The organism is Maricaulis maris (assembly GCF_049116555.1).
In the GTDB taxonomy this organism is placed as follows: domain Bacteria; phylum Pseudomonadota; class Alphaproteobacteria; order Caulobacterales; family Maricaulaceae; genus Maricaulis; species Maricaulis maris_C.
This window is the reverse complement of the sequence record NZ_JAGDYT010000001.1, coordinates 343,056-397,414: the sequence shown is the minus strand read 5'-3', so window position 1 is coordinate 397,414 and position 54,359 is coordinate 343,056. Positions and strand designations below refer to the sequence as shown.

Below are 54,359 nucleotides of genomic sequence, written 5' to 3'. Positions count from 1 at the left end.
ACTTGATACATTTGCTAACTCTCAACCAACGACCTCATCATGTTCACATACCCCGATTTTGACCAGGTGCAGAATGACCTTCACCACCCGCTTCGCTCCCTCGCCCACCGGGCATCTGCACATCGGCCATGCCTTCTCGGCCTGGACGGCGTATCGCGCGGCGTGTGAGGCAGAAGGTCGGTTCATCCTGCGGATGGAGGATATCGACACGGTCCGCTGCAAGCGGGAATTCGAACAGGTCATCCTGGACGACCTGATCTGGCTGGGACTGGACTGGGAAGAGCCCGTCAGGCGCCAGTCGGAACATTTCGACGACTATGCCCGTGTGCTCGAGCGGCTGCAGGCGCTTGGTGTCGTCTATCGCTGTTTCAAGACGCGGCGCGAGATCTTGGAGGACATTGCCCGCGCACCACACGGACCGGGTGAGGTCTATCGCGGACCGCTTGAGCCGATGACCGCGGACGAGGAATCGGACCGTCTCGATGCCGGTGAGGCCTTCGCCTGGCGGCTCTCACTAGCTCGGTGTCGCGACACGCTGGGTCCGCGCTTTGACGCGATGCGCTATCTGGAAGACGGCCAGGGCGAGCAGATTGCTGATCCCGATCCGCTGGGTGATGTCATCCTGGCGCGCAAGGATGTCGGCACCAGCTATCACATCGCGGTCGTCCATGATGATGCCCTGCAGGGCATCAGCCATGTCATCCGCGGTGAGGATTTGCGCGAGATGACACCCCTTCACGTCTTGCTGCAGACCCTGCTCGACCTGCCAACGCCGGTCTATCGCCATCACCGCCTGCTGCTGGACGCGCATGGCGAACGCTTTGCCAAACGCAACAAGTCGGTGACGCTGAAGGCCCTGCGCGAAAGCGGCATCACGCCGGACGAAATCCGTGCGAGGTTCCGCGAAGACTAGCGGCTGGCCACTTCCTCTCGCTCGGCCACGCGGCGCAGCGCGCCGTCGATCCAGCTGTATTCCCGCACGAGCACGGCGCTGCCGCGCGAACCGGCATAGGAAAGCTGACGGACCACGAAGCGTTCCTCGCGATAATGGGACTGGGCCTCGATCTCATTGCCGGACATCAGCCAGACCACCCGGTAATCCTCGCCTTCGGAGACGAGCGCCGGAAAGGCACAGATCGAGCCGCCACAGAAATAGGCAACAGAGGACGTGATCTCGCTCTCGCAATCGAGGTCCTGCGTGGCGATGGCATAGTCGGGCAGACGGTCATCATTGAGATAGGCGGTCACGCGCGGTGCCGCCTCGATCGCGGCGTCCGGACAGACCAGATCACCCTCGCTCATGGTTCGAAGATGAGCCTGGAAGGCGGACAGCGCGGCCGCCGGCAGCCCCACCTCGTCCGGCAAGGGTGCGGGATCGCGCGAACAGCCGGACAGGGCCAGGACAGCGGCAAGGCCGAGGACCGGGATCGGACGGAACAGATGTGTTGGTCGTCTCGTGCGCATGCGCGTTTTCCTTCAACGCGCCCCCTCTGCGTCCAGGCAGACTAGCCGCCCCTGCATGGGTTGAACAAGGCCATATGCCGCACTTGTGATGCCGTGCTGACGCTAGGCAGGCGCGGCACAACGCGCTATGTGGCGGTCATGTTTGTCAAAGACCTGTGGTATTTCGGCGCCCTGTCGAGCGAGCTCAAGCCGGGCCAGCATCTCCATCGCGAGCTGCTGGGCCAGCCAATCCTGTTCGGCCGCGACCATGACGGCAAGGCCTACGCTCTCAAGGATATCTGCCCGCACCGCGGCATTCTCCTGTCTGGCGGCGAGGCCCAGCAGCATGACGGCGAGACCCAGGTCGAATGCCCCTATCATGGCTGGCGCTTCCGCACCGACGGCTCGTGCGCGGCCATTCCCTCGCTGACCGCCGACCAGGCCGAGGCGATGGACCTGACCAAGATCCGCGTGCGCCGCTTCCCGGTGCATGAGGATCAGGGGCTGATCTGGATCTGGTATGCCGATGAGGACCAGGCCGACACCCCGCCCTCGATCGACCCGCCCAAGCTGGACATTCCCGAAGGCCACAAGCCCAAACTCGTCGTCCGTGACATTTTCAACTGCCATGTCGACCACGCCGTCATCGGCCTGATGGACCCGGCCCACATCCCCTATATCCATCGTCAATGGTGGTGGCGTTCGGCCAAGTCGGTTCACGAGAAGACCAAGAAGTTCGGGCCGGTCGAGCGTGGCTTCTCGATGCTGCCGCATATTCCGTCCAAGAACTCCTATCTCTATTCGCTGATGGGTGAGCCGCAGACCGAGATCCGCTTCCAGTTGCCGGGCCTGCGTACGGAATATGTGAAGGCTGGCGGCAAGCATTTCACCGGTTTTACCGCCGTCACGCCGACCAATGAGCATTCAACCGCGATCACCATTGTCGTGTATTGGGATCACTGGCTCCCGAGCATCGTGCCCAACCCGCTGATCCGCAAAGGCATCGAGATTTTCGTTGGCCAGGACCGCGATGCGGTGAATGCACAGCAGATCGGCCTCGCCTATGATCCCAAGCTGATGCTGATCCATGACAGCGATGTGCAGGCGAAATGGTATTTCGCCCTCAAGCGCGCCTGGGACAAGCATCGCGAGACCGGCGAACCCTTCAAGAACCCCGTGCGCGCAGCTGAATTGCGCTGGAGAAGCTGATGGATACCTTCCTCACAGGCCTGCTCTACATCGCCATGCTGGCGGTCGTCATCACGCTCGGCTTCGGCATTTTCAACATGTACAAGTCAGACGACAAATCGCGCTCGCGCTCGAACAAGCTGATGCGTCTGCGTGTGGTGCTGCAATTCGCCGCCGTCCTGCTCATCATCGCCATCTTCCTGGTGAAGGAAAACCTTGGCGGCTGAGGGTCGCGATCACTCGCCGAAGGCTTCGCGGGTCGCCTGATTGAAATAGGGCCCCAGCGCGCTGGTGTCGCCGTCATTGGCGGCGATGATCACAGCCCGGTCGCGATCCGGCCAGATCGTCATCTGGACCAGCCAAAGCGTGTTCGACCCGTTGTGTATCAGCCGGGGGCCATCGATCGCCCACCCCATGGCATAGTGTTCGCCAAACGGCGGGGTATGCAGGATTTCCCAGGACCCGGCATCGAGGAAACCCGTGTCTTCACCACGCGCTCCGGCCATGTGCACAGCCAGATAACGGGACAGATCCTCGAGCGACATGTGGACCGTACCGGCCGGTCCCAGAACGGGCGGATTGTCAGCCGTCGGACCGGGCGCATAGGCCGCCCGCCGCCCGAACAGGCCGGACCGGTGACCGCGCGGCTGATCGACGGTCTCGGCACTCCCCGGCGCACCAAAGCCAGCGCTGGTCAGACCCAGGGGCTGGAACACCTCACGCTGGATCAGGACTTCCCAATCCTCGCCGGTCGCCTGCTCAAGCATCGCGCCGGCCACGACATAACCGGCATTCGAATAGAGAAATTCTGTTTCAGGCGTGGCGTCCAGCTCTCCCGACAACACCATTGCCGCATAGGCGATGCGCTGAGGGGCGATATCGGCACCCTGCGCGCCCTGGGCGACAAAGCTGAACATGGCAGCGGGCCCGACATTGGACGGCAAGCCGGAGCGGTGACTGAGCAGGTGGCGGAAGGTCAGGTCGGCATAGGCAGGATTGATGTCATCCACCACGCCGCCGAGATGCTGGGCGATCGTATCATCCCAGCTGACGCGACCCTGCTCGGCAAGGCGCGCAACCAGGGTCGCTGTCATGGATTTGGTATTGGAGCCGAGATGCCAGAAATCGTCCGGCTGAAGGGCGATATCGGTATCGATCGCGCGCAGCCCGGAAAGACCCAGCTCCACGGCGTCGCCCTGCCGCGTGAGAATGGCAATTCCCGGCGCGCCGGTCCGCTCGCGGATAATGTCCGCGCCGGCCTGGATACCTCCGCCCTGGGCGTCGGCGACGGACAGTGTCACCGCGACCAGGCTCGCCGCCAGGACCGTTATTGTTTTCAGCATATTCCCCGCCCTTTCAACCCAGCCATCCTGGCGCTAAGACTGGCCCCATGGTTCGTCTCACGAAAATCTACACGCGCACCGGCGATGCCGGGAAGACCCGGCTTGGCGACATGTCGGAGACAGTCAAACACGATGCGCGGGTCGACGCCTACGGGGATGTCGACGAGGCCAATTCCTCCCTCGGCCTCGCCCGCGCCGCTCTGGGCGGCAGCGACCCGCTCGACGCGCCACTGGCCCGCATCCAGAACGACCTCTTCGATCTGGGCGCGGACCTTTGCGTGCCGGAAAGCGATACGCCACCCGATTACGAGCCGCTTCGCGTGACCGAAAATCAGGTCGACTGGCTGGAGCGCGAAATCGACCGGCTCAATACCCGACTCGATCCGCTCAACTCCTTCATCCTGCCCGGCGGCAGTGAGGCGGCAGCCCGGCTTCACCTGTCGCGCACGATCTGTCGCCGCGCCGAGCGCAAGGTCTCGGCCCTGATCGCTTCGGGCGCGCGGATCAATCCGGCCGTCCTGAAATATCTCAACCGACTATCCGATCTGCTCTTCGTGATGGCCCGGACCGCGAATGATGAAGGCCGCGCCGATGTACTCTGGGTACCGGGAAAAGACCGCGATTGAGGCCATTCTTTCCAATGCGGAAAGATCAACTTATCGACAGCCCGGTCGACAATATGTCGCAACCCCCTAAGTGTAGGCCTTCAAGTTCAGTCCATACGGAGTTACCGCATGACCCGCCTTTTCCTCGCCGCTTCCGCGGCCCTGCTCACCGCCACCGCCGCCCAGGCCGAGCCGGAGACTTTCGAATTCGACAAGACGCACACGGTCATCGAAGCCCGCTGGGACCATCAGGGCTATTCGACCATGTCGATGCAGTTCACTGATTATGAGGGCACCCTGTCGCTGGATCTGGAAACACCGTCCAGTTCGACCGTCGACATTACCTTCAACCTGATCGATGGCTTCTGGGTCGGTGCCAATCAGGACCGTTTCATCACGCACTTGAATTCCGGCGACTTCTTCGAGACCGAGGCCAATCCGACCGCCCATTTCGTGGCCACCGGCTTCGAGACCGCGAACGGCGAGGTCGGCATCATGACCGGCGATCTCACCATGAATGGGATGACTGGCCCGGTCAGTCTCGAGGTGACCCTCAACCAGGTTGGCGAGACCCGTTCCGGCGCGACCAAGCTGGGCTTCACCGCCATCGGATCACTGATGCGCTCGGAATGGGATATGGGCTTCGCCGTTCCCTACGTCTCCGACGAGATCGAACTCTTCATCTCGACAGAGCTGGTCGCGGCCGAATAGGCATGACTGCCTGACTCCCGTCAAAGCGGCGCGCCGGTCAATCTGGCGCGCCGTTTGTTTGCACGCACGCCAAGGCGAGCAATCTGAACCATCGTTAAGTTGCCAACTCCGACCGGGACGCTACAGATGTAGCACGCCACGGAGGACGCCATGCTTCGACCCCTTGCTACAGGGCTTGCTGCTCTGCTTTGCCTGAGTAGTGTCAGTTTTGCGGTTCAGGCCCGAACCGCCCCGCCATCACAGGCACCCGCGACAACGACCCAACAACAACTCGATGCCTGGCTTGACGCTCAGCCACTTTTTTCCGGCAGCGTCGCGATTGCCCGTGATGGTGTTGTCCTGGCTCGCCGCGATATCGGATGGGCAGATCGGGAGGCCGCGCGCCCGATCACGTCCGACACCGTGTTTTCCATCGCCTCAGTTGGCAAGATGGTGACAGCCATAGCGATCCTCCAACTGGAAGCCGAAGGTCGTCTCAACCTGGATTCGCCCGTCTCGGACTGGCTGCCGGAGTTCCGCGAAACCCTGGATGCCGTTGTGACGATCGATCATCTCCTGACACACACATCCGGTCTGCCGCGCCTGTCCGGATTTGATGACGCCACACTCGACCGACTGACGTCGAACGCCGACATGGTCGACCTGCTGACGCCTGATCAGCTCCGTTCGAGCGGGCCGGACGGGTTCGCCTATCGCAATATCAACTTCATTCTGCTCGGCGAGATCGTCGCGCGGGCGAGCGGTACCAGCTATGAACGTTTCATCGCCGAGCACGTCTCATTGGCTGCGCAAATGGGTGGCCCCCATTTCATTCGCGACGATCGTCCGGGCAATCATCAGATTGCCCGCGCCTATCTGCCCGTCGACTATCAGACCTGGTGGGATAGCGAGGATGCGGTCGAGGGGTCCAATCCGGACGATTATCACTTCACCACGCCGCAAGTGACCCCGCTTGCAGGCGGCGGCAGCTATGCCAGCACCGATGACATGCTGGCTCTGGCAACTGCGCTGCGGCAGGGCGACCTCGTCGCGCTGCCCGCGCTGGCGGCGGCCTGTGGTCTCGCAGAAACCGAGATGGGCGCGCGAGGCTATGGCCGGGGCTGTTCATGGCGCAATGACAGCTATGGCCATCGCCTCGGACATACCGGGTCGACCGCCGGCGTGCAGGCTCGCTTCTTTGTCTATTGGGAAGCCGGCATTGATGTCGTTGTGCTCTCCAACCATGAAGGCCAGGCCGCACCGGTTTTCAGTGTCATCGACGCGGCCATAGCTGACGGGACTCTGATTACCGATTTGCGTTGACGGCCTCACCTGGGCCGCGAGGGGCCTGTCCGGCGGACAGGCCCCTTTTTGCTGACCGATCGGATCAGCGCCGCGTCTCGGGGCTGGACCAGAGACACAGGGTCAGAATGGCAAACAGGCTTGTCACGGCAATCGACAGTCCTTCCAGCTCATCCACCGGCACTTCATCGATGAAAATGGTTTCCGTCCGCCAGATCACGGAGTTCGTCCAGAACATCCAGATCAGGAAAAGTGTGACGGCGAATGTGAGGAAGGCCAGGAAGAGGCGCCCACTCAGGCGGAGTGGTCCTCGGCCGGTCGGGCGCAAGGCCAGGGTGCGCTTGCCGGCGACGCGGCCGGCCACAAGCCAATAGACCCAGAAGAGGCCGGCAGCGCCGACTCCCCAACTGACCCAGGCGAGCTGGTGTGTCAGGGAAACCGCCTCATCACACCGGGCAGCACCGGCTTCGCTGTCCATCAGGCCGAGCCAGGCACAACTCAGATCAAAGTCCAGTTGTGCGCCCGAGGTCGCATTGGTGAGGAAGTAGAAGCCGTCCCCGGTTTCGGGGCGGATGTAGATCTGGCCGTTCCACGAAGAATTGTTTCCCCCGTGTCCATAGAGTGTCCCTTCGGGAGTCTCCCAGCGCGTGTAACTCATGGCGAACCCCGGATTGGGATCGGTCGGCGCGAAGGCCTGCTCCAGGCTGTCGGCGGTCAGCACGCCGCCGCCCGTCATGTGCGCCAGGAGGAACATCTCGAGGTCGCCGCCCGAGGCATAGCCGCCTGCTGCCGTCAGCGCGACATCACGCAGGTCCTCGATGGGCTGGCGATAGTAATTGAAGGCCTGCGACACGGTCGGCAGCCGCGACGCGTCGAAGCCGGACGTTGTCATGCCAAGCGGATCGAGGACACGCTGGCGGGCTGCGGTGTCGAAATCCTGCCCGGTCACTGTTTCGACCAGCATTTGCAGCAGCACAAAGCCGCCGCCAGAATATCGCCTGACCTCGCCGGGCTGATAGACCACCCGGAGGGGAGCGAAATTCTCGCTGAGATCGACGGCATCCGCGGGCTGTTCTTCATGCGCGCCCCAACCCCCATAGCCCGGCTGATTGGTGCCCGCCGTGTGCTGAAGAAGGCGCCGGACCGTGACCGCTTCCGGGGCATGCTCCCCATAATCCGGCTCATAGGCCAGATCATAGGTCGACAGGGGTGCGTCCAGATCGATTACCCCGTCCTGTGCCAGGCTGAGGACCGTCCAGACCGTCAGGGGTTTGGAGATCGATCCGAGGTTGAAAGCCGTCGCGTCCGTAATCGGTAGACCGGCACCATCCGAGCGGCCTTCACGCGCCTGCCAGACAATCTCGCCGTCCCGGATCACGCCAGCGGCTACGCCGGCGATCGAGTAGCGCTGCATCGCGTGCTCCAGAACACCATCCAGATGCACCGCGATGTCTGCGTCGGAACTCCCGGGCTCGAGGCTGCGGATTTGCCGGAGTCCGATCGCCGACCAGCAGGCACTCACAACAAGAACAGCCAGGCAAACGGCTCTCAATTTCACAAGGGGCGACATTCCAATTCCTTCCCGCCTTCACGTTGGCGATACCAACTACTATGCATTGCTATATATCTTGCTAAGCCGATACACAAGCCATAGGAAGGGAGCCATGATCAGCGGGGCAGAAACGCATGACCGGGACTGATATGGAGGAAATTCTCGACCGCTGGAGCTCTCAGGCTCGCAAGGGGTATTTCGAGATGTTGCTGCTCGCCCGCCTGAAGGCAGGGCGCGCCTATGGCTACCAGATTGTCGCGGCCCTGAAGCAAGCACCCGGCTTTGAAAACCTGGCCGAAGGCACGGTCTACCCGGTGCTCACGCGCATGAAAAAGGACGGACTCGTCACCGCTGAATGGGTCGCGGACGATACCGGCCCTCCACGCAAGTACTATACGGTGACCGACCTGGGCGAACGAACGCTCGATGCCATGCACGAAATCTGGCGCCGCATGGACGAAGTCCTTCTGGCACAACCCGCAAAGGAGGCGTCCTGATGCGCATGACCCTGGAGCTTACGACGCGCGAAGCCCGCCGCCTCTGGGCGGATTTCCTGAGACGGCTGGACTGGACCAATCGGGATCTGCCCGGTCCGGAGCGCGCCGAAGCCAGAGCCGAGGCGATCGCCCATATCGCCGAAGACATGGCCGTACTGGACTTGCCCGCCGAGGCGGACCGTTTGCGGGAAGCCCTCGCCCGGTTCGGGGTTCCCGCTGCGCCGCCGCCCGCCTGGCGAAAACCCCTCGCGATTATCTTGCATTACCTGGCCATCATGGTGATGGGGGCCAGTGGCCTCGTTATCCTGATCCTGCTGCACATGACTTTGATGGAAGCGCTCAACCCGGCCTCGGTCGGCCTTTACATGTATCCCGGTGATAATGTTCTGACTCTCTCTTACGAAGCCCAGGACGGCGCGCGTGAACTCCTCGGCGGCTGGTTCATCCCGACCTTCCTGATGATTTCGGCACTGGGGAGCACCGCCCTTTACGGCCTCTGGCACGTGGCGCTCTCACCGACCGGGCCGGTTTCGCGCTGGATGCGGCCCTGAGACCAGGCGGGCGATGGCCCGGCCCTGCAAAGCGGTCGACAAGGAAACGTACCGAAACATCTAAATGCTGCCAGCTGACCTCGTCGCAAAGGGCGCTATGTCGCGTGCCAAGGCGGCTGACTGATCCAATAAAGTCAGCATGGCAACACATACCGACTATACCGTAGCTGCGAATTGACGCGGGCGTAAGCCAGCGGGATGCATTGACTTACCGCACTGGCGAAGGCAGGTTCCCGGCCTATTCTTGTCAGGTGCGCGAACCTTGTTCCGCGCGCGGCCAACCGGAGCCCCAGCATGAAGATTCTCGTCCCCGTCAAACGGGTCGTCGATTACAACGTGAAGGTCCGCGTCAAGCCCGACCAAACGGGCGTCGACCTCGCGAATGTCAAAATGTCCATGAACCCCTTCTGTGAGATAGCGGTCGAAGAAGCGATCCGTCTCAAGGAAAAGGGCGTGGCCGAAGAGATCGTCGTGGTCTCCATCGGGCCGGCCCAGGCCCAGGAGACGATCCGTACGGCCCTGGCCATGGGCGCCGATCGCGGCATTCTGATCCAGACTGATGATGCGGCCGAGCCGCTCGCCATTGCCAAGCTCCTGAAGGCTGTGGTCGACGAAGAGGGCCCGGAAATCGTCCTTCTCGGCAAACAGGCCATTGATGGCGACAACAACCAGACCGGCCAGATGCTCGCTGCATTGCTGGACTGGCCGCAAGGCACCTTCGCCTCGGAAGTCGAGATTGCCGACGGCAAGGCCAAGGTCACGCGCGAAATCGATGGCGGATTGCAGACCCTGTCGCTCTCACTGCCGGCCGTGATCACCACTGATCTGCGCCTCAACGAGCCGCGTTATGCGTCGCTGCCAAATATCATGAAGGCCAAGCGCAAGCCGATCGACACCAAGACACCGGCTGATTATGGCGTCGACACTGCGCCGCGCCTGACCGTTATGAAGGTGACCGAGCCGCCCAAGCGCGAAGCCGGCATCAAGGTCGAGAGCGTCGCCGAACTGGTCGACAAGCTGAAAAATGAAGCGGGAGTGATCTGACCATGACTGTTCTCGTAATTGCCGAACACGACAATGCCACGCTGAACGACGCCACCCGCGCCGTCGTCACGGCTGCCAAGGGTCTGGGTGGTGACATCCACGTCCTCGTCGCCGGTTCCAACGCCCAGGCCGTGGCCGATGCGGCTGCCAAGCTCGACGGCGTTGCCAAAGTGCTGCACGCGGAGAGCGATGGCCTCGCCAAGCCGACCGCCGAAGCGATGGACGCCCTCGTCACACCGCTGATGAGCGATTATGACGCCTTGCTCGCCGCTGCGACCACGTCTGGCAAGAATTTCATGCCGCGCGTCGCCGCGAAGCTCGACGTGATGCAGATTTCGGAAATCTCCGCGGTCGAAGCACCGGACACCTTCACCCGCCCGGTCTATGCCGGCAATGCGATGATGACGGTGAAGTCCTCTGACGCCAAGAAGGTCATCACGGTTCGCCCGACGACCTTCGAAAAGGTCGGCGATGGCGGCTCGGCCAGCATCGAGGATCTCGGTGCCGCGTCAGGCCCGTTCAAGTCGGAATTCGTCTCCGAGGAATTGTCCAAGTCGGACCGGCCGGAACTGACCGCGGCCAAGATCGTCATCTCCGGCGGTCGCGGCATGCAGTCCGGTGACAATTTCCACCTGCTCGACTCTATCGCTGACAAGCTCGGCGCCGCTGTCGGTGCCTCGCGCGCCGCGGTCGATGCCGGCTATGTCCCGAACGACTATCAGGTTGGCCAGACCGGCAAGGTCGTCGCCCCCGAGCTCTATATTGCGGTCGGTATTTCCGGTGCCATCCAGCACCTCGCCGGCATGAAGGACTCCAAGGTCATCGTCGCCATCAACAAGGATGAGGAAGCCCCGATCTTCCAGGTCGCCGATTACGGCCTGGTCGCGGATCTCTTCACCGCGCTGCCCGAGCTCGACGAAGCGCTCTAGGCGTCTGCGGTCCCAGACACGGAAGCGCCCGGCCCATCGGCCGGGCGTTTTTGTTTGCGGGCAGGCGCACGCTTGTCGAGACACTCTCCAAGCGCTTTCAGGGCCTCAAGCAATGCGCGCTCATCGCAAATGTCATCGGCATACGCCGCTTCGACATGGGCGACGATAAAGAGCGGCGTATCCGCCAGCGCACAGCCCGTTCGGGCAACGTCATAGTTTCTGCGGAACCGGTGTTCGGCGGCCTCGCGAAGGGCGGCGAGATTTCTCTCCATCTCCCGTTCGATCGCCACCAGGGCCTCCGTCTCGCGCTTGCGATACCTCTGCTCTTTCAAGGCGAGCGGAGCCATAAGTGCGACCATCAAAAAAGCAGAAAAAACTCCACAGCGCCCGCCCCCTGGTTGCGATTTGGCCTCAACACAAGCGTCTAATGGCCACGGCGTCAACATCCTTGCCAGCCCCCCGCGCCCAAGCCGACGGCCACCGCCAGACGTGATATCCCCGGCTACCGAACAGCCAGTCGGTGCTGGCCCAGGCGCCACCAAGTGCGCAGCGAGGACGGATGTCTTGCCGCTTCAGCCAAGGCATCCAGCTGGTCACGATCAAGCCAGCGACCATCCCGCATCACCGCTGCGAGGTCATGGAGACGGGCGAGGTCCTGCGTCGGATCACCGTCCACCAGGATCAGGTCGGCGGCGCAGTCGACCGCCAGGCAGCCGACCTGACCATCCAGACCCAGCACGTCCGCGCCATTCAGCGTGGCGGCCCGGATGGCCTCGAGCGGGGTCAGCCCTGCATCCACCAGGATTTCCATCTCACGAAGTGTGGAGACACCGTGCGGTGAAACCATCACCCCGGAATCCGTCCCAACGGTCAGGGCTACCCCAGCCTGATGAAGCGCCCCGGTGAAGGCGACATAGAAGGCCTGCATCCGGGTCCGGTCATCATGCTGATAGGCGCTCCAGTACTCCCATCCCTCCCGCTCATAACCGGCAATCACCGGATTGTAGCCGGCCATCTCGGGTCGCGTGATATGCGCGCCGGCGGTTTCGACGATCCGCGCCAGATTTTCGTGCACGACAAGCGTGGGATCGACCACTGTCCCGGACGCGGCAATCTGGCGAGCCAGCGCGCGCATGCGATCAGGGTCCATATCATCGTCGAGCCCGTACCAAACGATCGACTCCGCATGCTCAAGTGTTCGCAGGCCGGCCTCCAGCGAAGCCGAGAAGTCGACGGGATCGGCTTCGGTACCTTCGACCGGGTGCCCGCTCATCGTCATCCCCAGCGCAGCGGCCTCCTCGCGGATCGCAGCGAAACTCTCCCGGGACAGGTTCGAATAGAGCTTGAGATGGCGAAACCCCGCCGCATATTGCCGCCGCACACTGGCGCGCGCCTCGTCTGCGCCATCGACCGCTTCGTGCAGGGCATTGCCGTTGCGACCACCGACCTCGTTGAGAATCGGCCCGGTCGTCAAAAGGCGCGGCCCGTAAATCTCACCGCGCTCAATCTGACGGGCGAGCGGCAGATGGAAGGGAAAGCCGCCCATATTGCGAACCGTCGTGACACCGTGCGCCAGCCCGGCCGCCAGGTCGGTCTCGTCGAAGATGTGGACATGCACATCGATCAGGCCCGGCATCAGGACCTGGCCATTGGCATCGATCATCGCGACTCCGTCGGGCCGTGCGGGCAAAGCCCCGGTTCCAACGGCCTCGATCCGCCCGTCGATCACGAGGACATGACCGTCCGGCCGCAGACCCTCGGTCGCCGGGTCGAGCAGGGTGGCATTGGCAATGAGGTAGGATCGGGACGCGTCCTGATCCGGGCGCATCGCCCCGGGCAGATACTGCGCCCGGGCAAGAATGATCACAGAGGCAATGCCGAGAAGAAGTCCGAGGGCCACGAAAAGTCGATGCATGTCTGTCTCCCGATTGATGACGGGATGACAGGATCACGACTGGCCAAACGGTGCGCCCGATATCCGGATTCCGGACGTACGGAATGCGTCAGCTGCCGGCCCGACCGGATTCCGCACTCTCCAGAGGAGCGCCCAGCGTCGCCGCGAAGGCGGATGGGGTCTGCCCGGTCTCGCGCTTGAACACGGCGTTGAAGACGGACTTGGAACTGAAGCCGGCGGTGAATGCGAGGTCAATGACACGACGGCGCGCGGGCGCCGCAGCATCCTCCTTCATCATCGCGCAGACATCCTCGATCCGGAGCGAATTGATGTAGTCGTTGAAGTTCCGCCCTGTGGACGACTTGATGGCCAGTGTCACCGCGCGCTCGGTGAGGCCGGCCGCCACAGCGACCTCCTGCCGCGTCAAACGGGGTTCGGTGTAAAGCGCGTCATCGCGGACCGCGGTCTCGACGCGTCTGAAATCGGCCATCGCGGCCTCGCTGGCCGCGGCGCTATCATCGGCAGATTGAGGCGAGGCCTGCCCCGCGGCCCAGGCCGCCAGGGCCCGGTCATCGAGACCCGAAAACATCCGGGCATGCTGCACGGCCAGGACGACCAGAACGCAGGTGGAGACCAGTGACACAGCGATCTGGAAGACATAGGCCGACTGGGTATCCAGCCAGGGCCAGTACGGGTGCAGCCAGTGCGCGTCCATGCGAAGGATGTCGAATACCCCGTCAACGATATAAAAGACGAGCATCGCGACCATCCAGTTCAGCTGGATGGTCCGCGCGTCGGACCGCATGTCCCGGGTCGCACGGTGAAACCGGCGCACCAGAAAGAGCGCCGCCGCTGAATAGACAAACAGGCTGATACGGGCGGCATGTTCGACCAGCCCGATCTGGGGTGTGAGCGCAAGCGCGGCCAGGAAGGGGACCACATGCGGCCAATCCCTCCAGCGCAGGGCAGGGCCGGCGATGATCACGCCGCGCACGATCAGATAGACCAGCGCCGGAATGGCCAGCCTGAAGGCTGGCGTCACCAGCCAGATATCGCGAAAACCCGAGGTCTCTTCGAGGAAATTGAAGACCATCCAGAGCGCCGACACCGCCAGTAAGGTGGACACCGCCCGGAGGCGTGGCTCGGACACGGTCAATGCGACCCCCAGGCCGGCGACCGCGATCAAGGCAAATTGCAGGAGATTGACGGCAAACAGTGTCATGGCCCGAGACTAGCCATCAGCCTGCCGAAGACAATCGCCGACCATCAGGTTTTCCAGCCCCGGAACTCGCGATACTCGCGTATCGCGGCCAGCGCCCGTTGCCGGGTCTGCTTGTCGGCACCCTCGCGCCTGGTCACAACCAAGCGAAACAAGTGTTCCGGCGCCTCTCGCAGGGCATCCACATCTTCGCTGGAAAGCGCGACATCCACATCATCGCCCCCGGGCGCCGCGACCAACGCGGCCTCGACGCGCGCCAGGCAGACCTTCAGCCCGCCATCGCGGGAGCGATAGCGCAGAGCGAGAAACAGCAGAATGACAATCAGGACAACCGGGACAAGCAAGGCCATCCAGACTGTCTAATCCTCAGCGGCACCGGCCTCAATCGCCGCGATCACCGCCTGCAGATCAACAAATTTGAAATTCTGCCCGCCGGTGTCGTTTTCATCGTCCTGGACCACCAGAACACCGGCCGGGAAGTCAGGGCCGAGACTGGCGGCGGAAATGTCGAGCCCGTCCGTGTGCGTGACCCCATCAATCGCCGCATCGACGATCTGCAGGCGCGTCACGAAGGCATGGCCTTCCAGCTCATAGACGGCATAGGTGTTGTCGCCCTGGCTGGAAACAACAAGCCAACCGCCGGTCTCGCCCCGCGGCAGGAGCGCGGCCCCCTCGGCATCAGCGGTGATCTCGCGGCCATCCGTGGCGGCGATCGGTTGCGGTTCGGCGGGGTCGCCCGGCTCGGCGCCCATCGTCCACACGCCGACATTTTCCTCATTCATGTAGAGCCGACCGGTCCGGTCATCGGCGACACAGCCCTCGGCGATCGTGCCGAGCGTGACACGGCGCACCTCTTCGGTCGTTACCATGGCACCGTCCCAGCCGAGTGCGTACTGGACGAATGTGCCTGGCTCCTTGTCCGACAGGAAAGCATAGAGTGCCTGGTCGACCGGCGAGCGGTAGAGGCAAAACCCGTATGGCTCGGTCACATTTGCGACCGTCACGGCACCGACATAGGAGACGTCGCGGGTCGCCGGATCGATGAGGAAGAAGGCGATGCCGCCATTGGAGCGGTCGGACGCCGCGGCGATATCAACGATCCGGTCACCCAGATCGAAACCATAGCGCACATCGATATTGTTGAGTCGGCCCTCAGGCAGGTAGGCATGCTCCTCGCCCGTCAGGGTGTAGACATAGATGCCGTTATCCTTGTCGGTCCCGAATATCAGGCTGTCAGCCGGATTGTCGGCGACCCAGACTGCCGGATCATCGGCGGCATCACCGGTTCCGGCAACGCTGGCCGTTTCTCGCGCCGCCTCAATCTCGATCGGTGGCAGACCCTGGCTGCACGCGGCCAGGGCGCTCGCGCCGGCTAATAGTCCCAACAGCTGTTTCATGGCATTTCTCCCATTCCTGCCGAGGCGCGATAGCCCGCCGGGAAATGGGCGCCAAGCCCTTATATGGCGACATTTCCGTGACAATAATTACGGCGTTACCCGTTTTCACGAACAGCTCGCAGAACCGACATGAAGGTGAGACCAAACCGTCATCACCGTGTTGCTGATCGCCGCGCATAGAGACCGCGACTTTGCCCGCTCGGGCAAGGCTGTCGTCAGTCCATGTGAGGGGGACTCCCATGAAGACCACCATCGCCATGCTCAGCACGGCTTCCGTGCTTGCACTTGCTGTCGCCGGTGCCGCCCAGGCCGGCACGATCGCCGGTCGCGTCACCGATGCATCCGAGACCGTCGGTCTTGAAGGTGCCACGGTTCGCATCCTTGAAACCGGTCAGACCGCCACAGTCGGCGCCGACGGTACGTTCCGCGTCACCGGCCTCGCCGCCGGCGAATACACGCTGCGTGTCAGCTATGTCGGGGCCGATGCGCGTGAGGTCAGCGTCAATCTGGCAACCGTGACCGACACGGTGTCTCCGACCATCACGCTGGGTGATGATGTCGACTATGTCGACAATATCCTCGTGATGGGCCAGCGCGGCGCGCTGAACTCCGCGCTCTCCCGACAACGCGCCAATGACGGCAATATCGCCGTCCTCTCCTCGGATGCGATCGGCCAATTCCCCGACGAGAATGTCGCTGAAGCCGCCCGTCGTGCGGTCGGCGTGAACGTCCTCAACGACCAGGGCGAGGGTCGCTTTGTCTCGATCCGCGGTCTTGATCCGAACCTGGTCTCGACCTCGATCAATGGTGTGCGCCTGACCTCACCGGAAGCGGAAGACCGGCAGGTCGGCCTCGACGTCATCGACGCCGATGTCCTGTCCTCGGTTGTCATCAACAAGTCGCTCCTGCCGAACATGGACGGCGACAGTGTCGGCGGCAATGTCGAGATCGAGACCACGTCAGGCCTCGATGTCGACCAGCTCTACGTCCGCGCCCGGGTCGCCTCGCTCTATTCCGATCTCGAACAAGAATACGGCTATCGCGGCTCGATCAATTTCGCCAACAACTTCATGGATGGCCGCCTCGGCGTGGCCGGCTCGCTTTCGCACCAGGAACGCGTCTTCGGCTCGGAGAGCTTCGAGGTTGATGGCGGCTGGGACATCGATGAGAGCGTGCCCTTCCCGAACGAAGTCGAGATGCGCAACTACCAGGTCACGCGGGAGCGCACGACTGCGGTCCTGAACCTGGACTATCGCGTCAATAACGACCTCACATTCTATACCCGCACGACCTGGTCAGACTTCTCGGACCAGGAGGTCCGCAACCGGGTCGAGATCAAATACGAGGATGCGGAATATGACGACGCTGCCTCCTCGGGCGATCTGGCGGTCTTCACGGCCAGTGAGATGGAAATCGACCGCGATGTGAAGGACCGGCTGGAAACCCAGATGATCTTCGCGTCGGATTTCGGTGGCGAGTGGATCAATGGCGGGACCACCGTCGACTGGTCGCTCTCTTACGTCTATGCCGAGGAAGCCGAGCCGAACCGGCTCGACGTCGATTTCAGCTATGAGTTCGAGGATGGCGAAACCTTCGGGATTGATGTCTCCGACCCGATGCGCCCGCACCTCACCTTCGCCGGTGGCACGACGACGGACCGCGTGTTCGATAGCTCGCTGTACGAAAATCAGGGCTACGAGCTGACCAATGGCCTGTCGCAGGACCGCGAATATACGGCGACCTTGAATATCCGTCACGATACCGAGCTGGGCGGCCTGCCGAGCTATATCCAGTACGGCGTCCGGGCCCGCACACGCGACAAGAAGTATGCGCTGGACTTCGATGTCTATGATGACACCAGCCTCCTGCTCTCGGACGTCGCCCGCACGGTCGATTACGGCCAGGGCCCGATCGGCCCGGTTCCGAACCCGACCCGCGTTCGCGATTATTTCTTCACCAATCTGGGCAGCCTCGACTATGTGTCGGTCGACAGCGACATCGACAGCTTCGGCGCCTCCTATCGCGTCGAGGAAGATGTTGTGGCCGGCTATCTCATGGGCTCGGTCGAAAACGGCCCGCTGCGCGTTGTCGGCGGTGTCCGCGTCGAACAGACCGACATGGCGGCACGCGGTTATGAAACCTTCCTTGCCGAGGAAGACGCCACCGTCGGCGGGGTCGTGCTGACCGAGGACACGGTTTTCGTGACGCCGACCAGCGCCAGCGATGACTATACCGACGTCCTGCCCTCCATCCTGGCCCGCTATGAACTGACCGAGAATGTCATCGTCCGCGGCGCCTATTTCGCCTCGATCCAGCGACCGAATCCGGGCCAGTTCGCCCCCCGCATCCTGGTTGAGCAGAATGACGATGACGAGGTCGAGGGCGAGTTCGGCAATCCGGACCTCCAGCGTCTGGAAGCCGACAATTTCGACGTCTCCATCGAGTGGTATCCGAACAATGATGCGGTCGTGTATCTCGGCTACTTCTTCAAGGATCTGGAGAATGTCATCGGCGGTGTCGGTTATGAGGACATCACGCTGAACGGCCGCTTCTTCGACGAGGCCTCCTCCTTCATCAACCTGCCCGAGGCCGAAGTGTCCGGCATCGAGTTCAACTACCAGCAGGCGCTCGACTTCCTGCCGGTCGAGGGCTTTATCAGTGGTTTCAACTTCACCGCCTCCGACAGTGAAGCCACGCTGGCTGACGGCCGCATCATCCCGCTGCCGCGCCAGTCCGACACGGTCTGGAATGCCGTCCTGGGCTATGACAATGGCCCCTGGGATTTGCGCGCTGTTGTCTCGACCCGATCCGAGTATCTCGACGAGATCCGCGGCGGGGCGGACGAAGACCGCTGGGTGCTGGAACACTCCCAGCTCGACCTCTCGGCCAAGTATGAGTTCAATGATTTTCTGCAGGTCTTCGGTGATCTGAAGAATGTCACCGACGAGCCCTATCAGGCGGTCACCCGCCCCGACGGGATCGACCGGGTCGAGCAGCTTGAGGAATACGGCTGGTCCGCCGTCTTCGGTGTCCGCTTCACCTACTAGGGCGCTGACGGACACACCACGAAGAACACGCCCCGGACCGCAAGGCCCGGGGCGTTTTGTTTCTGGCTCCGGAGGGATGCCGCCTGCGCGTGACACACAAGCATCGCCGTCCTGTCATCGAAGCGTCGCGCCTGGACAATAGAAGGGCGCCAACCCGCTCCTCCCCGAACGGGATTGCTCCTCGATTATCCCTCCGAGATGCAAACAACTGGGCCGCCCCGAGACATCGGAGCGGCCCGTTTCTTTTCGATGCCGACTGCGCTTACACGTCGCGGCGGATTGCCGCGCGGATCAGGGCATAGGCGTCTTCGCTATTCCATTCCGCCGGCGCCGGTACCCGGCCAATTTCGCGACCCTGGCCATCATAGAGAATGGACATGGGCAGGCCGATGGCCCGAACCTGGCTGGGGCTGGAAAAAGTCCCGTCATGGATGAGCGGCAGATTATCGAGCGCCATCCGGGTCAGGAATTCGCGAGCATCCTCGATCGACCGGTCCAGCGTCACCGTGACGACCTGGAAGTCATCACCGCCCAGCTCGGACTGAAGGTCGGAAAGAGCCGGCATCTCCTCGACACAGGGCCCACACCAGGTCGCCCAGTAATTCACGAGGATCACCTGGCCGCGATAATCCGAGAGCCGCACCTCGGCACCATCGCCATCAATATAGGCGAGATCGGGCTGGGAGGGCGCATCATCAAGGGTGACGAAGGCGCGCATCTCGCCATGGCCATAGCTGTCGAGCGGGCCTGTTTCGCCACGATTTGTGCCGGAAACAAGGGAAACCCAGACAAATCCCACCACCAGTATTGCGGCCATGCCAAAAATGGCTATTCCAAGCGGTGTCTTCATGTTCTCGTCCTCGCAATCAGGTTCACCATGCCAAAAAACCCCAAGCCGCAATCCAGTTCCAGTGCGATGTGGGGCGGCCGTTTCTCGGCCGGACCCTCCGCGGTCATGGAAGCGATCAATGCGTCGGTCGATATCGACCAGCGCATGGCGGATCAGGACATTGACGGTTCCCTGGCCCACAGCCAAATGTTGGCCGCAACGGGGGTGATTTCAAGCGAGGATGCTGCGGCCATCCAGCGCGGGCTGGAGCAGGTGCGCTCGGAAATCCATGCCGGCGACTTTCCGTGGTCGGCCGCATTGGAAGATGTGCACATGAATGTCGAGGCCCGGCTCAAGGCAATCATCGGCGAACCAGCCGGTCGACTGCACACGGCGCGCTCGCGCAATGACCAGGTCGCGACCGACTTCCGCCTCTGGCTGCGCGATGCCTGCGACCGGATCGATGCCATGCTCGCCGCCTATCAGACAGCCCTTGTCAAACAGGCCGAGATACACGCCGACCAGGTCATGCCGGGCTTCACGCATTTGCAGACGGCCCAACCGGTCTCCCTTGGTCACCACCTGCTCAGTTATGTCGAGGTCGCCCAGCGTGATCGGGGCCGCTTCGCCGATGCCCGCAAGCGCCTCAATGAAAGTCCGCTTGGCTGCGCCGCTCTGGCCGGCACCGCCTTCCCCATCGATCGCGAAATGACCGCGAAGGCGCTCGGCTTTGATCGCCCCATGGCCAACTCGCTCGACGGCGTCGCGGCCCGTGACTTTGCGCTGGAAGTACTCTCGGCAGCGTCGATCTGCGCAGTGAACCTGTCGCGCTTTGCCGAGGAGATCGTCCTCTGGTGCACGCGCCGTTTCGGCTTTGCCACCCTGTCCGACGCCTGGTCGACCGGCTCGTCCATCATGCCGCAAAAGCGCAATCCCGACGCTGCCGAGCTGGTGCGCGCCAAGCCGGGCCGCATCATCGGCTCGCTGACCGGCCTGCTGACCGTCGTGAAAGGCCTGCCTCTGGCCTATTCCAAAGACTTGCAGGAGGACAAGGCGCCGGTCTTCCAGGCCATCGATGATCTCGAACTGGCCCTCCTTTCCATGGCGGGCATGGCGAGCGATCTGACCTTCTTCCCCGACGCGCTCGAGGAAGCCGCGGGTGAAGCCTATTCCGACGCCACCGACCTGGCCGATTATGTCGTGCGCGAACTGGGCAAACCCTTCCGCGACGCGCATCACATTTCCGGATCGATCGTCAAACTGGCCGAGGCACGCGGCGTGCCGCTGGCGGACCTTCCGCTGGCCGATATGCAATCGGTCGAGCCGGCTATCGACGACAGCGTGTTTTCCGTGTTGAGTGCTCGGGCTTCGATGTCGAGCCGCACAAGCTTCGGCGGCACCTCGCCGGAGCGGGTGCGCGAACAGGTGGCGGTCTGGAAGGACCGTCTGGGTTGTTGAGGAAATCACGATGAAACGCCTGACCAGTCTTACCCTCATTGTCCTCAGCGCCCTCGCTGTCACAGCCTGCGGCCTGCGTGGCAATCTCGACCGCCCGGACCCACTCTGGGGTGAGCCGCCAGCGGCGGAAGACGACGCCGGCGAATAGGTTGGCAGCACGCTGATCCGGCTCACCAAAGTGTAATGCATCGGGGCCTCGTTATTCCGGTGCAGCGTGATAGCTTTCAGCCCATGCGTCGTACGTCCTTGATCCTCGCCTGGCTCGCGCTCGTTTGGGAGCGCTCGGTTTCGGTTATCTGGCCGGGCCTGGCCTGGGTGTCGGGTTTTCTCATCCTTTCGCTTCTGGGTCTTTGGGACAGTGTCGGCGACCCCTGGCGCGCGACCTATGCGCTGGCCTCGCTGGCGCTTGCGATCTGGCTGACCCGACCTGGACTGCGGCGCTTCGCCTGGCCCAATGACGACGAGACCGCACGCCGCGTCGAGGATGATTCCGGGATCACCGCCCGTCCCCATGAAGCCCTGACCGACCGGCCGAGTGATCGCGATCCGATTGCCCAGCGCGTCTGGGACGAACACCAGAGCCGCATGGCGGCCCGCCTGAAAACTGCCCGCGCCCGCCGACCGCAAGCCGCCTGGGCCCGGCATGACAGCTTTGCCGTGCGCGGCATGCTCGCCCTTGGCATCCTGGTCAGCTGGATGGTGGCTGGCCCGACCGCCCGCGACCGGGTCGGCGAGGCTTTTTCCCTGACCCCGATCATTGCCGGTGGCGACACACTCTCCATTGATGCCTGGATCGACCCGCCGGCCTATACAGGACGCGCGCCGATTTTCCTGGCCGCTGACAGCCGCGAAGCGGTCGTGCCGGAGGGTTCGACCTTTGTCGCCCGCATCGCCGGTTCGCGCCGCCAGCCGCGCCTGACCCTGCGTGATGGCGAAGGGCGCCAGCGTAATGATGGCAGTGAGATTGGCGACAGTGTCTGGGAGATTCGCCAGCCGGTCGATCGCGACGCCACGCTGCGCCTGGCTGCCCCTGGCACACGCGAGACTTGGACCCTCACCGTCACCCCCGACACGCCGCCACGCGTGCGCCTGACTGCGGTTCCCGACTCTACCGCCGCCGGCGAACTGGACCTCGACTTCACCGTCACCGATGACTACGGCGCGGTCGGCTATGCGCTCGAGCTGCGTCCTGAAGACAGCGACGACGCATGGGAAGTCCTGCCGATCGAAACCAGCGCCGTGACGCCGGGCAGTGACGACGATGCCCTGGCCACCCTGCTGGAAACCGCGCGGCATCCGCTGGCCGGAAGCCGGGTCGATATCCGCCTCGTGGCGACCGATGCAGCCGGGAATACCGGTCGTTCTCCGGAATTGGGCATCACCCTGCCGGCCCGCGTCTTCCTCGACTCGCTGGCGCGCGCCGTTGCCGAACAACGCCGCGATGTGATGGCGTCAAACCAGCCCTATGACCCGCTGGAAGAACCGCCGGTCATGTATGCCGAAGATGTTCCCCAGGGCCCGGCCTACTTCACCGAGAACCCGGCCCGTCGCATCGAGCGGGCCCCGGACGGCCTGCAACAGGTTGCCCGCAGTCTCGCCGCCATCTCGGACGCCCCGGAGTATTTCTTCGAGGACCCGATTGTCTATCTCGGCCTGCGCGAAGCCCTGCACCGTTTGCGCCGCCAGCGAGACCAGGTCGCGCTGGGCGATCTGGAAGGCGATCTCTGGCAGATCGCCCTGCGAGCCGAGCTCGGCTCCCTCGCCGATGCCGAGGCGGCCCTGCGCGCTGCCGAGCGGGCGTTGATGGAAGCGATGGCCCGCGGCGCCGACGAAACCGAACTGGCCGCCCTGTTCGAGGCCTATGAAGAGGCCATGCAGAACTTCATGGCGGCGATGGCCCGCGAAGCGGCCGAGGAAGGCAATTTCGCCGAGGGTGGACAAGGCCCGAACCTCAATGGTGAAGGCTTGCAGGAAATGCTCGATGCGCTGCGTGACGCGGCCGAGCTGGGCAATACCGCAGATGCCCGCCAGGCGCTCGCCGCCCTGTCGGAAATGCTCCGCAACATGCAGATGCAACTCGGTCAGGGCGAGGGCGAAGGCCAGCAGGACGATCCCATTTCCGAAGCCATCGCCCGTGCCCTCGAGGAGCTCGGTGAAGTCATCGGTGAGCAGCGCAATCTTCAGGACCAGACGTTCGGACTGTCCGAACAGGAAGGTGGCGGCCAGCCGCAATCCGGCAATTCGTCAGGCCAGCAGCAACAGGGTCAGCAATCCGGTGAAGGTCCGCAAACCCTTGCCGAGAACCAGAGCGGTGGTGGCCAAAGCGCCCAGGCCCTCGCCGATGCCCAGGGACAACTCGCCCAGCGCTTCTCGGAATCCGCTGACGCTCTTCCCGGCCAGGGCGAAGACTCGCTTGGCGGCGCCGGCGAGGCCATGCGCCAGGCTGAGGAAGCCTTGCGCAATGGCGATACCGAAGGCGCCTTGGCGGCCCAGGAGCAAGCGCTGGCCGACTTGCGCTCCGGCGCCGAGGAACTGGCCCGCGAACTGCTCGACCGCATGCAGGAAAATGGCAGCCAGCAAGCAGAAGGCGAAGACAATCGCGATCCGCTCGGCCGTCCCGCGGAAGGCGCCTTTGCCGACGGGGCCGGTGTTGAAGTCCCCGACGAGATGAGCCGCGCCCGGGCCCGGGACATACTGGAGGAATTGCGCCGCCGGGCCGCCGAAGCCGGCCGTCCGCAGGAAGAGCTCGACTATATTCAGCGCCTGCTCGACCGGTTCTAAAGTCAGGGTTGGCCGATATCGCGGCGTGAGAACGAGCTGCCCGTTATTGTGGGCTCCTCGTTTCAATCAGTCTCAAAAAGGGGTCAGTGATGCCCGGCTTCGACCGGGTCAGCGGCCGCATGCTGATCCGGCGACGCGTGATCGGCGACGGCAGCGGCCGGGTCTTCATCGGCAGGACCGGCATCGGCCTCTTGTCCGGCGGGATGATCGCTTTCCGACGCATTGCCATGGGCTGGCGTGTCCATCAGGACCACTTCAACCTCGACCGCTTCCGGCGGCGGATCGGACACGACTGTCCGGAATTCCTGACGATCGCCTGCGCCGAGATTGCCGGCCGGCATTGAAACCGTCCATTCCAGAACGGCCTCGCCGTTCTGGTCACGCAAAATGGCCCGCAAGCCTGGTATGGCGCGGGAACGACGGTCGAAATTGTGGACATCCCCTTCGACGACCAGAAGCGGAACGCCATGGTCGATCTCGCGGGATACATGGAGTTCCCCGACATCATAGCCCCAGGGATTCACCTTGGCGCCGACTGCGGCATAGGCCGAGGAGGCGCGCGGCCACATCGTCACGACATCGACCCGGAATATCCAGACGCACACGAACAGGACGGCACAGGCCGCGACAAGACCTCCCCAGGCACCCCCGGCGGCAGCGGCAGACAGCGTCCGGCGCTTCTTTTCCTGACGCTCGCGGAAGGCCGTGTGAACTTTCTTCTCGCCCTCGGCCTCTTCAACAGGCGCATCCGGCAGGACCGGCGGCGCGGGTTGCAGGCTGGGCAGATCGCTGGGATCCTCGACCTCGGCTGTCCAGACATGGCCGCACGAAGCGCAGCGCACACGACGGCCGTTCGTGCCAATCGCATTGGGATTGGCACGGTAACGCGTGGTACATGACGGACAGCTGAGTACTATGCTCATATGAGTCGTCTACACATCTTCTTCGGCTCACCCGAACCCATGGAGGATTTCCATCAGTCCGCGTTCTTCCCAGTCACCGCATCTGGATCCGGAGCCGGTTATCCGCTTCGACAATGTCGGTATGCGGTATGGCCGGGGACCGGAGATCCTGCGCGATTTGTCTTTTGATTTACCACGCGGTTCTTTCCAATTCCTCACCGGCCCGTCCGGAGCCGGCAAAACTTCGCTATTGCGGCTGATTTATCTCGCCGCCAAACCGTCGCGCGGACTGATCAGCTATTTCGGGCGTGATGCCGCCACGCTGCCGCGCGATGAATTGCCCGATCTGCGGCGCCGGGTCGGGGTGGTTTTCCAGGAGTTTCGCCTGCTCGGCCACATGAATGTGTTTGACAATGTCGCCCTTCCGCTGCGCGTCGCCGGCCGCAAGCGTCAGGACTATGCGGAGGATGTCGCCGAACTGCTCGCCTGGGTCGGACTGGGCGAGAAGATGAATGCACTGCCGGCTACCCTGTCCGGTGGTGAGCAGCAGCGTGTCGCCATCGCCCGGGCCGTGGTCGGCCAGCCGGAAGTCCTGATCGCCGACGAGCCGACCGGCAATGTGGACCCGGAAATGGGCATGCGCCTGCTGCGCCTGTTTGCCGAACTCAACAAGCTCGGGACGACGATCATCATTGCCACCCATGATTTGCAGCTCGTGCGCATGCTCGACGCGCCGGTGATGACGCTCTCGAACGGACATCTGCACATCCGTCCGCCACGCAGTGAACGCCGTCGCATGAAGGAAGCGGCGGAAGCCGCTGAGGCGGAAGCAGAAGCAGAAGCCGAGGCCGAGGCTGAGGCTGAGCGGATCGCCGCAGCGCCAGCCGCTGCGGCACCGCGTCAACCCGATCTGGACGCGCCGCGTGCCGCCGATACGAACCATACGCCGGACCAAGCTGGCAAAGTCGATGACTGACGGCCTTCCCAAACCACCCAGCGGCGGCAATGGCCGCTTATTGCCGCCCGATGCCGGTCGCGATCGCCCCCTCTTCGTGGTCGCCGCCATTCTCGTATTCCTGGCCTGTATCGCCGCCCTTGGCGCCCGGGGGGCCTGGCTTCAGGCCCAGCGCTGGACCACCGATCTGGAGACCTCGCTGACCATCCAGGTCCGCCCGACCGAGGGCCGCGACGCCGAGGTCGACGCCGCCCTCGCTGCCGAAATCACGGCCGGATTTGACGGCATCGAACACGCCACTTCGCGCGGGCGCGATCACGCGCTCGCCTTGCTCACGCCCTGGCTGGGCGAAGGCAATCTACCCGATGACCTGCCGCTGCCACTTCTGGTCGATGTTCGCACCCGCCCCGGCGCGCTGATCGATACCGAGGCGCTTCAGGCCCGGCTGGATGCGGAAGGCATGACGGCGCGGATTGATGATCATGGTAGATGGGCCCAGGCCGTCCGGCGTGCGGCCGGTACCGCACAGGGACTTGGGCTGGGACTGCTGGCCCTGCTCGCCGGCGCGGCTGCGGCGGTGATCGCCTTCGCCGCCCGGGCCAGCCTGGCCGCGCGTCTGGACGTCATTGACGCGCTTCATCTTTGCGGCGCGGAGGACCGTTTTATCGCCGGACTTTTCCAGCGACGTTTTTTCATGCTGGGCCTGAAATCCGGAATTGCCGGAGCCGTTTTTGCCGGTCTGGTCTCCATCCTGGTCAGCCTCGGTGATGCGCCTGCCGACATGGCTTTTTTCCTGCCCCAATGGGCGGCGGATCCCTTCGAGTTTGTCCTGCTGGCAATGGCGCCGATCCTGGCCGGCCTGACCGCTGCGGTTTCAGCCCGGATGGCGGTCGCATCCGATTTGCGGGGGCGCTGGTGAGCGACCATAAATCCGCCTGTTTCACACGCGAGGCTTCATGCCTGTGAGGGACCTGATTCACGGTCGGCCGACAGGCCGCCCATGCCGGAGAGCGCCATGAAGCAGAGCGTGTCCTGGTTGCGAGGCCTGTGCTTCGTGATTGTCCTGACGAGTGCGATCGGCTTTGCCGCCTATGCCGGCAAGGTCGCGGGCTATGACGCGCCCGCAGACGACATTGCGGTCGACGCCATCATTGTCCTCACCGGGGACGCCGGACGACTGGCCGCGGGCGGCCAATTGCTGGAGGATGGTCGCGCTGGCCAATTGATGATTTCCGGGGTCCACCCGTCCGCCACAACAGCTGACATCCGGCGCCATACCGGGCTCGCAGAGCCGGACTTCGACTGCTGCGTCACTCTGGGCCGCGAGGCCACCGACACCGTCGGCAATGCCCGTGAGGCGGTCGCCTATGTGCAAGCCAACGGATATGAGCGCTTGATCATCGTGACCTCAGACTATCATCTGCCGCGGAGTCTTCTGGAGTTCCGCAGCAGAATGCCCGGCGTCGACATCATACCCTATCCGGTGCGCACGTCCGCGCCGTGGCAAGATATCCGCGCCTTGCGTCTCTGGCTCCAGGAATATGCGAAATACACAACGGTCCAGCTGCGTGACGCACTGGCACCGCGCCCGGAAGAAGCCTGATGCGACAGTTGCGATCCCTGACTTTCTACATCTGGATGTATGGGCTGATGGTAATCTTCGGCCTCGTTGGCACCCCCCTCCTGCTGGGTCCGCGGTCCTGGGCACGCAAATTCCTGCGCATCTATCTCAAGGTCGTCTGGTTTGGCATGCGCTGGATCATGGGCGTGACCTTCGAGGTGCGAGGCCGCGAGCATCTGAGCACGGGCGGCGCGCTGGTCGCCTCCAAGCACATGAGCATGTGGGAAACGCTGGCCTTCTGGGAAATCCTGCCGGACCCCGCCATCATCCTGAAACGATCGCTGATCTACATGCCCTTCTTCGGCTGGTTTGCGGTCAGGCTGGGCAATATCTCGATCGACCGGAAGGGTGGCGGCAAGGCGCTCAAGGGCATGTTGCGCGATGCTGCACAACGCGGATCAGAAAATCGTCAGGTCCTGATCTTCCCGGAAGGGACCCGGGTCGAGCCGGGTGAGCGCCCGGAGTTCAAGCCGGGCATTGCCGGCCTCTACAAGTCGATGAACAAGCCCTGCATCCCGGTCGCACTCAATTCCGGCGTCCACCTTCAGACCTATTGCGGCCTGCGCAGGCCGGGACGGATCGTTGTCGAGTTTCTCGAGCCCATCGCCCCCGGACTCGACAAGGCGAGCTTCATGCGCGAACTGCATGCGCGCATCAATCAGGCAACAGACGCGCTGTTGGCGGCTGATGGCATCACCCCAGACCTTGAGGAGCGGGCATGACAGACCGCCTTCGTTTCATCCTGCCCATTGGCGGGATTCTCCTCGTTTTCGCGCTCTATTCAATCTACTGGTTCTTCGCCAGCACGCAGATCCGCGCCGCCGTCGAAGACTGGGTCTCTGACCAGGAAGCCGCCGGCTATGTGATCGAACGCGAGGCACTGACCGTTTCCGGCTATCCCTACCGTTTCCAGATCACTTTTCGTGAGCCACACATCACGGCCCCGCAGAGCGATGGTGGCTGGCATGCCGAGCTTGCCAGTCTGCAAGCCCACGCCGTGCCGTATGATCTGTCACACTGGATTGTCCGGTTCGGCGGCCCGGCCTTCGTCGACGATCTCAACGGGCCCGGCAGCCAGCTCGAACTGGGGGCCAGCGATGCCCGGGTCAGCCTTGTTTACAACGAAGCGGGCGAGACCGAACGCGTCGGAGCCGAGCTGATCGATTTCACGGTTCTGACCCGCGCCGGCGACGCGCCGGACATCCAGTCCGTCGGAGCGCTTTATCTCAATGGCATTGTCGAGGCCGACAACACGCTCCATGTCCGTGTGATGGCTGAATCCATCGTGGCCGCGCCAGGCGTTCTGAGCGCCGACATACAGCGCGCCTTCGGTGATACGCTCGACATGGTCCGCATGGAATTTTCCGTTACCCAATGGGCCTCCCTGGCGCGCAATGCTGACGCCCTGTCCTGGAGCCAGGCCGACGGTCGACTCGACATCACCGATGCCGGCCTGCAATGGGGGCCGGCTGACCTGACAGCTGTCGGCGAGTTCACGGTCGATGACTATGCCCGCCCGGATGGACGCCTGTCGCTGCGCGTCACCGATCCCGATACCTTGTCGGAAGCGCTGGTCGACGCCGGCCTCATACCGGAGCAGAATCGCGAGGCCCTGCGTGTCGCCGCGATGATGGCACCGCGCGGACCGGAGGGCGTTTCTCTGCCCTTCCGGATCCGTGATGGTGGCGTCTATCTGGGACCGGCGCGTCTTGGCGGTGTCCCGGACTAGGGCCGGGTCAGGCCTTCATGAAATCGGTGAGGGCCTCAACCAGCTGCCGGTTCTGGCTCTCCGTCCCGACTGTTGCCCGCAAGGCATTGGGCAGACCATAGGGCTCGACGCCGCGGATGATCAGACCCTTGGAGGTCAGATAAGCATCCGCGTCAGCCGCCGTCTTGCCCGGCGTTTCCGGGAAGTGAATCAGCACGAAATTGCAGACGCTGGGCGTCACCTCCAGGCCGAGCCCGCCGATCTGTTGGCGCAGATAAGCGACCCATTCATCATTGTGCGCGACGGAACGCTGCATGAAATCACGATCCTGGATCGCTGCCGTGCCGGCCTCGATCGCCGCCATATTGACGTTGAAGGGCCCACGCACACGGTGCAGCACGTCGATGATCGGCTTCTGGGCGTAGGCCCAACCAAGTCGCAAGGCTGCAAGTCCATGGATCTTCGAGAAGGTGCGGGTCACAACGACATCATCACGCTCGCGCGCCAGTTCGATACCGGCTTCATAATCCGGATTGTGGACGAATTCGGCATAGGCCGCGTCCAGCACGAGAAGCGTCGAGGTCGGCAGACCATCACGCAGACGCCGAACCTCGTCGGCCGGGATATAGGTGCCGGTCGGATTGTTCGGATTGGCGAGGAAGACAATCTTGGTATCATCGCCGGCAGCGTCGAGAATGGCATCAACATCGCTGCGATAATCACGTTCGGGCGCGGATACGAATTCGGCGCCGCACTGCATGGCAACGAGGCGATAGACCAGAAAGCCGTATTGCGACTGGACGACCTTGTCGCCCGGTTCGAGATAGGCCCGACCGAGGAGCTGGAGCAGCTCGTCCGACCCCGTCCCGCAGACAATATTCTCGGCTTCGAGGCCCTCAGCTTTCGCAATCGCTTCGCGCAGCTTGGTCGCACCGCCATCAGGATAGAGGTGAAGTCTCGACGCCGTCGCCTTCATCGCGTCAGCCGCCTTGTCCGAACACCCCAGCGCGTTCTCGTTCGAGGACAGCTTGATCGGCTCGGCAATGCCCGGCGCTTCCGAAGAGCCCGGCTTGTAGGGGCGGATGTCGAGAATACCGGCGCGTGGTTCGATAGACATGGAAACTCCTCAGTTCCGGGGTGTCCGGCTGGACACTCGTCGGGGAGATAGCGCGGGCTGGCGTCGGCCTTCAAGTGCCCGCGTGCTGGCGCGCGCAGTCCGCAGCCCGGGCATGACCCCCGCTGTATGCTTGACGGCCTCGACCATGATCAGCCCACCCAGGCCCGGCCAGGCGTATTCGCCCACCTCTTCCCAGAGGTTGGAGATGCGCCGGTGCGTGCTCCAGCCCCAGGGCGGGGCGTAGAGCGCGCGGGACCACGCCGTCGGCGTGAGCAGGGCATCGTCCAGCAGCCGGGAGAGCTGACCGCGCGAGAATGGGCGCCCATGCCCGAATGGCGTCGAATCAAGCCAGGCCCAGATACCGGCCCGCGAAGGCGAGACGATCATGAGCCGTCCCTCCGGAGCCATGACCCGCCAGACCTCACGCAGCAAGGCTGGCAGGGATTCGGTCTCCTCGAGCGCATGAACCAGCAAGACCCGATCGAAGAGCGCCTCCTGGAAGGGCAGATGCATTTCGTCGCCCAGCGCGGTGGGCACGCCATCCGGCCCGGGGACAATCGCGCCTTGAGCCGCCGGCATGAGTGACACACAGCGGCGGGCGGTGGCCTGCCAACCCTCCAGATAGGGATTGGCAAACCCGATCCCCAACACGTCCATGCCACGCACCTCCGGCCAGATCGGCCCGAGGCGGCGGGCAATCATGCGCTGCGCGGCGCGGCCCTGGCGGGTGCGATAGAAGCGATCCAGTTCAAGAACGTCACGGCGCACTGGCCACACTCCTGCTCGATGCCTAAGCTCGGGCCCGAAATCCGGGCCCGGACTTCGGGACGAACCCTCCTCTCACAGCCTAACGCAAGCGGATTTTTGGACAATGAGCGAACTCCTTATCCGGCAGTTTCCTTGCCTCTCCGACAATTACGGCTTCCTGGTCCACGATCCGGACAGCGGCGAAACCGCCACCATCGATACGCCCGACGCGGCCGTGATCCTGGCCGAGGCCGAGGCCGCAGGCTGGCGCATCACCCAGATATGGAACACGCACCACCATTATGACCATGCCGGTGGCAATGACGCGATCCAGGCTGCGACCGGCGCCCGGATCGTCGGGCCGCGCTATGACACACATCGCATTCCGTCGATCACTGACCCGGTCGAGGATGGCGACGTCGTCACACTGGGTACCCACAAGGCCGATGTCCTTTACACGCCCGGGCACACACTGGGGCATGTCTGCTATCACTTCGCCACCGAAAAGCTGGCCTTTGTCGGCGACACATTGTTCGCGCTTGGTTGCGGCCGCCTGTTCGAGGGCACGCCGACGCAGATGTGGCATTCCCTGTCGCGGCTTGCGGAGATGCCGGACGAAACCCGCATCTATTGCGCCCACGAATACACGGCTGCCAATGCCCGCTTCGCCCTGAGCGTCGACCCTGACAATACCGAGCTGCAGGCCTATGCGACCATGGTCGATGCCGAGCGGGCTCGAGGTGAGGCCACGGTGCCGACCTCGATCGGGGCAGAGAAGTCAGCCAATCCCTTCCTGCGGCCAGACGATCCCGCCATTCGCGCCCGTCTCGATATGGCGGCCGCCGCGACCGAGGACGTCTTTGCCGAAATCCGTCGCCGCAAGGACCAGTTTTGATCCTCCCTGCCGATGCCCGCCGCATAGTCGAAACGCTCGGCCTGAAGCCGCATCCGGAGGGCGGCTGGTATGCCGAAACCCTGCGCGACCCGGACCCGCGCGGCGGCCGCGACCGCTCGACCGCGATTTTCTACCTGCTGGGCGCGGACGAACGCTCGCACTGGCATCGGGTTGATGCGGTCGAGGTCTGGCACTGGCATGCCGGCGCCACGCTGGAATTATCGCTGAGTGAGGATGGCGAAGCGGTCGAAACCCTTCAGCTCGGCCCCGACATTACGGGCGGAGAACGTCCCCAGGGCGTTGTGCCGGAAGGCGTTTGGCAATCGGCCCGGTCACTGGGGTCCTGGACGCTGGTCGGCTGCACCGTGGCACCCGGCTTTCGCTTTGACGGGTTTGAGCTCGCAGCGCCCGATTGGGCACCGGGCGCTCCCGCCTGATCAGCTGGCGTTGGGATCGCTGAGCAGGGCCTGCCCGATAAAGGCCGATGATGGGCGTCCGGCATAGCCGAGCTCAGGTGCAATCACGACGACCAGGGCTGAGTCCTGCCGATAGGCCGCGGGGGCCTCACCCAGCTCGATGCGGACGTGTTCGACACCGCGCAGACGGCGGCGCTCCGCGCGGACCGCATCAAATGCAAACGCAATCATCTGGAGGGTATCGTGCTGCACGCCGAGGCCGGCACGCGGCGCCGGGGCATACTGTACCGAGATGGAGCGATCCAGCGCAGCTGCCATTTCCGCGGCGAGTTCCTCAGCCCGGTTGCGCACTTCAGCCGGCGAACGGGGAGGCGGCGCCAGAGCGCCAGCGGGGCTGGCAAAGTCGGCAATGACGCCGTCCGGCGCCGAGCGCGGGAAATAGGTCGCGCCACCCAGACCGGTCAGGCGAATGACTTCACGGCCGGTATCTGTGATGAAGGCGGTACCGCCGCCGGGTGCCCGGTCCGGGTAAAGAACGAGCACTTCACTGTCCGGCGCATCGCGCTCACGCAGCAGGGCCGCATCGCCGGAGCGGTCGAAAATGAAGAATTCGCCGGTGTCGGCCCGCTGGAACCAGCCGGACACTTGCTGCACGCGTTCATTGCGCAACAAGCGGTCCCGCAGGGGGTTTTGCATCCCTGTTGCAGCGCCTGCAGCGAGTGCGGCGATCAGTATGGCTATCAACCAACGCGTCATCCCGACACGCATCATGACCGCCAACACGGCGAATTTGGGGCAGACTGTGATTTCATGTCAGGCGAGGTACTGACCGCCATTGATGGTCAGTGTGGAGCCGGTCACAAAACCTGCTTCATCACTCGCCAGATAGACGCAGAGCGCGCCGATCTCACCGGCCTCCCCGAGGCGCCCGACCGGGATTCCGGCAATAATGCTCGCGAGAACTTTTTCGGGAATGGCGGCCACCATCTCGGTATTGATATAGCCCGGCGTAATGCAGTTGACGGTGATGCCCTTGCGGGCGGTTTCCTGCGCCAGCGCCTTGGTGAACCCGATGACCCCGGCCTTGGCTGCAGAATAATTGACCTGCCCCATCTGGCCCTTCTGGCCATTGATGGAGGAAATGTTGATGACCCGGCCCCAGCCGCGCTCGCGCAGACCGTCGATCAGCGGACGGGTCACATTGAACATGGAATTGAGGTCGACATTGATGACGTCGTCCCACTGCGCCTTGTCCATCTTGTGGAACATGGTGTCGCGCGTGATACCGGCATTATTGACCAGGATGTCGATGGGCGAGCCCGCGAGGGTCTCGGCTTCGGCAATCCCGGCCAGGCAATCGTCGAAGTCGCCGACATCGAACTTCACCACCTTGATGCCCGTTTGCTCGGCGAAAGCGCGGGCCTTCTCCTCATTGCCGGCATAGTTGGCGATGACTGTGTGACCAGCCGATTTGAGGGACAGACTGATCGCCGCGCCTATGCCGCGCGTCCCGCCTGTGACCAATGCCGTTCGTGTCATGAGCATCCCCCCGGACCTGTCTGTTTCGCACCGGCTTCATGGCCGATTGCGTTCGCGCTTGCAGCACACCGCCTTCAGCGCGTAAACCCTTACATGGAATTGCAACGCGCCCAAGTCGAGCGAAAAACAATCTCGACATCATTTTTGGCGCGAACAGGGGAGTAAGTGGTGAGCAAATCGAACGGCAAGACCGGCGGCATCGTGATCAAGAAGTACGCGAACCGTCGTCTCTATGACACCTCGACCAGCCAGTATGTGACGCTGGACTACCTCCGCGATCTTGTAAAAAAGGGTACGGACTTCCAGGTGGTTGATGCCAAGAGCGGCGATGACCTGACCCGCGGCGTGCTGGCCCAGATCATTTTCGAGGAAGAATCTCGCGGAGCCAATCTTCTGCCCGTCGATTTCCTGCGTCAGTTGATCGGCTTCTATGGCGACAGCCTGCAGAGCGTGGTGCCCGGCTATCTTCAGATGTCGATGAACTCTTTCTCCCAGCAGCAGGAAGAATTCCGCGACAAGATGACCGAGGCGATGAGCTCACCCCAGGCCACAGTGGCCATGATCGAGGAACAAACGCGCCGCAACATGGAGCTGTTCGGGCAGACCATGCGCATGTTCACGCCGTTCCCGGCAGGCGCTGGCGAGACCCCGGAAGGGGGCACCAAGGCCGAACCTGCGGCGGAGAGCAAGCCGGAGGACTTGTCCGCCCTGCGTGAGGAGCTCGACGGCCTGCGCGCCAAGATGGACCAGCTGCTCGACAAAAAGTGATCGGGCCGCAGCCATCGCTCATGACTGGCACAAGCCTCTCACAGGGTTAACAAAATCGTACCGAAATGAGCCAACCGGCCCGCCTCGCGGGCCGGTTTTGCTTTGTCATGTCCTGCAAACACCGCATTTTCGGCCAGAATCGTGGTTAACGTCTCATTAAGAGTTGGCATCCGGCTTGCGATGGAGAGGGCATGACCACGATCCGCAGCGCATATTCCGTCCCGACCCCGACCAGCCGGCGCATTGAGCCGGCCAGTCGTGCGCGCGGCTCGCAGGATCGTCCGCCGCGGCAGGAGCGTGCCCTCGTCACCGTCCCGACCCCGCAATCGAACGAGCGCGACAGCGATCGTTCCTTTGTGCGGGCACGCCCTGCCACGGCGGAAGTCATGGTCCAGATCATCGGCGATGCGCCGCGTCGCGGCCTCAAGGCCGAAGCAAGCGAAGTCGAGCGCTTCCGCCGCACCTATGCCCAGGCCGCACAAATGACGACGCCGCCCCCGATGTGGGAGCGGCGCGCATGATGATCGCTGTTGCCAAGGCCCGGCGCTATGAGTTCTGGCTCGATGTGAGCCTGGGCGCGGGCCTTCTCTTCGTTCTGCTCTAGCCTTCGCCGCCGACCGCAAGGTCGCGACGGGCTGCGACGATGGTGACGACGAAACCGGCAACGGTATCCATCAGCGTCATCAGCATGATCAGGAAGAAGGTCGAGGTCGAAAAATGACCGACCAGCAGGAAAAGCGCCATTGCGATCACGAAGATCATCATGGACAGACCGTGATTGATGATCGTGGCCGTGCCGGAGCCGGCGGCTTTGATCAACTCCATGAAGAGCATGATCATGCCGAGAATGACCAGAAGATCACCCTTCGACAGTGGCAAGCTGCCCGACACCATCGGGACCGAGAAAACCTGTGTGCTCATGTCGGCGCCCGTCGTGTACGCGACGATGGCATAGATGATCACCGGAATGATCAGCAGTGGAAATACGTTGAACATGGAACCTCCCCCATTACCGCGGCCGCCCGATCTCTGGGCCTGATTAGCCGCCGTCATACCTAACAATACGCCGTTGTCCCCGCCTCCGGCCATACTTCACTCTCCCCGGTTGTGAAGCGGCCTGACGACTCGCTTCAATCAGAATTCGTCACTGCCCCGTGGGTTACGGGCCCGCGAATTTAACCACATCACACCCATAATGTCTGTCAGTGAGGCGAAAAGACGGCCAAAATTCGTGTATTTCGACGTCCCGATGGTGCGATGCCGGTGCGTGACCGGGCGGAATTCGCACTGAAAACCCTCGCGGATCATCAGGGCCGGCAGGAATCGGTGCTGGTGATCGAAATAGGGAAGCTGGAGATAGGCAGAGCGCTTGAATGCCTTCAAGCCACAGCCCGTATCGGCGCAATTGTCGTTGAGCATCGCCTGGCGCAGGCCATTGCCTGCGCGCGAGGCAAATTTCTTCCAGGCCGAATCCTGACGATTGGCGGTGCGGTCCCCGCCGACAAGGGCAAGATTTGCAGGCGCATCATCACGGGTCAGCGCATCGATCACTGACGGCAGATCTTGCGGCGGGTTCTGGCCATCGCCATCCAGTGTGCAGACAATAACACCACGCGCATGCATCACACCGGTCCGAACCGAGCGCGACTGACCGCAATTGGTGCGGTGGGCGATCACACGCAGCATGGGCAGGTCGGCCTTGGCGTCTATCAATTCCTGACGGGTCGCGTCACTGGATGAATCGTCGACAAACAGGATCTCAAACGACCGCCCCTCCAGCGCTTCGGCGATTTCACGCGCCAGCGGAACGACATTGCCTGCCTCGTTATAGGCTGGAACGACAACGGAGATATGGGGCGATTTGGGGGAAGACTGGCTCATAGGTGTCTGCTTGAGCTTGCGAATACCGTAGGCCCGTTACATACCGGGTTTCACTGAAGACGCGAGGTATTTCTCATACCGCGCCACAAGCGGATGATCGGCGGCCCTCAGGACCCTGATCTGCAAAGAGGATGGAATGACCGATCTCGCCCGTGGCCTCCGCGCCTATTGGATCATCGGACTTCTGGCTGCCTTGTCGACCCTGGCAGGCCTTTTCACCATGCCCCCTATCGATCGCGATGAGAGCCGCTTCGCCCAGGCGACGGCGCAGATGCTCGAGACCGGCAATTTCGTGGCGATCAATTATCTCGACGAAGAGCGCAATAAAAAGCCGGTCGGGATCCACTGGCTGCAAGCCGCGGCCGTCTCGCTCGTTTCGGACGCGGAAGACCGTCAGATATGGGCCTATCGTCTGCCCTCCCTCCTCGGCGTCATCCTTGCCGCACTCGCCTGTTTTTGGGGTGGACAGCGACTGGTCGGCCGCGAGGCGGCCTTTGCCGGTGCGGCCTTGCTCGGGACTTGCGCACTCCTCGGCATCGAAGGCGGAATTGCCAAGACCGATGCCATGCTGGCCGGCGCAACCACGCTCGCCATGGCAGCCCTCGCCAATGCTCGCGGCGGACAGACACCAGGCTGGCGCACCGGCCTCCTGTTCTGGTTCGCCATGGGTCTCGGCATTTTGATCAAGGGGCCGATCACGCCCATGGTCGCAGGCCTCACGGCGCTGGCCCTGGTCGCCTGGGAACGCCGGATCGACTGGCTGCGCCCGGTTCTGGTCTGGTGGGGCCCCTTGCTGACGATCGTCATGGTCTTGCCCTGGCTGATCTCCATCCAGCTGGCTACCGAGGGCAATTTCCTGCGTCAGGCACTGAGTGATGATCTGGTACCGAAACTGGTATCCGGCCATGAACGCCATGGCGGCCTGCCCGGCTATCACCTGCTGATGTTGCCGCTCATCTTCTTCCCCGCGACGCTTTTCCTGCTGCCGGGCATTGGACGCATCGTCAGTGCCATTCGCGGTGACGGTGCAAGCCATGCCGCGGCCGCCCGCTTCCTGGCCGCCTGGGCCATACCAACCTGGCTGGTGTTTGAAATCCTGCCGACCAAGCTGCCGCACTATGTGCTGCCGATCTATCCCGCCCTGGCGCTCATGGCGGGCTGGGGCTTCGTCGAGCTGGCGCGCGCCGCAGCCTGGCAACGTTGGGTCAGCTGGAGCCTGTTCGGAGTCATCGGTCTGCTGCTCGCGAGCGTCCTGCCGGTGCTCTTTCTCTTCTACGGCAACAATGCCAGCTGGGACTCGGTCCGCCTCTCGCTCAGCGGCTTTGAGGGCGGGTTCCAGCTGGGCTTGGATCCGCTTGTCGGCCTGGCGGTCATGGTCAGCGCGGTCGTGCTGGCCGGCCTGACGGGCGCGGCTCTGGTCAGCGACAGGCTCCGTCCGGGCGCCCTTGCGCTCGCTTTTGCCGTTCTCGCCGGGCTCAGCGCCCAAGTCGTCGGGCGCGGTCTCGTCCTGCCGAATGCCTATGCCGTGCGCCTCGCCGACCAGGTGCGCGCGGCGCGGGCCTATTCGGAGACGATTACCGGCCTGTCCCCGGACGAGATTGTCACCGCCTCCAGCTTCACCGAACCCAGCCTCGCCTTCTCGCTGGGCACGGATACGGTGCTCGGGACGGCGGAGGAAGTTCTGGCCTTTGCGGAGAGCCGGGACGAGCCGACCATGGTGGTGCTGGATCTGTCGCGGGATGCGGACTTGCGGGCGTGGTTCCTTGACGAACGCCCGACACCCAATGCGCTGACCGATCTGCTGGAAAATGTGCGCTCGGAGGCCCGCTTTTCCCGGGTTTTCGGCAATCTCGATATCTGCCATCGAACCCTCGCTGCAGGCGTGAATTATGCCCGTGGATCCGAGCCAACCCTGGCAATCCTGTTTACCAGGTGCGCCGCCCCGGGGGACGCAGTCTACACGGCACCCGTTATCCAGGATGGCGACGGGTCGACTTTTGAGCCTCGGGAGGACACCCCCAATGACCCGCAAGATTGAGATCGTCGAAGTCGGACCGCGGGACGGGTTGCAGAATGACCCGGCGATGATGTCGACGGAGACCAAGATCGAGTTCATTGAACGGCTGATCGGAGCCGGGGTCCGGCGCATGGAGGCGGCGAGCTTTGTCCATCCCAAACTGGTGCCGGCGATGGCCGACAGTGATGCGGTAATGCAGCGCGTGCCGCGTCAGGACGGTGTCAAATATATCGGCCTGGCGCTCAATGAACGCGGCATGCGGCGGGCGCTGGAAAATGGCTGTGACGAGGTCAATTACGTCATGGTCGCCTCGCCCGGTTTCGGGCTGAAGAACCAGAACGCCACGCCGGAGCAAACAGCCGACCTGTTCGATCGCATCGCCGTGCTCGCCCATGATGAAGGTGTGCCGGTCTCGGTGACGGTCTCGGTGGCTTTTGGTGACCCGTTTGATGGCGAAGTCGACCCGAAAGTCGTGGCCGGTCTCGCAGCCCGCGCCCGCGCTGCCGGGGCAGTGGAGTTTGCCATGGGCGACACGATCGGGGTCGCCGACCCCTGGTCGGTCCGCAAGACACTCGGCCTGGTCCGGGCTGAGAGCGGCGGCATGAGGATCCGCATGCATTTCCACAACACGCGCAATACCGCGATGGCGAATATCTACGCCGCGGTCGAGGCGGGCGTTGACGTCGTTGACGCCTCGGTCGGCGGGATTGGTGGCTGCCCGTTTGCGCCCGCGGCCACAGGCAATGTGGCTACGGAAGATGTGGTTTACATGCTCGAGCGCGGCGGCTTCGAGACCGGGCTGGACCTGGACAAGCTGATCGAAACCGCGAAATGGCTGGAAACCGAGGGTCTGAAACACCCGGTCGACAGCGCCCTGTCTAGAGCGGGCGGCTTTCCGAAACCGGCGGCTGGCTAGCTGCGGTATCCACCGCGCACTCCTGTGCCGCCCGGGCGACCTGGCGCGCCTCCATGCGGCGCAGTCGCGCAAACGCCTTGCGACGGGCCGTGACCAGCCGGATTTTGTTGCGCAGCTGAAGCAGGGTCACGCGCCCCCAGATCGCCCCGAAAATGGGAAGAATCATGGCCATCGTGGTCAGCCGCTCGAGCGCGCCGGGATAATATTTCCAGAAATACTTGATGAAGCCGAGCGCCTTGTGAGTCTCGACGAAGAACGGGCTGGACTGGCTGGTCCCACCATAATGCACGATCGAAGCGCGCGGCTCGAACCAGACCTCGCCACCGCATTCGCGCACCTTGCGGCACATATCGATGTCCTCGACATGCAGGAAATAGCGCTCGTCAAACCCACCCATCTGTAGAAAGCCCCGCCGCGGCATCAGCATGGCAGCGCCCGAAACCACCGGGACTGTGACAATGGAGTCCGGCAGGGCTTCACGCTCGAAATGCAGGCTCTTCATGAAGGGCAGGAAGCGATCCAGGCCGAGGAATGAGATCATCGCAGAGCGCGGTGTCAGTTCACCGCGGCGCCCGCCTCGCTGCTCGGTTCCGTCCGGGTTGACGATGCGCGCACCCACAACCCAGATATCCTCGCCCAATTCCCTCGCCGATGCTTTCAGGCGACTGGCAACGCCCTTTGCCAGGACAGCATCCGGATTGAGGAAGAGAACGACGTCTCCGCTGGCGCGTTCGGCGCCAATATTGCAGCCACGCGCGAAGCCGAGATTGCTGCCGGTTTCGATCAGGACAAAATTGTCAGTATCCGCCGCCATCGTGCGAAGCGACTGGATCATCTCCGGCGGATTGCCGTGATTGACCAGCACGAATTCATCAACACCGGGCGCGGCAAGAATGGAGGCGACGGCCTCGATCAGGTGCGGCCCCGTGTTCCAGGAGACCGTAACAACGGACAAGCGCAAGGCTCCTACCGCGGCGATTTTTTCGCTGCGAGAAAGAACACGCTCGTTGCTGCCAACGCCAATGTCCCTTGGTGCCATTCTTGCCAGACCCCATAGGAGAAAACGATCAAGGACACGTAGACTACAGTAATCCAAGCTGCAGCAATCGCTTGCAGCCGCGAAAGTCGCGGCGCAGCGGCGACCCGTCCACCAAGTGCAACAAGTCCCCCCGCCAAAAGTGCAGCTCCGACCGCCCCGGTCTCGAGCCAGACCTGTAAAGTGGCATTATGCGGGTGCATCGGCAAGGCCTCGACATCGTGAAACCTCCCGTGGGCGAACACTTCTGCCTGCCCATTTAGGGGGCGAGACGCCTCCATGCCGTATCCGAACCAAGGCTGTTCGCGGATCAGATCGCCCGTATAGCTCCATATCTGCAGCCGCCATTCGAACGAAGCCGGCAGGGCGTCCCGAAACCAGACCGGAAGCCCATCGATCAGGGATGGCATGACGAGCGGCACAACAATGACCGCCCCCGCCACAAGCCCGAACAAGCAAGCCAGCGCCGTCCGTGGCCAGACCGCTGCCAGGCCCGCCGCAATCGCCCCCAGAATGAAAGCAACTGCATTAACCTCAGTCCCGAAACTGAACGCGGCCACGCCTGCCAAGGCCACGATAATCCCGCCGACCAGGGGACCACCCGCCTTCAAGCTTAACAGGGCGGCAGGGACGCTGAGCAGTATGAGCGGGACCGCCGCATGACCGAGACTGCGATAAAGATAGATTTCAAACCCAGCCCCTTCCGCATCTGAATGCCCCTCTTCCGCCAGCTTGAATCCGCGCGTGGCCGCACCATCCGTCAAGGATTCCGAAAACAGGAAAAGCCCAAGCCCCAATACTGCGAAAAGCAAGGTCGCTTCGACCCGGCGGCGCCAGGCACCATCGAGCTGCCCGACCCGGACTGCAAACAGGATATAGAGCGGGATACCCAGCCCGGTCTTCCAGAGCTGGCGGGCATCATCATGCGGCGACCAGGTGAAGCTGATCATGGCCCAGACGAGGAAAGCCCCGGCGAACAGCAAGGCCCAGGGTATGCGCGCGACCTGCCAGAAGTCCCGGTGGATCGGGAAGGCGATGATCGCGAGCAGGGAGACAAGCGGCGGGATCAAGAGGCCGCCGGCACCGCCGAACGGCCAGGCAAAGGCAAAGGCCAAGAGGCCTGCCCATCCCGCCCGAGTATCGCCACGCTGCATGGTGATGCCCGCCCTGATCAGGCGCGCTTGAGGTCGGGCGCCTTGGCGTCCTTGCTCAAGCGGGCTATCGCCTCGTCAAGCGGCAGGATTTCCTGCGTCTTGCCGCCTTCGCCCAGGAAACGCAGGGCCAGCGTGCCCTCCTCGGCCTCCTTGCGACCGACAACCGCAATCACCGGCACCTTGCCGACCGAGTGTTCGCGGACCTTGTAATTGATCTTTTCATTGCGCAGGTCGGTCTCGGCATGGAGGCCCGCCTTGAGCATGGCCGCCTTGACCGTCTCGGCATAGTCATCCGCATCAGAGGTGATCGTGGCGATCACAACCTGCCGCGGGGCCAGCCAGAACGGCAATTTGCCGGCATAGCTCTCGATCAGAACACCGAGGAAGCGCTCCAGCGAGCCCAGAATGGCTCGGTGCAGCATGACCGGACGGTGCTTCTCGCTGTCATCACCGATGAAGCTGGCATCGAGTCGCTCCGGCAGATTGAAGTCGCACTGGATCGTGCCCGTCTGCCATTCACGGCCGATGGCGTCCTTGACGACAAAGTCCAGCTTGGGACCATAAAACGCACCATCGCCGGGATTGTATTCGTAATCGAGGCCCGAGGCCTCGGCCGCCGCCTTGAGCGAGGCTTCCGCACGGTCCCAGACCTCATCAGACCCGACTCGCTGTTCCGGACGGTCGGAGAATTTGATGCGCGGCTCCTCAAAGCCGAAATCGGCATAAACGGATTTCAGGAGTTCACAGAAATCGATGACTTCCTGCGTGATCTGTTCGACCGTGCAGAAAATATGCGCATCGTCCTGCACGAAACCGCGCACCCGCATCAGACCGTGCAGCGAGCCGGACGGCTCATACCGGTGGCAGGAACCGAATTCAGCCATGCGCAGCGGCAGGTCGCGGTAGGACTTCTGGCCCTGGTTGAAGACCTGGACATGGCACGGGCAATTCATCGGCTTCACGGCCAGGACTTTCTCTTCCTGGTCGATCGAGGAAATGAACATGTTTTCGCGATATTTGTCCCAGTGCCCCGAGGCTTCCCAGAACTTGCGGTCCATCAATTGCGGCGTCTTGATCTCGACATAACCGGCCGTCTCCAGACGGCGGCGCATATAGCTCGTCACCGTGCGATAGAGACGCCATCCATTGGGATGCCAGAAGACCTGTCCCTGGGCTTCTTCCTGGAAGTGGAAAAGCTCCATCTGCTTGCCCAGACGACGGTGATCGCGCTTCTCGGCTTCTTCGAGGCGGTGAAGATGCGCCTTGAGTTGCTTTTCATCCGCCCAGGCCGTGCCATAGATCCGCTGCAACATGGCGTTGCGATGATCGCCACGCCAATAGGCACCGGCGACCTTCATCAGCTTGAAGGCCTTGCCGATCTTGCCCGTGGAGGGCAGGTGCGGGCCAAGGCACAGGTCGAACCAGTCGCCCTGGCGATAGATCGTGATCGTCTCGTCGTCGGGCAGGTCGCGGATCAGCTCGGCCTTGTAGGACTCGCCCATCTCCTCGAATTTGGCGATGGCATCATTGCGGTCCCAGACCTCGCGCTCGAAGGGCAGGTCAGCATCGACAATCTCGGCCATGCGCTTTTCGATCGCTTCGAAATCTTCCGGGCTGAACGGTTCCTCACGCGCGAAATCGTAATAGAAACCGTCTTCGATTGCCGGACCGATCGTGACTTGCGTGCCGGGGAAAATGTCCTGCACCGCCTGGGCGAGAATGTGGGCCGTGTCGTGACGGATCACCTCGAGAGCCTTGTCATCCTTGCGCGTTATGATCGCCACCTGGGCGTCACCATCGAGCGGACGTTTGAGGTCCCAGTCCTGGCCATCGACCTGGGCGATGATGGCTGCCTTTGCGAGAGATTTTGAGATTCCCGCGGCCAGGTCCATCGGAGAGGCCCCATCGGGAAGTTCGCGTACGGATCCGTCGGGGAGCGTCACATTGATCATTGTTACATGTCCTTGTCGTCGGCGCGGCCCGCCGGCGGAATTCTGTCCATGGCACGCCCTGGCTTTGATCTGAAACGCCAGACCGCCCACCAGGGCGCTTGATTGCATTCGCGCGGCGCGGGATCGACGCCGAATGTGCCTCCCGGTCGACATCGACCGAGACGCCCGAGCGTGAGCCAGCCGCCGCGCCAAGGCCCCTGGGCGCGGATCGCGTCCATGGCATAGTGCGAGCAGGTTGGTTCATGCCGACACCGGATGCCAAGCGCATAGAAGACCGGCGACAGGCTCAGCTGATACGCACGAAGCAGGATCAGCATGATGCCGGAGACCGGGCTTGCCAGCCCCTGTGTCCGTTCGCGTGAACGCATATGGAATAAAGCCTTTTAACGCCGCGGTGCGCGCTGTCCACCATGGACATGAAGCGCGCTTCGCGGGCCGCAGTAAAGTTTGAGCATGAGGTTTGTGGATTTGGCGGACCGTCCACCGCCTCCTGCCGGCGAGGCAGGGGCGGACGGCCCTAGCCAGTCAGGGGTGTGGTCTGTGGCGCCGTCGCGCGGCCGCGCGTGGCCGTGGCGGCGGCATCGACTACCGCCTCGAAGGCCAGCATGACCGATTGATGGCGCGCCGGGTAAGCCCGGGCGCTCTCCAGCAAAGCCAGCTCGGCAAAGCGGCCGCGTGGCGCCGGCTTGCCGTCTTTCAGCATCGCCTTCAACTGATCCCGCGCCATGACGAGATCCTTCTGCGACGCGCCAATCACATGACGTCCAAGAATGGCGGCGGAGGCCTGCCCCAGCGCGCAGGCTTTCACCCGCAGGGCAAGATCACCAACACGATTGCCAGCCATGGCGATATCGACCTCAATCTCGGAACCGCACAGGCGCGAGACCTTGCGCGCAGACGCGTGCGGCCGGGCCAGACGCCCGATGCGCGGAATGTCCGCGGCCAGTCGCAAGACGGCATTGGAGTAGAGATCATCGCTCATTGCATGACCAATCTAGGAAGAAACGGCGCCTGATGCCAGTCGGCAAACGCTCAGCTCGCCGGGTCGGCGTCGATGACACCGTACATCTTGGCGGTCTGACCGGCGACACGACGGACATCGGTATTCTCGAACGGGCTGGGGCCGAGATCAACCAAACCGCCGACATCGGTAATGGCGATATCCTGCAGGGCCGCCGAGGCGCGCGCGAGAACGATCGCCTCATCCTGATCCGCAGCGAGAACCTTGTAGATGATCCGGTAACGACCCGTGGCGTCGACGCCGTCGAGGGCGACGTTGAAGCGGCGGACTGACATGACACGACCTCCCGATCGAGGGGCAATGACCGGCAGATTAGCAGACCCTGGTTAAGGAATGGCGAGGCCCCTCAATCGCCCTCATCATAGTCATCTTCGTCGAGATAGGTCGGCTCGGTGCGGCCGAGCACTTCGGGAATATCGCCAAGCGGGTCGTCGCCCTCTTCCGGCTCCGGCTCCCAGACGTCTTCCAGGGCCAGCGACCAGAACCCTTCGGACTGGGCCGCACCCTCGGCGAGGCGTGCCGCGGCATCGGCATCGGCGGCGATGACGCCATAGGAGACAAAACACTCTCCCACGGCGTCCTCGGCCTGAAGCATCACGTTGAAACCCTTGAGCGCCATCGATCTAATCCAGCTTGCGCCAGGTCGAGCCTTCCGGCCCGTCATCAACCTGGACCTTGAGCGCATTGAGCTCATCGCGAACAGCATCGGCAGTTGGCCAATCCTTCTCTGCGCGTGCTGTCTGGCGACGCAGGATGAGATCATCAATCTTCGCCCGCTCCGCCGGATCGAGATCGGTCAGGCCGAACCAGGCATCCGGATCAGCCTGACCAAGTCCAAGCAGCCCGGCCGCGGCCAGAAGCTCGCCTTTGGCCCGGGCCTTGTCGTCATCGCTGACCGCCTTGTTGGCATTGCCCGCGAGCTGGAAGAGCTCGGACAACGCCTTGGGAGTGTTGAGGTCATCATGCAGCGCCTCGATAAAGGCCGCCGGGACTTCCTGCGATGCCGCCTCGATATCGCCGAGACGGCGCAGCACACCGTAGACGCGATCGAGCGAACGACGCGTCTTGGCCAGCAAGTCCGCCGTCCAGGTCAGCGGCGCTCGGTAATGCGCCGTCAGCAGGGCGTAGCGCAGCACCTCGCCGGGATGGTCCTTGATCAGCTCGTGCACCAGCTGAACATTGCCGAGCGATTTGGACATCTTGTCCGTGCCCATGGTCAGAAAGCCATTGTGCAGCCAGTATTGGGCCATCGGCGCGCCCTTGTGGGCACAGACCGATTGCGCGATCTCGTTCTCATGGTGCGGGAAGACAAGGTCCGTGCCGCCGCCATGAATATCGATGGTCTGGCCAAGATGCTTCTCGGTCATGGCCGAGCATTCCAGATGCCAACCCGGACGCCCGCGGCCCCAGGGACTGTCCCAGCCCGTCTCGCCATCCTCAGCCGGCTTCCACAGCACGAAGTCGCCCGGATTGCGCTTGTAGTCTGCAACCTCGACCCGAGCGCCGGCGACCATGTCGTCGAGATCGCGGTTGGACAGGCGGCCATACTGCTCATAGGAGCTGACATCGAAGAGGACATGGCCGTCCGCCTCATAGGCGTGACCGCCATAGATCAGGTTCTGGACCATGCCGATCATCTCGGGGATGTGGTCGGTCGCGTGGGGCTCGATCGTCGGCAGGTTGACGCCCAGCGCACCCATGTCGGCACGATAGATATCGGCATAATGCGTGGTGATCGTGTCGATCGGCTTGCCGCTCTCGCGCGCCGCTTCAATGATCTTGTCGTCCACATCGGTGATATTGCGGGCATAGATAACCTGCTCCTCACCATAGAGGCGGCGCAGGACGCGAAAGAGCGTATCGAAGACAACCGCCGGACGGGCATTGCCGATATGAGCGTAAGAATAGACGGTCGGGCCACAGACATACATCGTCACCCGGTCCGGATCGATCGGTTCGAAAGCCCGCTTGCGGCGTGCCATCGTGTCGTAAAGGGTGAGCGAATTCATTGGGAAGCCCGTCTTCGGTCTGGGGTGATACTGAATTATTCTGCGCCGTGTGTGGCTGAATTATTGGAAACCGGGCGCAGACCGCCTAAATAACCGCAAGTGCGCAAGCGCGAAAGCAGAGGATAACAGGTCGCGACAGTGAAAGACTGTCGTCTGCATCCTCGATCCGGAAACCGGCACTACGGTTTGGACGTATACGCCGAGCCGACCCGAGAACGAAAGGATCCATGAGGATGGACGCCGTGACCCCTGACGCTGCCCGTATTGCAACTGCAGCCAAAACCAAGCCAAGCCGCGAAGAGGCCGAAGCCGCCGTTCGCACCCTGATCTCCTGGGCCGGGGATGACCCGAGCCGTGAAGGCCTGATCGATACGCCCAAGCGCGTGGTCAAGGCCTATGAGGAATGGTTCTCCGGTTATGACGCCGATCCGCTCAAAGCGCTCGGCAAGACCTTCGAGGATGTGCAGGGCTATGATGACATGGTCATGCTCACCAACATCGATGTCGAGAGCCATTGCGAACACCACCTCGCCCCCATCATGGGCGTGGCGCATGTCGCCTATCTGCCGTCCAAGGCCGTGGTCGGCATCTCCAAGATTGCCCGCGTGGTCGAAATCTTCTGCAAGCGCATGCAGACCCAGGAGACCATGACGGCCCAGATCGCCGACGCCCTGACAGAGGCCATGGAGCCGCGCGGCGTGGCCGTCCTGATCGACGCCAAGCACCAGTGCATGACCACGCGCGGCGTGCACCACCCCAATGTGTCGACCATCACCACCACCTTCACCGGCGAGTTCCGCAATGACGCCGACCTGAAGGATCGTTTCATGCGCATGGTCGAGCGGGCCTGATCCCTTCAGGCCTGAAGCCGGGCCATGCCGAAAACCAAGCCCCGGAGCCATGCTCCGGGGCTTTTTCGTTTACGGCGAGAGATGCCGGCCCAGATCGGGCGCTGGCTGGCAAGCGTCAGGCGCTAGCCAGCGCATCCCGTCGCCTCTAGCTCACGCGCTCGACGGGCGGCACTTCACCGCCTGAAGTCGGCCGGATACGCCATTCGCTCTCAATGCTGGCGCGATAATCACGGGTCAGGATATCGCTGACCTTGATGTATTCGGCATTGGCCACGTCTGGCGTCAGGGTCAGGCGGATATAGCCATGGTCTTCCATATTGCAGTGATCGACGTCGGCATTGGCCTCGATCATCAACTTGCCGTAATCGACGCCGGGTGCCTTGAAGCCCGAGAATGGCGACGGGCTCGTCACGGATGAGCCGACGAGCTCGGTACCAATCCTGTTCCCCTCACCATCGATCAGGTCATTGGTCCAGAAAGAGTGGACATCACCGGTCAGGGTAATGATATCCGCATCGACCTGCCGCAGGGCGGCAAACAGGCGCTCGCGCTCGGCCGGGTAGCCATCCCACATGTCGAGATTGAAGGGGATGCCGAAGCGCGTACTCATGATGAAATTGCGGGCAAACTCGCTGTTTCGGGTGGCCCACCAGCGCAGCCATCCGGGCATTTCCTCGGCGAAATTGGGGAAGTTTACCCGGCTCATGATCACCTGATTGGCCAGAATGCGCCACGGCTTGCCGGCAGCCTTCGAGGCGCCACAGGCGCTTTGGATCTCGGCGATCTGCTCTGCGCCCAGCAAACTGCGATCCTCGGCCCCGACGACATCACGCTTCCAGGTCGCCACCGCGTCGAGATTGGCGGGGTCGGTCTCATCCGCATCAGAGGCAATCGGGAAGGTCTCGAGCCCAACCTGCTGATCCCGCGCAATCAGACGACTTTCAAGCAGGCAAAGCGTGGCGAGATCACCGATTTCGTAACTGCCGCGGCGTTGACGCAGGTCGTCACCCGGCTCGCGCGCAGGCTGCCAATCATACCAGGCCCGCAATGCGGCATCACGGCGCGCGGCCCAGAGCCCCTCGCCCTCATCGTGATTTTCCGCACCGCCTGACCAGGCGTCATTGGCGGTTTCATGGTCGTCCCAGCTGAGAATCCAGGGCGCGGCAGCATGCAGCGCCTGCAGGTCCGGGTCGGACTTGTACTGGGCATGGCGCTGCACATAATCCTCATAGGTCAGGATTTCGTGCGCCGGTGACGGAACCCGGTTCATGGCCTCGGCATTCCCGGTCGCATACCCGCCCGGCCCGTACTCGTAGAAATAGTCGCCCAGGTGAAGCACCAGGTCGAGATCGCCATTCTCGGCCGCTTCGCGATAGACATTGAAGTGCCCGGCCGGGAAATTGGAGCAGGAAAAGACGCCGATCCGGTATTGCGCAAGAGCGCCTTGGGGCAGCGTTCGGGTCACGCCGACCGGCGAGTATTCATCATTGAGCCGGAACCGATAGAAGTAGGATGTGCCCGGCTCGAGGCCGGTCGCCAGGATTTTCAGCGTGCCGAGCGGTTGCATCATCACATAGGTGATCTCGTCTCCCTGCGCGAAGACGATGTCGGTAAAGGCCTCATCCCGCGCAAGCTCGACCCCGCGATAGCCGCCGCCATCATCGGTCAGTGCCGTCCAGAGCATGACACTCGTCTGGTCCGGATCGCCGGAGGCGACACCATGATTGAAATGGCCAGCCTCGACAGGGCGGAACACGTCCGGGGATTTGGAGCAGGACGACACGGCAAGGCCGGCGCCTGCAGCCCCGATCAGGGCGGTTCGGCGTGTCAGATTGGTCTTGGTCATGATGTCCCCTCGCCGCGCCGGTGTTGCCAGCGCCATTGTCTTTCAGTCGGTCGCCAGAATGGACGCAGCGCGGGCAGTCTTGCAACCGCCTCGGCAGGCCGCCGGCACGCGCCAGGGCTTTCTCACGGCGCGACGGCTCGCGCCCGTTCAGGGTGTTTTTGCGCTGGCGATGACGCTTTGCCGACACACCGGTGACAGCTACATGACGCACTGCAGCAAACAATCTGCGCGTTGCATTCGCGCATCAGCTGGGGGAGTGTCAGACCATGACCGAAATCGCAGAGACACGATCATTCGAGGTTGCCCCGGAAGAGGCGGGGCAGCGCCTGGACCGCTGGCTCACGGCCCAAGTTGATACGTTGTCGCGCTCTCGCATCAAGGCGCTGATCGACGGCGGGCATCTGGTCGTCGACGGCGCCGTGTTGACGGATCCCTCAGCCAAGACCCTGGCCGGCTCGACCTACGCGCTCGGCATCCCGGCTCCGCGAGCGGACAAGCCAATGCCAGAGCCGATGGATCTCGACATCCTGCACGAGGATGACGATCTGATCGTGCTCGTGAAGCCAGCCGGCCTGTCCGTCCACCCGGCACCCGGAAACTGGACCGGAACACTGGTTCACGGCCTGCTTCATCATTGCGCCGGGTCCCTGTCGGGCATAGGCGGGGTCGAGCGCCCCGGCATTGTCCACCGCCTCGACAAGGAGACGTCCGGCGTCATGGTCGTCGCCAAGTCAGATGCGGCTCATCAGGGGCTCAGCACGCAGTTCGCCCGGCACACGGTAGAGCGCGCCTATATCGCCTTCACCCGCAATGCGCCGAGCCCCAAGTCCGGACGCATCGAGACCCAGATAGCCCGCTCCTCCCGCGATCGCAAAAAATATGAAGTCCCCCATGACCCCAATTCGGAAGCGGGCAAGCATGCGGTCACGAATTACACGACGCTGAAGCGCTATGGACAGGCCGCCGGCGCCGCGATCGGGACCGGTATGGCAGCCAAGGTCGAGTGTCGCCTGGAGACCGGACGCACCCACCAGATTCGCGTCCACATGGGCCATATCAATAGCCCGCTTCTGGGTGATCCGGTCTATGGGCAGAAGCGCGGACGCCTGCTCGAGCATGATGACGAATCCGGCACGCTGAAGCATTTCCGTCGTCAGGCGCTGCACGCGGCCATTCTCGGTTTTAAACACCCGGTGACCGGCGAGACCCTGCGGTTTGAAAGCGAGTTGCCCGAAGACATGAAACGGGTTGAAGCCATCCTGGAGACGCTCTGAGCGATGACGGCCGCGTCTGCCTCACCAACACGCCCCGCGCGTCGACGCGATGCGGAGGCGACCAAGGCGCGGTTGATGTCCGCCGGGGAGGACTTGTTTTCCGCCCATGGCTTTGCCGGAACGACGCTGGATGCCATTGCCGAGAAGGCCGAGGCCAACAAGGCGATGGTCCGCTATTATTTCGGGGGCAAAGACGGGCTCTACACGGCCATCATAGAAGCCATTATCGATGATGTTCTGAGCCAATTGAAAGCCGAGTTGGCCGAGCCGGTGGATCCGATGGCCGATATGGGTGATTTCATCGAAGTCTTTGCGCGCGCCGTGATCGGTCGCCCCAGCTTTCCGCGCATGATCCTGCGCGACTATCTCGATGGCGACATCATGACCCGCGAAGGACCGGCGCGTAAGCTGCGCAGCTTCATGGAAACCACGCGCCGTTTCTACGAAGCCGGACAAGCGGACGGCCGCTTCCGCGCAGTCGATCCGCACATGCTGCACCTGTCGATTGTCGGGTCGGCAATCTTTTTTTCGGTCACCCGACGCATCCGAACGGCGATCTCCTCGCATCAAGGGATGGCAGACTTCGAAATCGAGGCTGCGCCGTTTACGCGCCACCTGCGCGACCTTGTGCTTTCGGGCATCACGTCGTCGCAGGACTAGGCCGGGGTATCAGGGGGGAATTTCGCCCATACAACTATCTACCCGGTTAGTTACAAGCGTAAACGGCTGAGATGAATAGATAAAGGGACACGTGACGATGAAAAACTGGATCAAATACGGCCTCGCCGGACTTACCACTGGACTGGTCTTGCCAATGACTGCCCAGGCTCAGGACGATGGCATCGAGGCCATTCTGGAACGCTTCGCCGCCGACTATCTCGAAGACCCGACCTTCCAGGCCAGCGCCGAGTTCGGCGTTGTGGTTGAAGGTGATTGGTGGACCATTGCCATGGACGCCGAAGCTGGCAGCTATACCGTCAGCCACGGTGAGCCAGAGAGCCCGACCTTCTACTACACGGCCGAGGCCGAGACATTGACCAAGGTCGATCGCGGAGAGATGGCCGCCCTCACAGCCATGGGCAAAGCCTTCTCGACAGACTACGCGCCGATGGATATCGAGCTCATGGAGGGGGCGAACTTTGATCCGGCCATCCTCGCGCTCACCTTCCATTTCTGGACACGAGGCACGCCGGAGATCATCAATTGGCGCGAGCATGAGACCCGCGAAGTCCATGGCGGCAATGCCGGCCTGATCTATTATCAGCCGGGTTTCCGAAGCGGCTTCGGCTATGTGATGCCGGGCCAACATGTGAATGCGGATCCGCGGAGCCGGACCAATGACTTCCCGACCCTCATCATCTTCACCGGCAACCGCGCCGTCGCGCGCATTGACGGCATCGATCAGGACGTCGGCGATGGCCAGATGATTTTCATCCCGGCTGGCGTGAGCCATGAATTCCTCAACCCGTTCGATGAGCCTGCAGAATTCCTGCTCTTCATGTTCGGCGAAGGCGCCTGACATCACACCTGCACCGGCGGCGTTGTCTCGCGCAGCGCCGCCGCCTAGCCTGCCCGCCTGGCAAGAGGAGACCGGTATGACAGCGCAAGCCATGACCAAGGGCGTCGGTGGATCGGATGCGGCCACAGAACTCGCTCAGCTCAAGGACCGCCTCAGTCATTGCCACCCCATCCCCGAAAACAGCCTGCACCAGCGATTGGACCGGCTGCGAAGCCGCATGCGTGAGGCCGGGCTCGATGCAATCTGGCTTAATGCGGGTACCAATCTGAACTATTATACCGGCCTGCGCTGGCCGGCGACGGAACGCCTGGTTGGCGCCTTGGTGACGGCCAGTGGCGGGCTGACCTATCTCGGACCGGCCTTTGAGACCGGCACACTGGAAGGTTTCATGCGGCTCTCCGCCCCGCTCGCCGTCTGGGAAGAGCATGAGGACCCCTGTGCGGTCCTCGCCCGACTCGACGCGGCCAAGGGATGCCTCGGAATCGACCCGACCACGCCGCTCGTCACAGCCAACGCCATCGCGCGTGCGTGGCAAGGCGAGACCGGCGACGCCGCCGAGGCTGTGCTGTCAGGCCGGATGGTCAAGGATGCCGAGGAAATCGCCCTCATGCAGGCGACCAAGACAGCAACACTCCAGGTTCACGCGGCGGTGGCGCGCATCCTGCGCCCGGGCATTTCCACCGGCGAAGTGACCGAATTCATCCACGCCGCCCACAAGGCCGTCGGCGCGCCGGGCGGCTCGACCTTCTGCATTGTCCTGTTCGGACCGGACACAGCCTTTCCCCATGGCGTCGCCCATCCCAAGACACTGGAAGACGGCGACGTCGTGCTGATTGACACCGGCTGTGCCATTCATGGCTACCAGTCCGACATCACGCGCAGCTATGTGTTCGGCGCGCCCACCGACCGCCAACGCGAAGTCTGGGACGCCGAGAAAGCCTGCCAGCTGGCCGCCTTTCAGGCGGCACAGATTGGCGCGACCTGCAGCTCCGTCGATGCGGCCGCCCGCACGGAAGCAGAACGACGCGGCTTCGGCCCTGGCTATACCCTGCCTGGCATCCCGCACCGGACCGGCCATGGCATCGGCCTCGACATCCATGAACGCCCCTATCTCGTTGGCGGTGATGAAACGCCGCTGGAGGCGGGCATGTGTTTCTCGAATGAGCCGATGATCTGTGTGCCGGGCGAGTTCGGGATCCGGCTGGAGGATCATTTCTACATGACACCGACCGGACCGCGCTGGTTCACCGAACCCTCGTACGCGATCGACGATCCGTTCGGCTAGGTCTCGCCGCTGACCGCCTTCAAGCCGATGATTCCGATCAGAATCAGGGCCAGGAAGAGGATCCGCAAATGGGTCACCGGCTCGTTGAAAACGAGAATGCCGATCGTCGCCACGCCGAGCGCACCAATGCCGGTCCAGACGGCGTAAGCGGTTCCCGCTGGCAGAGACTTCATCGCCACCCACAAGAGCGCCATGGACGCGGCCAACGCGGCCAGTACGGCAGCGTGCTGCCACCAGGGCGCGTCGCTGCGGACATATTTGAAACCCAGCGCCCAGCCCATTTCACAGACACCGCCAAGCACCAGCAGGGTCCAGGGATTGGTCAGCCAGCCCATTGCAATCAGTGCTCGCGACGAAAATTGCGGGCCCAGACCTCGGCCACGACCGGATCAGCTTCGGTCAGCTCGACCGCGGGCAACAGCGCCGGACACGCCGACACAAACGCAGCCCGACCGGGATCCCAGCGGCTCATCATCGCGACATAGATGTCCAGCAGACTCAGGCTCTCGCCAAGCAGAAAGGGACCCGGCACGCCATCAAAGGCATCATTCATCACCGTCCACATGTCGAGGCGGCGGCGATCCGCCATTTCCAGCAGGCCGGCATGGGTCGCGCTGTCCCGGTGGAAACGCTCCGGCCCGTCGGAGATCGTGAAAGTTGAATAGATGCTGGAAGCGAGAAACAACATCCAGCGCAGATACTCGGCCCGTTCAGGCGCGTCGATTGGCGGCGCGAGACCAGCGCCGGGGTAACGGTCTCCCAGCCAGATCAGGATGGCAGCGCTTTCGGTCATCACGCTGTCATCGGGCAGCACCAGGGTCGGCACCTGGCCGACCGGGTTTATGGCCCGCACTCGCCGCTGCTCATCTGCCTCGCCAAGCGGATCGACCTCGACGAACTCATAGTCCGCCCCAACCAGCTCAAGCGCTGCCTCGACACAGACCGATCCGAAGCCGGCCTTGCCATAGAGCGTGTAAGCCATTCAGGCGCGCCCCTTGCGAATGGCGGCCTGGACTTTCAGCGCCTGCACGGTCATGCGCACATCATGGACCCGGACCATGGCCGCGCCTGCCACGGCGGCGCGCAGGGCTGCGGCCAGCGATCCGCCCAACCGCTCCATCTCAGCCGCTCCCTCGTCAATCGCGGCAATAAAACGTTTTC

At 63.1% G+C, this 54,359-nt stretch carries 57 protein-coding genes and 1 pseudogene (1 of these 58 only partly in view); 30 read left to right on the top strand and 28 right to left on the bottom strand.

Features of this window, described 5'->3' with window-relative positions; genetic code table 11:
- Positions 1-73 precede the first annotated feature (73 nt).
- Entirely contained in the window at positions 74-913 is an 840-nt protein-coding gene (gluQRS, locus tag JXQ94_RS01765) for a tRNA glutamyl-Q(34) synthetase GluQRS (RefSeq protein WP_421922108.1), read from the top strand.
- Here gluQRS and JXQ94_RS01760 read toward each other — a convergent pair.
- Complete coding sequence (locus JXQ94_RS01760; RefSeq protein WP_421922107.1) at positions 910-1,464, bottom strand: hypothetical protein; 555 nt, start codon at positions 1,462-1,464, stop codon at positions 910-912. The genes gluQRS and JXQ94_RS01760 overlap by 4 nt on opposite strands.
- Positions 1,465-1,602: 138 nt before the next feature.
- Here JXQ94_RS01760 and JXQ94_RS01755 point away from each other — a divergent pair, with 138 nt between their 5' ends.
- Both JXQ94_RS01755 and JXQ94_RS01750 read left to right on the top strand, forming a co-directional pair.
- Positions 1,603-2,652, top strand: a complete 1,050-nt coding sequence (locus tag JXQ94_RS01755) for a Rieske 2Fe-2S domain-containing protein (protein WP_421922106.1) — start codon at positions 1,603-1,605, stop codon at positions 2,650-2,652.
- On the top strand, positions 2,652-2,858 hold the full coding sequence (locus tag JXQ94_RS01750) for a twin transmembrane helix small protein (protein ID WP_421922105.1): 207 nt from the start codon (positions 2,652-2,654) through the stop codon (positions 2,856-2,858). The genes JXQ94_RS01755 and JXQ94_RS01750 overlap by 1 nt, the downstream gene beginning before the upstream one ends.
- Before the next feature lie 9 nt (positions 2,859-2,867).
- Here JXQ94_RS01750 and JXQ94_RS01745 read toward each other — a convergent pair whose 3' ends face one another.
- Positions 2,868-3,974: a serine hydrolase domain-containing protein gene (locus tag JXQ94_RS01745; RefSeq protein WP_421922104.1), complete on the bottom strand. Its 1,107-nt coding sequence runs from the start codon at positions 3,972-3,974 to the stop codon at positions 2,868-2,870.
- Between the two features lie 47 nt (positions 3,975-4,021).
- Between JXQ94_RS01745 and JXQ94_RS01740 the strand changes: the two genes are divergently transcribed.
- From JXQ94_RS01740 to JXQ94_RS01730, 3 genes are all read left to right on the top strand, one after another.
- The gene (locus tag JXQ94_RS01740; protein ID WP_421922103.1) at positions 4,022-4,600 is read left to right on the top strand and encodes a cob(I)yrinic acid a,c-diamide adenosyltransferase; all 579 of its coding nucleotides are present in this window, start codon (positions 4,022-4,024) and stop codon (positions 4,598-4,600) included.
- Between the two features lie 108 nt (positions 4,601-4,708).
- Positions 4,709-5,290 carry a YceI family protein gene (locus JXQ94_RS01735; RefSeq protein ID WP_421922102.1) on the top strand — a complete coding sequence of 194 codons (582 nt, stop codon included), beginning with the start codon at positions 4,709-4,711 and terminating at the stop codon, positions 5,288-5,290.
- Between the two features lie 150 nt (positions 5,291-5,440).
- Positions 5,441-6,592, top strand: coding sequence for a serine hydrolase (locus JXQ94_RS01730; RefSeq protein WP_421922101.1), 1,152 nt, complete (start codon positions 5,441-5,443; stop codon positions 6,590-6,592).
- A 64-nt stretch (positions 6,593-6,656) separates the two neighbouring features.
- Here the strand turns inward: JXQ94_RS01730 and JXQ94_RS01725 are convergent, their stop codons facing one another.
- Positions 6,657-8,141 (bottom strand): serine hydrolase domain-containing protein, encoded by a 1,485-nt coding sequence (locus tag JXQ94_RS01725; RefSeq protein WP_421922100.1) that lies wholly within the window; start codon positions 8,139-8,141, stop codon positions 6,657-6,659.
- Between the two features lie 116 nt (positions 8,142-8,257).
- Here JXQ94_RS01725 and JXQ94_RS01720 point away from each other — a divergent pair, with 116 nt between their 5' ends.
- From JXQ94_RS01720 to JXQ94_RS01705, 4 genes are all read left to right on the top strand, one after another.
- Positions 8,258-8,620, top strand: a complete 363-nt coding sequence (locus JXQ94_RS01720) for a PadR family transcriptional regulator (protein WP_421922099.1) — start codon at positions 8,258-8,260, stop codon at positions 8,618-8,620.
- Entirely contained in the window at positions 8,620-9,171 is a 552-nt protein-coding gene (locus tag JXQ94_RS01715; RefSeq protein ID WP_421922098.1) for a hypothetical protein, read from the top strand. The genes JXQ94_RS01720 and JXQ94_RS01715 overlap by 1 nt, the downstream gene beginning before the upstream one ends.
- Before the next feature lie 294 nt (positions 9,172-9,465).
- Positions 9,466-10,215 (top strand): electron transfer flavoprotein subunit beta/FixA family protein, encoded by a 750-nt coding sequence (locus JXQ94_RS01710; RefSeq protein WP_421922097.1) that lies wholly within the window; start codon positions 9,466-9,468, stop codon positions 10,213-10,215.
- A gap of 2 nt (positions 10,216-10,217) precedes the next feature.
- Positions 10,218-11,144 carry an electron transfer flavoprotein subunit alpha/FixB family protein gene (locus tag JXQ94_RS01705; RefSeq protein ID WP_421922096.1) on the top strand — a complete coding sequence of 309 codons (927 nt, stop codon included), beginning with the start codon at positions 10,218-10,220 and terminating at the stop codon, positions 11,142-11,144.
- On the opposite strand, the gene JXQ94_RS01700 is transcribed toward JXQ94_RS01705, so the two are convergent.
- The 5 genes from JXQ94_RS01700 to JXQ94_RS01680 form a co-directional block, all read right to left on the bottom strand.
- Entirely contained in the window at positions 11,141-11,503 is a 363-nt protein-coding gene (locus JXQ94_RS01700) for a hypothetical protein (protein WP_421922095.1), read from the bottom strand. The two genes, JXQ94_RS01705 and JXQ94_RS01700, sit on opposite strands and share 4 nt — an antisense overlap.
- 143 nt (positions 11,504-11,646) lie before the next feature.
- Positions 11,647-13,059 carry an amidohydrolase family protein gene (locus JXQ94_RS01695; RefSeq protein WP_421922094.1) on the bottom strand — a complete coding sequence of 471 codons (1,413 nt, stop codon included), beginning with the start codon at positions 13,057-13,059 and terminating at the stop codon, positions 11,647-11,649.
- An 88-nt stretch (positions 13,060-13,147) separates the two neighbouring features.
- Positions 13,148-14,260, bottom strand: coding sequence for a helix-turn-helix domain-containing protein (locus JXQ94_RS01690; RefSeq protein WP_421922093.1), 1,113 nt, complete (start codon positions 14,258-14,260; stop codon positions 13,148-13,150).
- A 44-nt stretch (positions 14,261-14,304) separates the two neighbouring features.
- A complete protein-coding gene (locus JXQ94_RS01685) occupies positions 14,305-14,607 on the bottom strand; it encodes a hypothetical protein (protein ID WP_421922092.1) in 303 nt (100 codons plus the stop codon).
- Between the two features lie 9 nt (positions 14,608-14,616).
- On the bottom strand, positions 14,617-15,654 hold the full coding sequence (locus JXQ94_RS01680) for a phytase (RefSeq protein WP_421922091.1): 1,038 nt from the start codon (positions 15,652-15,654) through the stop codon (positions 14,617-14,619).
- Positions 15,655-15,893: 239 nt separating this feature from the next.
- Between JXQ94_RS01680 and JXQ94_RS01675 the strand changes: the two genes are divergently transcribed.
- On the top strand, positions 15,894-18,701 hold the full coding sequence (locus JXQ94_RS01675) for a TonB-dependent receptor (RefSeq protein ID WP_421922090.1): 2,808 nt from the start codon (positions 15,894-15,896) through the stop codon (positions 18,699-18,701).
- Positions 18,702-18,963: 262 nt separating this feature from the next.
- Here JXQ94_RS01675 and JXQ94_RS01670 read toward each other — a convergent pair whose 3' ends face one another.
- Positions 18,964-19,551, bottom strand: coding sequence for a TlpA family protein disulfide reductase (locus JXQ94_RS01670; protein ID WP_421922089.1), 588 nt, complete (start codon positions 19,549-19,551; stop codon positions 18,964-18,966).
- Positions 19,552-19,578: 27 nt separating this feature from the next.
- Between JXQ94_RS01670 and argH the strand changes: the two genes are divergently transcribed.
- From argH to JXQ94_RS01655, 3 genes are all read left to right on the top strand, one after another.
- Complete coding sequence (gene argH, locus JXQ94_RS01665; protein WP_421922088.1) at positions 19,579-20,988, top strand: argininosuccinate lyase; 1,410 nt, start codon at positions 19,579-19,581, stop codon at positions 20,986-20,988.
- 10 nt (positions 20,989-20,998) lie between these two features.
- The gene (gene lptM / locus JXQ94_RS01660; protein ID WP_421922087.1) at positions 20,999-21,136 is read left to right on the top strand and encodes an LPS translocon maturation chaperone LptM; all 138 of its coding nucleotides are present in this window, start codon (positions 20,999-21,001) and stop codon (positions 21,134-21,136) included.
- An 83-nt stretch (positions 21,137-21,219) separates the two neighbouring features.
- On the top strand, positions 21,220-23,769 hold the full coding sequence (locus JXQ94_RS01655) for a DUF4175 domain-containing protein (protein ID WP_421922086.1): 2,550 nt from the start codon (positions 21,220-21,222) through the stop codon (positions 23,767-23,769).
- A gap of 83 nt (positions 23,770-23,852) precedes the next feature.
- On the opposite strand, the gene JXQ94_RS01650 is transcribed toward JXQ94_RS01655, so the two are convergent.
- Positions 23,853-24,692, bottom strand: coding sequence for an MJ0042-type zinc finger domain-containing protein (locus JXQ94_RS01650; RefSeq protein ID WP_421922085.1), 840 nt, complete (start codon positions 24,690-24,692; stop codon positions 23,853-23,855).
- A 46-nt stretch (positions 24,693-24,738) separates the two neighbouring features.
- Between JXQ94_RS01650 and ftsE the strand changes: the two are divergent.
- The 5 genes and pseudogenes from ftsE to JXQ94_RS01625 all read left to right on the top strand — a co-directional run.
- Positions 24,739-25,440, top strand: a pseudogene (gene ftsE / locus JXQ94_RS01645) (cell division ATP-binding protein FtsE); the annotation flags it as partial.
- A gap of 199 nt (positions 25,441-25,639) precedes the next feature.
- Positions 25,640-26,545: a cell division protein FtsX gene (locus JXQ94_RS01640; protein ID WP_421922084.1), complete on the top strand. Its 906-nt coding sequence runs from the start codon at positions 25,640-25,642 to the stop codon at positions 26,543-26,545.
- 96 nt (positions 26,546-26,641) lie between these two features.
- The gene (locus JXQ94_RS01635; protein ID WP_421922083.1) at positions 26,642-27,229 is read left to right on the top strand and encodes a YdcF family protein; all 588 of its coding nucleotides are present in this window, start codon (positions 26,642-26,644) and stop codon (positions 27,227-27,229) included.
- Positions 27,229-27,969, top strand: a complete 741-nt coding sequence (locus tag JXQ94_RS01630; RefSeq protein WP_421922082.1) for a lysophospholipid acyltransferase family protein — start codon at positions 27,229-27,231, stop codon at positions 27,967-27,969. Before JXQ94_RS01635 ends, JXQ94_RS01630 begins: the two co-directional genes overlap by 1 nt.
- A complete protein-coding gene (locus tag JXQ94_RS01625; protein WP_421922081.1) occupies positions 27,966-28,976 on the top strand; it encodes a DUF2125 domain-containing protein in 1,011 nt (336 codons plus the stop codon). The genes JXQ94_RS01630 and JXQ94_RS01625 overlap by 4 nt, the downstream gene beginning before the upstream one ends.
- Before the next feature lie 7 nt (positions 28,977-28,983).
- Here JXQ94_RS01625 and hisC read toward each other — a convergent pair whose 3' ends face one another.
- Together hisC and JXQ94_RS01615 are read right to left on the bottom strand one after the other, a co-directional pair.
- Complete coding sequence (hisC, locus tag JXQ94_RS01620) at positions 28,984-30,072, bottom strand: histidinol-phosphate transaminase (protein WP_421922080.1); 1,089 nt, start codon at positions 30,070-30,072, stop codon at positions 28,984-28,986.
- A 9-nt stretch (positions 30,073-30,081) separates the two neighbouring features.
- Positions 30,082-30,840, bottom strand: coding sequence for a class I SAM-dependent methyltransferase (locus JXQ94_RS01615; protein WP_421922079.1), 759 nt, complete (start codon positions 30,838-30,840; stop codon positions 30,082-30,084).
- A 103-nt stretch (positions 30,841-30,943) separates the two neighbouring features.
- Between JXQ94_RS01615 and gloB the strand changes: the two genes are divergently transcribed.
- Positions 30,944-31,714: a hydroxyacylglutathione hydrolase gene (gene gloB / locus JXQ94_RS01610; RefSeq protein WP_421922078.1), complete on the top strand. Its 771-nt coding sequence runs from the start codon at positions 30,944-30,946 to the stop codon at positions 31,712-31,714.
- Positions 31,711-32,151, top strand: a complete 441-nt coding sequence (locus JXQ94_RS01605; protein ID WP_421922077.1) for a cupin domain-containing protein — start codon at positions 31,711-31,713, stop codon at positions 32,149-32,151. The genes gloB and JXQ94_RS01605 overlap by 4 nt, the downstream gene beginning before the upstream one ends.
- Here JXQ94_RS01605 and JXQ94_RS01600 read toward each other — a convergent pair whose 3' ends face one another.
- Complete coding sequence (locus tag JXQ94_RS01600) at positions 32,152-32,826, bottom strand: DUF4908 domain-containing protein (RefSeq protein WP_421922076.1); 675 nt, start codon at positions 32,824-32,826, stop codon at positions 32,152-32,154.
- 117 nt (positions 32,827-32,943) lie between these two features.
- Positions 32,944-33,669, bottom strand: coding sequence for an acetoacetyl-CoA reductase (phbB, locus tag JXQ94_RS01595; protein ID WP_421922075.1), 726 nt, complete (start codon positions 33,667-33,669; stop codon positions 32,944-32,946).
- Between the two features lie 168 nt (positions 33,670-33,837).
- On the opposite strand from phbB, the gene phaR reads away from it, so the two are divergent.
- Both phaR and JXQ94_RS01585 read left to right on the top strand, forming a co-directional pair.
- On the top strand, positions 33,838-34,437 hold the full coding sequence (gene phaR / locus JXQ94_RS01590; RefSeq protein ID WP_421922074.1) for a polyhydroxyalkanoate synthesis repressor PhaR: 600 nt from the start codon (positions 33,838-33,840) through the stop codon (positions 34,435-34,437).
- Positions 34,438-34,628: 191 nt separating this feature from the next.
- Positions 34,629-34,958, top strand: coding sequence for a hypothetical protein (locus JXQ94_RS01585; protein WP_295695549.1), 330 nt, complete (start codon positions 34,629-34,631; stop codon positions 34,956-34,958).
- Between the two features lie 79 nt (positions 34,959-35,037).
- On the opposite strand, the gene JXQ94_RS01580 is transcribed toward JXQ94_RS01585, so the two are convergent.
- Both JXQ94_RS01580 and JXQ94_RS01575 read right to left on the bottom strand, forming a co-directional pair.
- The gene (locus tag JXQ94_RS01580; RefSeq protein ID WP_295695551.1) at positions 35,038-35,433 is read right to left on the bottom strand and encodes a hypothetical protein; all 396 of its coding nucleotides are present in this window, start codon (positions 35,431-35,433) and stop codon (positions 35,038-35,040) included.
- Between the two features lie 138 nt (positions 35,434-35,571).
- Complete coding sequence (locus tag JXQ94_RS01575; protein WP_421922073.1) at positions 35,572-36,318, bottom strand: glycosyltransferase family 2 protein; 747 nt, start codon at positions 36,316-36,318, stop codon at positions 35,572-35,574.
- A gap of 136 nt (positions 36,319-36,454) precedes the next feature.
- On the opposite strand from JXQ94_RS01575, the gene JXQ94_RS01570 reads away from it, so the two are divergent.
- Both JXQ94_RS01570 and JXQ94_RS01565 read left to right on the top strand, forming a co-directional pair.
- Complete coding sequence (locus JXQ94_RS01570; protein ID WP_421922072.1) at positions 36,455-38,356, top strand: ArnT family glycosyltransferase; 1,902 nt, start codon at positions 36,455-36,457, stop codon at positions 38,354-38,356.
- Positions 38,340-39,251 (top strand): hydroxymethylglutaryl-CoA lyase, encoded by a 912-nt coding sequence (locus tag JXQ94_RS01565; RefSeq protein WP_421922071.1) that lies wholly within the window; start codon positions 38,340-38,342, stop codon positions 39,249-39,251. Before JXQ94_RS01570 ends, JXQ94_RS01565 begins: the two co-directional genes overlap by 17 nt.
- Here JXQ94_RS01565 and JXQ94_RS01560 read toward each other — a convergent pair.
- The 8 genes from JXQ94_RS01560 to cysS all read right to left on the bottom strand — a co-directional run bounded on the left by JXQ94_RS01560 (position 39,214) and on the right by cysS (position 46,423).
- Positions 39,214-40,206 (bottom strand): glycosyltransferase family 2 protein, encoded by a 993-nt coding sequence (locus JXQ94_RS01560; RefSeq protein ID WP_421922070.1) that lies wholly within the window; start codon positions 40,204-40,206, stop codon positions 39,214-39,216. The genes JXQ94_RS01565 and JXQ94_RS01560 overlap by 38 nt on opposite strands.
- Before the next feature lie 11 nt (positions 40,207-40,217).
- On the bottom strand, positions 40,218-41,441 hold the full coding sequence (locus tag JXQ94_RS01555; RefSeq protein WP_421922069.1) for an O-antigen ligase family protein: 1,224 nt from the start codon (positions 41,439-41,441) through the stop codon (positions 40,218-40,220).
- Positions 41,442-41,458: 17 nt separating this feature from the next.
- On the bottom strand, positions 41,459-43,393 hold the full coding sequence (thrS, locus tag JXQ94_RS01550; RefSeq protein ID WP_421922068.1) for a threonine--tRNA ligase: 1,935 nt from the start codon (positions 43,391-43,393) through the stop codon (positions 41,459-41,461).
- A 2-nt stretch (positions 43,394-43,395) separates the two neighbouring features.
- Positions 43,396-43,761, bottom strand: a complete 366-nt coding sequence (gene yidD, locus JXQ94_RS01545) for a membrane protein insertion efficiency factor YidD (RefSeq protein WP_421922067.1) — start codon at positions 43,759-43,761, stop codon at positions 43,396-43,398.
- A gap of 149 nt (positions 43,762-43,910) precedes the next feature.
- Positions 43,911-44,375: an iron-sulfur cluster assembly scaffold protein gene (locus JXQ94_RS01540; protein ID WP_421922066.1), complete on the bottom strand. Its 465-nt coding sequence runs from the start codon at positions 44,373-44,375 to the stop codon at positions 43,911-43,913.
- A 50-nt stretch (positions 44,376-44,425) separates the two neighbouring features.
- Positions 44,426-44,689 carry a hypothetical protein gene (locus tag JXQ94_RS01535; RefSeq protein WP_421922065.1) on the bottom strand — a complete coding sequence of 88 codons (264 nt, stop codon included), beginning with the start codon at positions 44,687-44,689 and terminating at the stop codon, positions 44,426-44,428.
- Between the two features lie 71 nt (positions 44,690-44,760).
- Positions 44,761-45,033, bottom strand: coding sequence for a hypothetical protein (locus JXQ94_RS01530; RefSeq protein WP_421922064.1), 273 nt, complete (start codon positions 45,031-45,033; stop codon positions 44,761-44,763).
- 4 nt (positions 45,034-45,037) lie between these two features.
- Positions 45,038-46,423 (bottom strand): cysteine--tRNA ligase, encoded by a 1,386-nt coding sequence (gene cysS / locus JXQ94_RS01525; RefSeq protein WP_421922063.1) that lies wholly within the window; start codon positions 46,421-46,423, stop codon positions 45,038-45,040.
- 233 nt (positions 46,424-46,656) lie between these two features.
- Between cysS and folE the strand changes: the two genes are divergently transcribed.
- Positions 46,657-47,274, top strand: coding sequence for a GTP cyclohydrolase I FolE (gene folE / locus JXQ94_RS01520; protein ID WP_295694056.1), 618 nt, complete (start codon positions 46,657-46,659; stop codon positions 47,272-47,274).
- Between the two features lie 145 nt (positions 47,275-47,419).
- Here folE and JXQ94_RS01515 read toward each other — a convergent pair whose 3' ends face one another.
- Entirely contained in the window at positions 47,420-49,120 is a 1,701-nt protein-coding gene (locus JXQ94_RS01515) for an alkaline phosphatase D family protein (RefSeq protein ID WP_421922062.1), read from the bottom strand.
- 266 nt (positions 49,121-49,386) lie between these two features.
- Here JXQ94_RS01515 and JXQ94_RS01510 point away from each other — a divergent pair, with 266 nt between their 5' ends.
- From JXQ94_RS01510 to JXQ94_RS01495, 4 genes are all read left to right on the top strand, one after another.
- On the top strand, positions 49,387-50,394 hold the full coding sequence (locus tag JXQ94_RS01510; protein WP_421922061.1) for an RluA family pseudouridine synthase: 1,008 nt from the start codon (positions 49,387-49,389) through the stop codon (positions 50,392-50,394).
- Positions 50,395-50,397: 3 nt separating this feature from the next.
- Complete coding sequence (locus JXQ94_RS01505) at positions 50,398-51,054, top strand: TetR/AcrR family transcriptional regulator (protein ID WP_421922060.1); 657 nt, start codon at positions 50,398-50,400, stop codon at positions 51,052-51,054.
- Positions 51,055-51,151: 97 nt separating this feature from the next.
- Positions 51,152-51,913, top strand: a complete 762-nt coding sequence (locus JXQ94_RS01500; protein ID WP_421922059.1) for a cupin domain-containing protein — start codon at positions 51,152-51,154, stop codon at positions 51,911-51,913.
- Positions 51,914-51,989: 76 nt separating this feature from the next.
- A complete protein-coding gene (locus tag JXQ94_RS01495; RefSeq protein ID WP_421922058.1) occupies positions 51,990-53,198 on the top strand; it encodes a M24 family metallopeptidase in 1,209 nt (402 codons plus the stop codon).
- Here JXQ94_RS01495 and JXQ94_RS01490 read toward each other — a convergent pair.
- The 3 genes in view from JXQ94_RS01490 to folP are tightly spaced (at most 5 nt apart) and all read right to left on the bottom strand, a layout consistent with a single transcriptional unit that may run on beyond the window.
- A complete protein-coding gene (locus JXQ94_RS01490; RefSeq protein ID WP_421922057.1) occupies positions 53,195-53,533 on the bottom strand; it encodes a DMT family transporter in 339 nt (112 codons plus the stop codon). The two genes, JXQ94_RS01495 and JXQ94_RS01490, sit on opposite strands and share 4 nt — an antisense overlap.
- 5 nt (positions 53,534-53,538) lie before the next feature.
- Entirely contained in the window at positions 53,539-54,180 is a 642-nt protein-coding gene (locus tag JXQ94_RS01485; RefSeq protein WP_421922056.1) for a glutathione S-transferase family protein, read from the bottom strand.
- Positions 54,181-54,359: the final stretch of a dihydropteroate synthase gene (gene folP, locus JXQ94_RS01480; protein ID WP_421922055.1), read on the bottom strand. Its footprint extends 652 nt past the window's final position; the window shows 179 of its 831 coding nt (coding positions 653-831); the start codon falls outside the window, past its right edge; it ends in the stop codon at positions 54,181-54,183. It abuts the gene before it with no gap.

What these genes read in the sequence shown, in the direction of transcription:
- gluQRS (WP_421922108.1), top strand. Translation starts at nt 74, where the DNA reads ATGACCTTCACCACCCGCTTCGCTCCCTCGCCCACCGGGCATCTGCAC.
- JXQ94_RS01760 (WP_421922107.1), bottom strand. Translation starts at nt 1,464, where the DNA reads ATGCGCACGAGACGACCAACACATCTGTTCCGTCCGATCCCGGTCCTC.
- JXQ94_RS01755 (WP_421922106.1), top strand. Translation starts at nt 1,603, where the DNA reads ATGTTTGTCAAAGACCTGTGGTATTTCGGCGCCCTGTCGAGCGAGCTC.
- JXQ94_RS01750 (WP_421922105.1), top strand. Translation starts at nt 2,652, where the DNA reads ATGGATACCTTCCTCACAGGCCTGCTCTACATCGCCATGCTGGCGGTC.
- JXQ94_RS01745 (WP_421922104.1), bottom strand. Translation starts at nt 3,974, where the DNA reads ATGCTGAAAACAATAACGGTCCTGGCGGCGAGCCTGGTCGCGGTGACA.
- JXQ94_RS01740 (WP_421922103.1), top strand. Translation starts at nt 4,022, where the DNA reads ATGGTTCGTCTCACGAAAATCTACACGCGCACCGGCGATGCCGGGAAG.
- JXQ94_RS01735 (WP_421922102.1), top strand. Translation starts at nt 4,709, where the DNA reads ATGACCCGCCTTTTCCTCGCCGCTTCCGCGGCCCTGCTCACCGCCACC.
- JXQ94_RS01730 (WP_421922101.1), top strand. Translation starts at nt 5,441, where the DNA reads ATGCTTCGACCCCTTGCTACAGGGCTTGCTGCTCTGCTTTGCCTGAGT.
- JXQ94_RS01725 (WP_421922100.1), bottom strand. Translation starts at nt 8,141, where the DNA reads ATGTCGCCCCTTGTGAAATTGAGAGCCGTTTGCCTGGCTGTTCTTGTT.
- JXQ94_RS01720 (WP_421922099.1), top strand. Translation starts at nt 8,258, where the DNA reads ATGACCGGGACTGATATGGAGGAAATTCTCGACCGCTGGAGCTCTCAG.
- JXQ94_RS01715 (WP_421922098.1), top strand. Translation starts at nt 8,620, where the DNA reads ATGCGCATGACCCTGGAGCTTACGACGCGCGAAGCCCGCCGCCTCTGG.
- JXQ94_RS01710 (WP_421922097.1), top strand. Translation starts at nt 9,466, where the DNA reads ATGAAGATTCTCGTCCCCGTCAAACGGGTCGTCGATTACAACGTGAAG.
- JXQ94_RS01705 (WP_421922096.1), top strand. Translation starts at nt 10,218, where the DNA reads ATGACTGTTCTCGTAATTGCCGAACACGACAATGCCACGCTGAACGAC.
- JXQ94_RS01700 (WP_421922095.1), bottom strand. Translation starts at nt 11,503, where the DNA reads ATGGTCGCACTTATGGCTCCGCTCGCCTTGAAAGAGCAGAGGTATCGC.
- JXQ94_RS01695 (WP_421922094.1), bottom strand. Translation starts at nt 13,059, where the DNA reads ATGCATCGACTTTTCGTGGCCCTCGGACTTCTTCTCGGCATTGCCTCT.
- JXQ94_RS01690 (WP_421922093.1), bottom strand. Translation starts at nt 14,260, where the DNA reads ATGACACTGTTTGCCGTCAATCTCCTGCAATTTGCCTTGATCGCGGTC.
- JXQ94_RS01685 (WP_421922092.1), bottom strand. Translation starts at nt 14,607, where the DNA reads ATGGCCTTGCTTGTCCCGGTTGTCCTGATTGTCATTCTGCTGTTTCTC.
- JXQ94_RS01680 (WP_421922091.1), bottom strand. Translation starts at nt 15,654, where the DNA reads ATGAAACAGCTGTTGGGACTATTAGCCGGCGCGAGCGCCCTGGCCGCG.
- JXQ94_RS01675 (WP_421922090.1), top strand. Translation starts at nt 15,894, where the DNA reads ATGAAGACCACCATCGCCATGCTCAGCACGGCTTCCGTGCTTGCACTT.
- JXQ94_RS01670 (WP_421922089.1), bottom strand. Translation starts at nt 19,551, where the DNA reads ATGAAGACACCGCTTGGAATAGCCATTTTTGGCATGGCCGCAATACTG.
- argH (WP_421922088.1), top strand. Translation starts at nt 19,579, where the DNA reads ATGCCAAAAAACCCCAAGCCGCAATCCAGTTCCAGTGCGATGTGGGGC.
- lptM (WP_421922087.1), top strand. Translation starts at nt 20,999, where the DNA reads ATGAAACGCCTGACCAGTCTTACCCTCATTGTCCTCAGCGCCCTCGCT.
- JXQ94_RS01655 (WP_421922086.1), top strand. Translation starts at nt 21,220, where the DNA reads ATGCGTCGTACGTCCTTGATCCTCGCCTGGCTCGCGCTCGTTTGGGAG.
- JXQ94_RS01650 (WP_421922085.1), bottom strand. Translation starts at nt 24,692, where the DNA reads ATGAGCATAGTACTCAGCTGTCCGTCATGTACCACGCGTTACCGTGCC.
- JXQ94_RS01640 (WP_421922084.1), top strand. Translation starts at nt 25,640, where the DNA reads ATGACTGACGGCCTTCCCAAACCACCCAGCGGCGGCAATGGCCGCTTA.
- JXQ94_RS01635 (WP_421922083.1), top strand. Translation starts at nt 26,642, where the DNA reads ATGAAGCAGAGCGTGTCCTGGTTGCGAGGCCTGTGCTTCGTGATTGTC.
- JXQ94_RS01630 (WP_421922082.1), top strand. Translation starts at nt 27,229, where the DNA reads ATGCGACAGTTGCGATCCCTGACTTTCTACATCTGGATGTATGGGCTG.
- JXQ94_RS01625 (WP_421922081.1), top strand. Translation starts at nt 27,966, where the DNA reads ATGACAGACCGCCTTCGTTTCATCCTGCCCATTGGCGGGATTCTCCTC.
- hisC (WP_421922080.1), bottom strand. Translation starts at nt 30,072, where the DNA reads ATGTCTATCGAACCACGCGCCGGTATTCTCGACATCCGCCCCTACAAG.
- gloB (WP_421922078.1), top strand. Translation starts at nt 30,944, where the DNA reads ATGAGCGAACTCCTTATCCGGCAGTTTCCTTGCCTCTCCGACAATTAC.
- JXQ94_RS01600 (WP_421922076.1), bottom strand. Translation starts at nt 32,826, where the DNA reads ATGCAAAACCCCCTGCGGGACCGCTTGTTGCGCAATGAACGCGTGCAG.
- phbB (WP_421922075.1), bottom strand. Translation starts at nt 33,669, where the DNA reads ATGACACGAACGGCATTGGTCACAGGCGGGACGCGCGGCATAGGCGCG.
- JXQ94_RS01585 (WP_295695549.1), top strand. Translation starts at nt 34,629, where the DNA reads ATGACCACGATCCGCAGCGCATATTCCGTCCCGACCCCGACCAGCCGG.
- JXQ94_RS01580 (WP_295695551.1), bottom strand. Translation starts at nt 35,433, where the DNA reads ATGTTCAACGTATTTCCACTGCTGATCATTCCGGTGATCATCTATGCC.
- JXQ94_RS01575 (WP_421922073.1), bottom strand. Translation starts at nt 36,318, where the DNA reads ATGAGCCAGTCTTCCCCCAAATCGCCCCATATCTCCGTTGTCGTTCCA.
- JXQ94_RS01570 (WP_421922072.1), top strand. Translation starts at nt 36,455, where the DNA reads ATGACCGATCTCGCCCGTGGCCTCCGCGCCTATTGGATCATCGGACTT.
- JXQ94_RS01565 (WP_421922071.1), top strand. Translation starts at nt 38,340, where the DNA reads ATGACCCGCAAGATTGAGATCGTCGAAGTCGGACCGCGGGACGGGTTG.
- JXQ94_RS01555 (WP_421922069.1), bottom strand. Translation starts at nt 41,441, where the DNA reads ATGCAGCGTGGCGATACTCGGGCGGGATGGGCAGGCCTCTTGGCCTTT.
- thrS (WP_421922068.1), bottom strand. Translation starts at nt 43,393, where the DNA reads ATGATCAATGTGACGCTCCCCGACGGATCCGTACGCGAACTTCCCGAT.
- yidD (WP_421922067.1), bottom strand. Translation starts at nt 43,761, where the DNA reads ATGCGTTCACGCGAACGGACACAGGGGCTGGCAAGCCCGGTCTCCGGC.
- JXQ94_RS01540 (WP_421922066.1), bottom strand. Translation starts at nt 44,375, where the DNA reads ATGAGCGATGATCTCTACTCCAATGCCGTCTTGCGACTGGCCGCGGAC.
- JXQ94_RS01535 (WP_421922065.1), bottom strand. Translation starts at nt 44,689, where the DNA reads ATGTCAGTCCGCCGCTTCAACGTCGCCCTCGACGGCGTCGACGCCACG.
- JXQ94_RS01530 (WP_421922064.1), bottom strand. Translation starts at nt 45,033, where the DNA reads ATGGCGCTCAAGGGTTTCAACGTGATGCTTCAGGCCGAGGACGCCGTG.
- cysS (WP_421922063.1), bottom strand. Translation starts at nt 46,423, where the DNA reads ATGAATTCGCTCACCCTTTACGACACGATGGCACGCCGCAAGCGGGCT.
- folE (WP_295694056.1), top strand. Translation starts at nt 46,657, where the DNA reads ATGGACGCCGTGACCCCTGACGCTGCCCGTATTGCAACTGCAGCCAAA.
- JXQ94_RS01515 (WP_421922062.1), bottom strand. Translation starts at nt 49,120, where the DNA reads ATGACCAAGACCAATCTGACACGCCGAACCGCCCTGATCGGGGCTGCA.
- JXQ94_RS01510 (WP_421922061.1), top strand. Translation starts at nt 49,387, where the DNA reads ATGACCGAAATCGCAGAGACACGATCATTCGAGGTTGCCCCGGAAGAG.
- JXQ94_RS01505 (WP_421922060.1), top strand. Translation starts at nt 50,398, where the DNA reads ATGACGGCCGCGTCTGCCTCACCAACACGCCCCGCGCGTCGACGCGAT.
- JXQ94_RS01500 (WP_421922059.1), top strand. Translation starts at nt 51,152, where the DNA reads ATGAAAAACTGGATCAAATACGGCCTCGCCGGACTTACCACTGGACTG.
- JXQ94_RS01495 (WP_421922058.1), top strand. Translation starts at nt 51,990, where the DNA reads ATGACAGCGCAAGCCATGACCAAGGGCGTCGGTGGATCGGATGCGGCC.
- JXQ94_RS01490 (WP_421922057.1), bottom strand. Translation starts at nt 53,533, where the DNA reads ATGGGCTGGCTGACCAATCCCTGGACCCTGCTGGTGCTTGGCGGTGTC.
- JXQ94_RS01485 (WP_421922056.1), bottom strand. Translation starts at nt 54,180, where the DNA reads ATGGCTTACACGCTCTATGGCAAGGCCGGCTTCGGATCGGTCTGTGTC.